The organism is Actinomyces sp. ICM39, from assembly GCF_000282935.1.
Classification (GTDB): Bacteria; Actinomycetota; Actinomycetes; order Actinomycetales; family Actinomycetaceae; genus Pauljensenia; species Pauljensenia odontolytica_B.
Genome location: NZ_ALCB01000108.1, coordinates 1 through 57,671, shown reverse-complemented (window position 1 = coordinate 57,671; position 57,671 = coordinate 1). Strand labels below are relative to the sequence as shown.

At 64.9% G+C, this 57,671-nt stretch carries 49 protein-coding genes; 47 read left to right on the top strand and 2 right to left on the bottom strand.

Annotated elements, in window-relative coordinates; genetic code table 11:
• Window positions 1-117: 117 nt before the first annotated feature.
• The 7 genes from glgA (at window position 118) to HMPREF1137_RS07120 (ending at window position 8,662) form a co-directional block, all read left to right on the top strand.
• Window positions 118-1,341 (top strand): glycogen synthase, encoded by a 1,224-nt coding sequence (gene glgA, locus HMPREF1137_RS07150; protein WP_007590485.1) that lies wholly within the window; start codon window positions 118-120, stop codon window positions 1,339-1,341.
• 36 nt (window positions 1,342-1,377) lie between these two features.
• Entirely contained in the window at window positions 1,378-2,166 is a 789-nt protein-coding gene (locus HMPREF1137_RS07145; protein WP_007590438.1) for an ABC transporter ATP-binding protein, read from the top strand.
• Window positions 2,167-2,175: 9 nt separating this feature from the next.
• Window positions 2,176-2,649: an NfeD family protein gene (locus HMPREF1137_RS07140; protein ID WP_007590540.1), complete on the top strand. Its 474-nt coding sequence runs from the start codon at window positions 2,176-2,178 to the stop codon at window positions 2,647-2,649.
• Window positions 2,650-2,691: 42 nt separating this feature from the next.
• On the top strand, window positions 2,692-3,651 hold the full coding sequence (locus HMPREF1137_RS07135; protein WP_007590426.1) for an SPFH domain-containing protein: 960 nt from the start codon (window positions 2,692-2,694) through the stop codon (window positions 3,649-3,651).
• Between the two features lie 69 nt (window positions 3,652-3,720).
• Complete coding sequence (locus tag HMPREF1137_RS07130) at window positions 3,721-5,061, top strand: glutamine synthetase family protein (RefSeq protein ID WP_007590430.1); 1,341 nt, start codon at window positions 3,721-3,723, stop codon at window positions 5,059-5,061.
• Window positions 5,058-7,994 carry a bifunctional [glutamine synthetase] adenylyltransferase/[glutamine synthetase]-adenylyl-L-tyrosine phosphorylase gene (locus HMPREF1137_RS07125; RefSeq protein WP_007590546.1) on the top strand — a complete coding sequence of 979 codons (2,937 nt, stop codon included), beginning with the start codon at window positions 5,058-5,060 and terminating at the stop codon, window positions 7,992-7,994. The genes HMPREF1137_RS07130 and HMPREF1137_RS07125 overlap by 4 nt, the downstream gene beginning before the upstream one ends.
• Window positions 7,991-8,662 carry a histidine phosphatase family protein gene (locus tag HMPREF1137_RS07120; RefSeq protein ID WP_007590382.1) on the top strand — a complete coding sequence of 224 codons (672 nt, stop codon included), beginning with the start codon at window positions 7,991-7,993 and terminating at the stop codon, window positions 8,660-8,662. The genes HMPREF1137_RS07125 and HMPREF1137_RS07120 overlap by 4 nt, the downstream gene beginning before the upstream one ends.
• Here HMPREF1137_RS07120 and HMPREF1137_RS07115 read toward each other — a convergent pair.
• On the bottom strand, window positions 8,650-8,895 hold the full coding sequence (locus tag HMPREF1137_RS07115; protein WP_007590414.1) for a hypothetical protein: 246 nt from the start codon (window positions 8,893-8,895) through the stop codon (window positions 8,650-8,652). The two genes, HMPREF1137_RS07120 and HMPREF1137_RS07115, sit on opposite strands and share 13 nt — an antisense overlap.
• 32 nt (window positions 8,896-8,927) lie before the next feature.
• Between HMPREF1137_RS07115 and HMPREF1137_RS07110 the strand changes: the two genes are divergently transcribed.
• The 18 genes from HMPREF1137_RS07110 to HMPREF1137_RS07025 all read left to right on the top strand — a co-directional run bounded on the left by HMPREF1137_RS07110 (window position 8,928) and on the right by HMPREF1137_RS07025 (window position 29,969).
• Complete coding sequence (locus tag HMPREF1137_RS07110; RefSeq protein WP_007590390.1) at window positions 8,928-9,410, top strand: SixA phosphatase family protein; 483 nt, start codon at window positions 8,928-8,930, stop codon at window positions 9,408-9,410.
• Between the two features lie 148 nt (window positions 9,411-9,558).
• Window positions 9,559-10,320 (top strand): YebC/PmpR family DNA-binding transcriptional regulator, encoded by a 762-nt coding sequence (locus tag HMPREF1137_RS07105; RefSeq protein ID WP_007590402.1) that lies wholly within the window; start codon window positions 9,559-9,561, stop codon window positions 10,318-10,320.
• Window positions 10,321-10,322: 2 nt separating this feature from the next.
• Window positions 10,323-11,225, top strand: coding sequence for a pyridoxal 5'-phosphate synthase lyase subunit PdxS (pdxS, locus tag HMPREF1137_RS07100; protein WP_003792524.1), 903 nt, complete (start codon window positions 10,323-10,325; stop codon window positions 11,223-11,225).
• Complete coding sequence (pdxT, locus tag HMPREF1137_RS07095; RefSeq protein ID WP_007590471.1) at window positions 11,219-11,812, top strand: pyridoxal 5'-phosphate synthase glutaminase subunit PdxT; 594 nt, start codon at window positions 11,219-11,221, stop codon at window positions 11,810-11,812. The genes pdxS and pdxT overlap by 7 nt, the downstream gene beginning before the upstream one ends.
• Entirely contained in the window at window positions 11,812-12,441 is a 630-nt protein-coding gene (ruvC, locus tag HMPREF1137_RS07090) for a crossover junction endodeoxyribonuclease RuvC (protein WP_007590391.1), read from the top strand. Before pdxT ends, ruvC begins: the two co-directional genes overlap by 1 nt.
• A gap of 55 nt (window positions 12,442-12,496) precedes the next feature.
• Window positions 12,497-13,102: a Holliday junction branch migration protein RuvA gene (ruvA, locus tag HMPREF1137_RS07085; protein WP_007590501.1), complete on the top strand. Its 606-nt coding sequence runs from the start codon at window positions 12,497-12,499 to the stop codon at window positions 13,100-13,102.
• 4 nt (window positions 13,103-13,106) lie between these two features.
• Entirely contained in the window at window positions 13,107-14,147 is a 1,041-nt protein-coding gene (gene ruvB, locus HMPREF1137_RS07080; protein ID WP_196792978.1) for a Holliday junction branch migration DNA helicase RuvB, read from the top strand.
• A gap of 180 nt (window positions 14,148-14,327) precedes the next feature.
• On the top strand, window positions 14,328-14,741 hold the full coding sequence (locus tag HMPREF1137_RS07075) for a preprotein translocase subunit YajC (protein ID WP_034497297.1): 414 nt from the start codon (window positions 14,328-14,330) through the stop codon (window positions 14,739-14,741).
• Window positions 14,742-14,767: 26 nt separating this feature from the next.
• A complete protein-coding gene (gene secD, locus HMPREF1137_RS07070; RefSeq protein WP_007590387.1) occupies window positions 14,768-16,729 on the top strand; it encodes a protein translocase subunit SecD in 1,962 nt (653 codons plus the stop codon).
• Between the two features lies 1 nt (window position 16,730).
• Window positions 16,731-17,819, top strand: coding sequence for a protein translocase subunit SecF (gene secF / locus HMPREF1137_RS07065; protein WP_007590406.1), 1,089 nt, complete (start codon window positions 16,731-16,733; stop codon window positions 17,817-17,819).
• Complete coding sequence (locus HMPREF1137_RS07060) at window positions 17,816-18,355, top strand: adenine phosphoribosyltransferase (RefSeq protein WP_007590389.1); 540 nt, start codon at window positions 17,816-17,818, stop codon at window positions 18,353-18,355. Before secF ends, HMPREF1137_RS07060 begins: the two co-directional genes overlap by 4 nt.
• 78 nt (window positions 18,356-18,433) lie before the next feature.
• The gene (locus HMPREF1137_RS07055; RefSeq protein ID WP_231284050.1) at window positions 18,434-20,734 is read left to right on the top strand and encodes a RelA/SpoT family protein; all 2,301 of its coding nucleotides are present in this window, start codon (window positions 18,434-18,436) and stop codon (window positions 20,732-20,734) included.
• Window positions 20,735-20,899: 165 nt separating this feature from the next.
• Complete coding sequence (locus HMPREF1137_RS07050; RefSeq protein WP_007590474.1) at window positions 20,900-22,234, top strand: DUF349 domain-containing protein; 1,335 nt, start codon at window positions 20,900-20,902, stop codon at window positions 22,232-22,234.
• Window position 22,235: 1 nt separating this feature from the next.
• Window positions 22,236-22,955 carry an MBL fold metallo-hydrolase gene (locus HMPREF1137_RS07045; RefSeq protein WP_007590489.1) on the top strand — a complete coding sequence of 240 codons (720 nt, stop codon included), beginning with the start codon at window positions 22,236-22,238 and terminating at the stop codon, window positions 22,953-22,955.
• A 31-nt stretch (window positions 22,956-22,986) separates the two neighbouring features.
• Window positions 22,987-24,339 (top strand): histidine--tRNA ligase, encoded by a 1,353-nt coding sequence (gene hisS / locus HMPREF1137_RS07040; RefSeq protein ID WP_007590523.1) that lies wholly within the window; start codon window positions 22,987-22,989, stop codon window positions 24,337-24,339.
• Window positions 24,340-25,995, top strand: a complete 1,656-nt coding sequence (locus tag HMPREF1137_RS07035) for a dynamin family protein (RefSeq protein WP_007590547.1) — start codon at window positions 24,340-24,342, stop codon at window positions 25,993-25,995.
• Window positions 25,992-27,581 carry a GTPase gene (locus HMPREF1137_RS07030; RefSeq protein WP_007590386.1) on the top strand — a complete coding sequence of 530 codons (1,590 nt, stop codon included), beginning with the start codon at window positions 25,992-25,994 and terminating at the stop codon, window positions 27,579-27,581. The genes HMPREF1137_RS07035 and HMPREF1137_RS07030 overlap by 4 nt, the downstream gene beginning before the upstream one ends.
• A gap of 228 nt (window positions 27,582-27,809) precedes the next feature.
• On the top strand, window positions 27,810-29,969 hold the full coding sequence (locus tag HMPREF1137_RS07025) for a DEAD/DEAH box helicase (RefSeq protein ID WP_007590514.1): 2,160 nt from the start codon (window positions 27,810-27,812) through the stop codon (window positions 29,967-29,969).
• On the opposite strand, the gene HMPREF1137_RS07020 is transcribed toward HMPREF1137_RS07025, so the two are convergent.
• Window positions 29,957-31,369 (bottom strand): MFS transporter, encoded by a 1,413-nt coding sequence (locus HMPREF1137_RS07020; RefSeq protein ID WP_196792976.1) that lies wholly within the window; start codon window positions 31,367-31,369, stop codon window positions 29,957-29,959. The genes HMPREF1137_RS07025 and HMPREF1137_RS07020 overlap by 13 nt on opposite strands.
• 102 nt (window positions 31,370-31,471) lie before the next feature.
• On the opposite strand from HMPREF1137_RS07020, the gene aspS reads away from it, so the two are divergent.
• The 22 genes from aspS to pyk all read left to right on the top strand — a co-directional run bounded on the left by aspS (window position 31,472) and on the right by pyk (window position 57,636).
• Entirely contained in the window at window positions 31,472-33,277 is a 1,806-nt protein-coding gene (gene aspS, locus HMPREF1137_RS07015) for an aspartate--tRNA ligase (protein WP_007590527.1), read from the top strand.
• Window positions 33,278-33,351: 74 nt separating this feature from the next.
• Window positions 33,352-33,969, top strand: coding sequence for an L-threonylcarbamoyladenylate synthase (locus HMPREF1137_RS07010; protein ID WP_007590419.1), 618 nt, complete (start codon window positions 33,352-33,354; stop codon window positions 33,967-33,969).
• 4 nt (window positions 33,970-33,973) lie between these two features.
• A complete protein-coding gene (locus tag HMPREF1137_RS07005; protein ID WP_007590539.1) occupies window positions 33,974-35,158 on the top strand; it encodes an alpha/beta hydrolase-fold protein in 1,185 nt (394 codons plus the stop codon).
• 86 nt (window positions 35,159-35,244) lie between these two features.
• Window positions 35,245-36,282, top strand: coding sequence for an ABC transporter substrate-binding protein (locus HMPREF1137_RS07000; protein ID WP_007590531.1), 1,038 nt, complete (start codon window positions 35,245-35,247; stop codon window positions 36,280-36,282).
• A gap of 35 nt (window positions 36,283-36,317) precedes the next feature.
• Window positions 36,318-37,313, top strand: a complete 996-nt coding sequence (locus HMPREF1137_RS06995) for a FecCD family ABC transporter permease (protein WP_007590461.1) — start codon at window positions 36,318-36,320, stop codon at window positions 37,311-37,313.
• The gene (locus HMPREF1137_RS06990; RefSeq protein ID WP_007590463.1) at window positions 37,310-38,359 is read left to right on the top strand and encodes a FecCD family ABC transporter permease; all 1,050 of its coding nucleotides are present in this window, start codon (window positions 37,310-37,312) and stop codon (window positions 38,357-38,359) included. Before HMPREF1137_RS06995 ends, HMPREF1137_RS06990 begins: the two co-directional genes overlap by 4 nt.
• Window positions 38,356-39,150 carry an ABC transporter ATP-binding protein gene (locus HMPREF1137_RS06985; protein WP_007590446.1) on the top strand — a complete coding sequence of 265 codons (795 nt, stop codon included), beginning with the start codon at window positions 38,356-38,358 and terminating at the stop codon, window positions 39,148-39,150. Before HMPREF1137_RS06990 ends, HMPREF1137_RS06985 begins: the two co-directional genes overlap by 4 nt.
• Window positions 39,151-39,477: 327 nt before the next feature.
• Window positions 39,478-40,533 carry a hypothetical protein gene (locus HMPREF1137_RS06980; protein WP_231284049.1) on the top strand — a complete coding sequence of 352 codons (1,056 nt, stop codon included), beginning with the start codon at window positions 39,478-39,480 and terminating at the stop codon, window positions 40,531-40,533.
• 205 nt (window positions 40,534-40,738) lie between these two features.
• Window positions 40,739-42,031, top strand: a complete 1,293-nt coding sequence (locus tag HMPREF1137_RS06975; RefSeq protein WP_034497291.1) for a type IV secretion protein Rhs — start codon at window positions 40,739-40,741, stop codon at window positions 42,029-42,031.
• A gap of 10 nt (window positions 42,032-42,041) precedes the next feature.
• Complete coding sequence (locus HMPREF1137_RS06970) at window positions 42,042-43,385, top strand: replication-associated recombination protein A (protein WP_007590440.1); 1,344 nt, start codon at window positions 42,042-42,044, stop codon at window positions 43,383-43,385.
• 119 nt (window positions 43,386-43,504) lie between these two features.
• Window positions 43,505-44,128: a 30S ribosomal protein S4 gene (rpsD, locus tag HMPREF1137_RS06965; protein ID WP_007590432.1), complete on the top strand. Its 624-nt coding sequence runs from the start codon at window positions 43,505-43,507 to the stop codon at window positions 44,126-44,128.
• Window positions 44,129-44,248: 120 nt separating this feature from the next.
• On the top strand, window positions 44,249-46,957 hold the full coding sequence (alaS, locus tag HMPREF1137_RS06960; protein WP_007590447.1) for an alanine--tRNA ligase: 2,709 nt from the start codon (window positions 44,249-44,251) through the stop codon (window positions 46,955-46,957).
• Entirely contained in the window at window positions 46,954-47,442 is a 489-nt protein-coding gene (gene ruvX, locus HMPREF1137_RS06955) for a Holliday junction resolvase RuvX (protein ID WP_007590428.1), read from the top strand. Before alaS ends, ruvX begins: the two co-directional genes overlap by 4 nt.
• Window positions 47,439-48,887 carry an endolytic transglycosylase MltG gene (gene mltG / locus HMPREF1137_RS06950; RefSeq protein WP_007590459.1) on the top strand — a complete coding sequence of 483 codons (1,449 nt, stop codon included), beginning with the start codon at window positions 47,439-47,441 and terminating at the stop codon, window positions 48,885-48,887. Before ruvX ends, mltG begins: the two co-directional genes overlap by 4 nt.
• The gene (locus HMPREF1137_RS06945; protein WP_007590507.1) at window positions 48,884-49,744 is read left to right on the top strand and encodes a shikimate dehydrogenase; all 861 of its coding nucleotides are present in this window, start codon (window positions 48,884-48,886) and stop codon (window positions 49,742-49,744) included. Before mltG ends, HMPREF1137_RS06945 begins: the two co-directional genes overlap by 4 nt.
• A complete protein-coding gene (locus tag HMPREF1137_RS06940) occupies window positions 49,741-50,433 on the top strand; it encodes a prepilin peptidase (protein ID WP_007590486.1) in 693 nt (230 codons plus the stop codon). Before HMPREF1137_RS06945 ends, HMPREF1137_RS06940 begins: the two co-directional genes overlap by 4 nt.
• Window positions 50,434-50,536: 103 nt before the next feature.
• A complete protein-coding gene (locus tag HMPREF1137_RS06935; RefSeq protein WP_007590533.1) occupies window positions 50,537-52,066 on the top strand; it encodes a chorismate-binding protein in 1,530 nt (509 codons plus the stop codon).
• Between the two features lie 88 nt (window positions 52,067-52,154).
• A complete protein-coding gene (trpC, locus tag HMPREF1137_RS06930) occupies window positions 52,155-53,003 on the top strand; it encodes an indole-3-glycerol phosphate synthase TrpC (RefSeq protein WP_007590545.1) in 849 nt (282 codons plus the stop codon).
• Entirely contained in the window at window positions 53,003-54,298 is a 1,296-nt protein-coding gene (gene trpB / locus HMPREF1137_RS06925; protein WP_007590477.1) for a tryptophan synthase subunit beta, read from the top strand. The genes trpC and trpB overlap by 1 nt, the downstream gene beginning before the upstream one ends.
• Before the next feature lies 1 nt (window position 54,299).
• Window positions 54,300-55,109, top strand: a complete 810-nt coding sequence (gene trpA / locus HMPREF1137_RS06920; protein WP_007590465.1) for a tryptophan synthase subunit alpha — start codon at window positions 54,300-54,302, stop codon at window positions 55,107-55,109.
• Window positions 55,106-56,065: a prolipoprotein diacylglyceryl transferase gene (lgt, locus tag HMPREF1137_RS06915; protein WP_007590487.1), complete on the top strand. Its 960-nt coding sequence runs from the start codon at window positions 55,106-55,108 to the stop codon at window positions 56,063-56,065. The genes trpA and lgt overlap by 4 nt, the downstream gene beginning before the upstream one ends.
• Before the next feature lie 125 nt (window positions 56,066-56,190).
• Window positions 56,191-57,636 carry a pyruvate kinase gene (pyk, locus tag HMPREF1137_RS06910; protein WP_081493524.1) on the top strand — a complete coding sequence of 482 codons (1,446 nt, stop codon included), beginning with the start codon at window positions 56,191-56,193 and terminating at the stop codon, window positions 57,634-57,636.
• The last annotated feature ends 35 nt before the right edge of the window (window positions 57,637-57,671 follow it).

The window sequence follows — 57,671 nt, the reverse complement described above, 5'->3', positions numbered from 1 at the left end:
GGTCACACTGTATTACAAATGTCTATCGATTGCTACACCGTCTCGTTTTCGACCAGGCATGACGTGAGATCGGATACGATGTGTCTCACACGTCGCTCTTGTCGGAAGGACCCCACCATGCGCGTTGATCTCCTTACCCGCGAATACCCGCCTCACGTCTACGGAGGTGCCGGTGTCCACGTGCTCGAACTGGCCAAGGTCCTGCGCGGCCTCGTCGATGACCTGCGCGTCCAGGCGTTTGACGGTCCGCGCGAACCGGGTACCGATGGAGCCGACCCGGGCGTGACCGGACATGCCGATCTGCCTCAGCTGGCCGGAGCGAACGCTGCGCTGCGTACGCTCGGTGTCGACCTCGAGATTGCCGCTGCGTGCGAGGGTTCTGACCTGGTCCACTCCCACACCTGGTACGCAAACTTTGCCGGACACGTTGCGTCGCTTCTCGGCGATATCCCGCACGTGATTTCGGCGCACTCGCTTGAGCCGCTGCGTCCGTGGAAGGCTGAGCAGCTCGGCGGTGGCTACCGCCTGTCCTCCTACGTGGAGAAGACCGCCTATGAGGCAGCAAGCGCGATTGTGGCCGTCTCGAACGGCATGCGTGACGATATTTTGCGCTGCTACCCCGGTGTTGATCCCGAGCGCGTGCACGTCATCCACAACGGCATCGACCTGAACAAGTGGCACGCCCCCGAGGGTGAGGCGGGCGAGGAACTGCGCGCCCGCGTTCTCGCCGAGCACGGTATCGACCCGTCGCGTCGCACGGTTGTGTTCGTCGGTCGCATCACCCGTCAGAAGGGCCTGCCGTACTTCCTGCGTGCCGCCCAGCTCCTGCCTGATGATGTCCAGCTCGTGCTGTGCGCCGGCGCTCCTGACACCCCCGAGATTGCGGCCGAGGTCGAGGGCCTCGTCGCCGAGCTGCGTGCGCGTCGCTCCGGTGTCGTCCTCATCTCCGAGATGCTCCCGCAGCCCGAGGTGGCGGCGATCCTGTCCTCTGCGCAGGTCTTCATTACGCCGTCGGTGTACGAGCCCCTTGGCATCGTGAATCTCGAGGCAATGGCCCTGGGCCTGCCCGTCGTCGGCACTGCGACCGGCGGCATCCCCGACGTGATCGTCGACGGAGAGACTGGCTACCTCGTGCCGATCGACCAGAAGCAGGACGGCACGGGAACGCCGCTCGATCCTCGCGCCTTCGAGGAAGCGATGGCTGATCGCCTGGTGCGTGTCCTCGACGATCCTGAGCTGGGACGTCGCATGGGCGAGGCTGGCCTCGTTCGCGCCCGCGATCACTTCTCCTGGGAAGCGATCGGCGTGAAGACCGCCGAGCTGTACCGTTCGCTCGTTTAGGGCGCACGTCACCCGTCAGACGACTAGGCTGGATACATGACTTACGTCCTGAATCTCTCTCACGTGTCCGTCCAACGAGGGGACACGCAGATCCTCTCCGATGTCTCGTGGTCGACGCGTCCGCGCCAGCACTGGGTCATCGTCGGCCCGAACGGTGCGGGTAAGACCACGCTGGCGCGTGTGGCCTCCGGTCGCATCGCCCCTGACAGTGGTGACGTGACTGTTTCGGAGACGGATCTGGCACAGGCCGATCCGGCAGAGGTGGCCACGCGCGTCGGGCTCGCCTCGGCTGCGGTGGGTGCCAAGATCGTGCCGACGCAGTCGGTTCTCGACACGGTGCGCAGCGCCGCCTGGGGCCTGGCTGTCGCACACGACGAGGAATACGAGCAGATCGATGATGAGCGCGCCCGTGCGCTCATGGAGATCTTCGGAGTCGACCACCTCGCCGAGCGCGAGTTCGCGACCCTGTCTGAGGGAGAAGCACAGCGTGTGCTGCTCGCCCGTGCGCTCATGACCGATCCCGAGGTCCTCGTCCTCGACGAGCCGACCTCTGGGCTCGATCTGGGTGCGCGCGAGTTGCTCATTGCCGCGCTTTCGGAGATCATGAAAGGTTCGAAATCTCCGCAGATCATCTTGGTGACCCACCAGATCGAGGAGATTCCTGACGGCGTGACGCACTGCGCGATCATGTCGCAGGGGCAGATTGCCCATCAGGGTCCCATCGAGGACACGCTGACGGGCGTCAATCTGTCGCAGGTCTATGGAATGCCGCTGCTCTCCGGTCGCACCGATGGTCGCTGGTGGGCGCGCGGCGTCACCGACTAAGGGGGAAATATGACTACCTGGTGGCTGTGGATTCTCGCCGCCCTGGTGTGCGGCATCGTCGAGGTCATGAGTGTCAGCTTCGTCTTCCTCATGTTCGCGATCGGCGCGCTGGCAGCTGGCATCGCGGGCGTGTTCGGCGCGAATCTAACGATTCAGGTCATCGTCTTCGTCGTTGTCTCGATCGCTCTGCTGGCGGTTGTGCGTCCGTTCCTCAAGGGCCGGATCGACAAGACGACCGACTACGTTCCGAGCAACACGGACGGTCTCATCGGAAAGACCGCCTACGTGACCGAGGCCGTGGGGGAGCGTCACGGACGCATCCAGTTCACGGGCGGTGAATGGAGCGCACGAACAGAGGGGCTTGAGCTTCCCGTTGGTGTCGAGGTACGCGTCGATCGTATCGAAGGAGCAACCGCCGTCGTGAGCGCTCTGAACCCTGCGGTGCCAGCACCTACCCAGCCGTCTGCGGGTTCGGCCTCCTGAAAGCCCCGCTTCCTGTCAGTAACGTAAGAAAGGAGATGCGTTATGAGTTCCAGTGAAGTCATCGGCAACATCGCGGTGATCGTGGTCCTCGCGCTCATTGTTTTCGTTGTTATTTCGCTGGTGCGCGCGGTGCGGATTGTCCCGCAGTCGCAGGCGTACGTCGTCGAGCGCCTGGGCCGGTTCCAGGCGGTCATGCAGGGTGGTTTCCACCTGCTGGTCCCCTTCGTGGACCGTGTCGCTGCCCGCATTGACCTGCGCGAGCAGGTGGCGAACTTCCCGCCGCAGCCCGTCATCACCGCTGATCAGGCGATGGTGTCGATCGACTCCGTCATCTACTTCCAGATCACGGATCCGCGCAGCGCAACCTACGAGGTCGCTAACTTCCTGCAGGCGATCGAGCAGCTGACCGCGACGACGCTGCGTAACCTGATCGGCTCTCTTGATCTGGAGCAGACCCAGACCTCGCGCGAGTCGATCAACAAGCAGCTGCGTGGCGTTCTCGACGAGGCCACGGGCCCGTGGGGCATCCGCGTGACCCGCGTGGAGCTCAAGTCCATTGAGCCGCCGCCGCGAGTCCTGGCCGCTATGGAGCAGCAGATCACGGCGGAGCGCACCAAGCGCGCCACGATTCTGACGGCCGAGGCCGAGCGTGAGGCCCAGATCAAGAAGGCAGAGGGCGCCAAGCAGGCCGCCGTTCTGGCTGCCTCCGCTCAGCAGGAGGCTCAGGTTCTGCAGGCCAAGGGCCAGAAGGAAGCCCTGATCCTGCAGGCCGAGGGTGCCCGCCAGGCCCAGATCCTGCGCGCACAGGGTGAGTCCGAGGCCATCCAGACGGTCTTCGCGGCCATCAACGCAGGAAAGGCCACACCGGAGCTCCTGTCCTACAAGTACCTCGAAATGCTGCCGAAGATCGCAGACGGTCAGGCGTCCAAGTTGTGGATGCTTCCCTCGGATCTCACCGGCGCACTGGAATCCATCTCGAAGGGTTTCAACCTGGGCAAGTAGACTGAAGCCATGCCGGGCCGACCGCAGTCCCTGCGGTCGGCCCGTTCTTTTCTCAACGGGAGGACACCGGTGGATTCGCATCAGGAATACGTGCTGCGCGAGGTCGCGCAGAAGAATATTCGTTTCATCCGTTTGTGGTTTACGGATGTTGCGGGCGTCTTGAAGTCGATTTCGATCGACCCTGGTGAGCTCGAGGAGGCGTTCAGTGAGGGGATTGGCTTCGATGGGTCGGCCGTCGAAGGCCTGACGCGCGTCTACGAGTCGGACATGCTGCTCAAGCCGGATGCGTCGACGTTCCAGTTGCTCCCGTGGCGTTCCAACGAGGACCCGGTTGCGCGTATGTTCTGCGATGTCCTCATGCCCGATGGGCGTCCGGCTCCCTCGGATCCCCGAGGGGTTCTCGAGCGAGCCGTGGAGCGCGCCGCTGATGCGGGCTTCCGGGTCATGATTCACCCGGAGATTGAGTTTTACCTGCTGCGTCAGCCCGTGACACCCGATCGCATGATCCCCGTCGATCAGGCTGGCTACTTCGACCACGTCGCGCGCGGCGATTCGAACGACTTCCGGCGCCGCGCCGTGCGGATGCTTGAGGACATGGCGATCCCGGTCGAGTTCTCGCACCACGAGGGCGGACCGGGACAGAACGAGATTGACCTGCGAGCCGTTGACCCCGTGCGTGCAGCGGATAACATCATGACTGCGCGCACCCTCATTGAGGAGGTCGCGCTACGCGAGGAGCTCGTCGCGACGTTCATGCCCAAGCCCTTCATCGAGCACCCGGGCTCGGGAATGCACACGCACCTGTCGCTGTTTGAGGGCGAAGCGAACGCGTTCTTCTCCCCGGCGGGTCAGTATCGCCTGTCCACGACGGGGCGTCAGTTTATTGCGGGCCTGCTCGCCCATGCCGAGGAGATTGCGGCCATTACCAACCAGCATGTCAACTCCTACAAGCGCCTGTGGGGCGGGGGAGAGGCTCCCTCCTACGTGTGCTGGGGTCACCTGAATCGCTCGGCTCTCGTGCGTGTCCCCCTCTACAAGCCGAAGAAGGCCGCGGCCGCACGGATCGAATACCGCGCGCCCGACCCGAGTGCGAACCCGTATCTTGCGTTCGCTGTGTTGATTTCCGCTGGTTTGGATGGCATCGAGCAGAAGATGGAACTGATGCCTGAGGCCGAGGACAACGTCTGGGATCTGTCGGATCGCGAGCGTCAAGTCATGGGCATTCGTGCCCTGCCTGCCTCGTTGGCGGATGCGGTGCGTGCGATGAAGCGCTCCGATTTGGTGGCCTCCACGCTCGGCGAGCAGGTGTTCGACTACGTGATCCGCAACAAGCGCAAGGAATGGACGGAGTATCGTCAACAGATTACCCGTCAGGAACTCGAGCAATTCCTCAAGGTCGTTCCCCGGTGACGCTCGACGAACTCCGGTTTGCCGGATTCCTGGACCCTCGCCGCGCCCTCGATTTCTTCGAGGAGCTTCCGGGTGGAGCCGAGGTATGGGCGGCGGACCTGGGGGCGAGCGCCGACCCCGATCAGGCGTTGCTGGCGGCGATCCGCCTACACGAGGCGGATCCCGGCCTCGTGCGTGGACTCATCGATGATTCGCGTGCGCGCGCTCGCCTGTGCGCAGTGCTGGGTGGCAGCCAGTGGCTGGGCGACTACATTGTTGCCGATCCCAGCCGCGCTCGAGCGGCGTGGGAGGATCCCGGTGAGGCCGCACAGGTGCTGCTGGAATCCGTCGGGGCTACGCGGGTGGATAACGGAGTGTACGTAGCCTCGGAGCACGCGCACGTGGATGACCTGCGCGCCGGCTACCGTCGTGTTTTGCTCTCCCTGGCTGCCGATGACCTGACGAGTGATGATCCTGAAGGCTTCATGCCCGAGGTCGGTCGGCGCATCGCCGACCTGGTTGATGCAACTCTCGAGGCTGGCCTTGCCCTGGCGAGGCGCGACATTGACCCGCGCGGGCGCATCCCCTTCGCCATCATTGCGATGGGCAAGACGGGAGCACGCGAACTCAACTACATCTCCGACGTGGACGTCGTCTACGTCGCCGAGGCCGGGGCTGATGGGGATGAGCGAGAAGCCCTTGAGGTCGCGACGCGCCTGGCGGCGGCCACCGCCTCCGCTTGCTCGGGCCCCGGAACCGAAGCGCCGCTGTGGACGGTAGACGCGAACCTGCGCCCCGAGGGCCGCAACGGAGCGCTCGTGCGCACCGTCGAGTCCTACCGCCAGTACTGGGACAAGTGGGCGCAAACGTGGGAGTTTCAAGCGCTGCTCAAGGCACGTGCCTGTGCGGGAGACGAGGCTGTCGGGCGTGCCTTCGAGGAAGCTGCGCAGCCCTACGTGTGGAGCGCTGCCACCCGCGAAGGATTTGTCGAGGCTGCGCGCGCGATGCGTCGCCGCGTCGAAGACAACATCTCGCGTTCACATGCGTCGCGTGAGCTCAAGCTCGGGCGCGGCGGCCTGCGCGACGTTGAGTTTACGGTTCAGCTGCTCCAGCTGGTTCACGGTCGCACCGATGCCTTCCTGCGCGTGAGATCGACGCTGGAGGCGATTGAGGCGCTGCGCGAGGGTGGCTACATCGCGCGCAGCGACGCGCATCAGCTCGCCTCGTGCTACCGATTCCTGCGCGCCGTCGAACACCGCACTCAGCTGCCCCGGATGCGCCGCACGCACCTGATTCCTGACAAGGAACGGGAGCTGCGTGTCCTCGGACGTTCGATGGGTGCCACTCGCTTCGCAGACGCGGAGTCGATCAGTTCCGCTATCGACGAGGTTCGCACTCGTGTGCGTGCTTTGCATGAGGACGTCTTCTACCGTCCGATCATTGCTGCGACCGCGTCGCTGAGCGAGGACGAGGTGTCCCTGCACGCGGATGGCGCGCGCGACCGGCTGGCAGCGATTGGCTACCGTGATCCGGCGGGAGCGCTGACGCACATCGGCGCGCTCACCCAGGGGACGAGCAGGCGCGCCGCGATCCAGCGCCACCTGCTTCCGGTGTTCATCTCGTGGCTCGCCAGAGGGGCCGACCCCGACATGGGCCTCCTGAACTTCCGCATCCTGTCCGAGGACATTGGGGATTCGCACTGGTACCTCGCGCTCCTGCGCGACTCGGGCGTGGCCGCCCACAGGCTCACGACCATGCTTCCGAACTCCCGCTGGATCGCCGAGGCTCTCGCCAAGCGTCCCGAGGCCGTGGCCTGGCTCGACGATGACGCTGAGCTGGCGCCGCGCGAGCCGCATCGGCTAGCTCGGGAAGTGGCAGCCCTCATCGATCGCCACGATGACGCGACGGAAGCTGCCGCTCGCGTGCGGGCCGTACGCACCCGTGAGTTGACGCGCTGCGCGATGAGCGACCTGCTGGGTGGCGTCGATCCGCGCGGTAACGCGATCGCCGACGCCACGGATGCGGCAATTCTGGGAGCCCTCGCCATCGCGCAGCGTGAAGAAAGCGAGCGGTGGGGCGAGCAGCGGGCGGCCGTCGTGTTCGTTGCGATGGGCCGCTACGGCGGACGCGAGTGCTCGTACGCCTCGGACGCCGACGTGATCGCCCTCCATGAGGCCGTCGGGGGTGCCACCGAGGCGGAAGCGGCTGCCAGCGCGACGGCGATTGTGAACCGCGTGAAGAACCTCCTCGGCTCGGCGACCAATCAGCTGGGCATTGTCGTCGACCTCGATCTGCGACCCGAGGGCAAGAACGGCCCGATGAGCCGCACGATCGAGTCGCATCGTGAGTATACGCAGCGGTGGGCATCCACCTGGGAGCGGCAGGCCGCGGTGCGTGCGCGCCCGATCGGTGAGGGAAGCCTCGCCGATTCTGCACGGGCACTGTTCGATGAGCTTGCCTATGGGGGAGTGAGCGAGTCGGATGTGCGCGACATTCGCTTGCTCAAAGCCCGCATGGAGAACGAGCGTCTGCCGCGCGGCATTGAGCCCGCTCGCCATGTGAAGCTAGGCCCCGGCGGCCTCACCGACGTGGAGTGGACGATCCAGCTCATCCAGATGCGTGCTGGAATGAACAACCCCGCACTGCGTACACCCTCGACGACGCAGGCGATCCTCAGCGCTCGGGAGAACGAGCTGATCGGCGCTCAAGACGCGCAGACTCTTCTCGATGCCTGGGATATGGCCACCCGTATCCGCGCGGCAAACACCCTGGCGAGCGGGCGCATGAGCGGTGTGAAGCTCGACGTCTTGCCCCGCGATAGCGCGGAGCTGCGTGCCCTCGCAGCGATCCTCGGGTACGGTAGCGGCGGGCTGAACGCCCTCGAAGACGACTGGCTGCGCGCTGGACGCAAGGCGCGCGCCGTCATGGAACGACTTTTCTGGGAGCAGCAGTGAAGATTGTGCTGGTACGGCACGGACAGACCCCCGCGAATCGCCTCGGTGCGCTCGATACGGTGCGCCCCGGCCTCGGGCTGACTCCCGAAGGACTCCTCCAGGCCCAGCGCCTCGCGGATCGATGGGAGTCCGAGGTTGCACCTCCTCCCACCGTCATCGCGCTGTCCGGACTGCATCGCACGCGCCTGACTGCGGCCCCGCTGGCGAGCGCCTACGGGCTGACCCCGCAGGTGTACCCCGGCATCCGCGAGCTACGCTCCGGCGACCTCGAAATGGCAGCTGACCCGTGCTCGCAGTCCCTCTATGTACGCACGACGCTGTCGTGGTGCGCGGGGGATCTGGATAATCGCATGCCCGGCGGTGAGAGCGGGCGCGAGGCCCTGGCCCGCTCGCTGGAGACCGTGCGCCGAGTGGGACTGGCCGCTCGTGAGAACGCGGGGGACGAGGCCGTTGCGGTGTTCGTCATCCACGGTGCGCTCACGCGCCTGCTGGCCACGTGGCTGTCCACCGACATTGACGAGGAGCTCGTCTCCAAGCATTTCATGTCCAACACGGGCACGTCCACCTTCGAGTGGGCGCCCGACTTCGCCCCTTCCTCGGCCGACGAACTGGCGAAGGGGCTCCACGCCCTCACCTGGAACGACCGTCCCCTCGATCAGTGGTCGTGAGACGATTCGCCGCCTGAGTCCTTATCGGGTGCAACGAAGGCTGACACGTCGAAAGGGAACGAGCGGTATTTAAAGTAGTTCTCCAGGTAGGACAGGTGCTCCTCGCACGCGAGCCACGTCTTCGTGCGGGCGTGGTGGATCGCCGGATTGCGCCAGTCGATCCGGTAGATCGCGGCGTTCGTGCATTCGCGCGCCGAGCAGATGCCCGATGCGGCTTCGACTCCCAGTGCCATGGTGTCCTCCCCGTGCGGTTACGCTTGGAAGTATGCCAACCCTCGTTCTCGTTCGCCACGCGCAGGCCGCATACTCCTACCCCGATCACGCGCGCCCCCTGACAGATGCGGGCGTCGACCAGGCCACTCGCCTCGGCGGCGTTCTCTCCCGGGAGATTGGGAGCTTCGATGTCGCGGTGTGTTCCGATGCGGCGCGCGCGCAGCAGACCTTCGCTCAGATCAGTCAGCGCGTGTCGATTCGTGATAGCTGGTTCGACCGCGGCGTTTATAACGCCGACGAGGAGGACATCCTCACCCTGGCGCGCACTTTCGAGGGCAGCAGTGCACTCATCGTCGGTCACGAGCCGACCATCTCCGGCGCGGGCTACGTCCTGGCTTGCGAGGACGATCGGTCAGAGGTAGCCCGAGGCGTACCGACCGCGACGGCTCTCATCCTCACCTTCGACGGAACCTGGGAGGATCTGGCCCCTTCGAACTGCACCCTGCGCGTCCTGCTCACCCCGCCCACCCGGTAGGTCACGGAGCGCCGCAAGCGGCCCCGGCCTCGTCCATCGTTCCTGTGAGTGTGTTTACGTTTGTCCACGTGACGCCCGCCCGGATGCGGATGGGGGCCGCACACGCGTTAGAATATGGCGGTATCTATCCACCCAACAGGGAGAAGTGATGTCGGGACACTCTAAGTGGGCGACCACCAAGCACAAGAAGGCCGCTATTGACGCCAAGCGCGGCAAGCTCTTCGCGCGCCTCATCAAGAACATTGAGGTTGCAGCTCGCACGGGCGGCGGCGACCCCGCCGGCAACCCGACCCTGTACGACGCCATCCAGAAGGCGAAGAAGAACTCGGTTCCCGCCGACAACATCGACCGCGCCGTCAAGCGTGGCTCCGGTGCCGAGGCGGGTGGCGCCAACTACGAGACCATCATGTACGAGGGCTACGGCCCGGGCGGCGTTGCCTTCCTGGTGGAGTGTCTGACGGATAACCGCAACCGCGCCGCCTCCGACGTTCGCCTGGGCTTCACCCGCCACGGTGGCTCGCTGGCCGACCCCGGTTCGGTGGCCTACCTGTTCTCGCGCCGTGGCATCGTCGAGGTGCCCGCCGCCGACGGTGTGGACGAGGAATCCATCATGATGGCCGTCCTGGACGCAGGCGCCGAAGAGGTCGAGGACGCCGGTGAGCTCTTCATCGTCGAGTCCGACCCCAAGGACGTCGTCGCCGTGCGTACCGCTCTGCAGGACGCTGGCATCGACTACGACTCCGCCGAAGTCCAGTTCGTCGCCTCCACCGAGGTCGAGCTCGACCTCGAGGGCGCCCTCAAGGTCAACAAGCTCATCGACGCCCTCGAGGACTCCGATGACGTGCAGAACATCTACACGAACATGTCCCTGTCGGACGAGGTTCGTGCCCAGCTGGAAGAGCAGGAGTGAACATGAGCGATTCGACCGCTAAGCGCGAGGTCGGCACCCCGCAGGTCAAGCGCGGCATGGCCCAGATGCTCAAGGGTGGCGTCATCATGGACGTCGTCACCCCCGAGCAGGCGAAGATCGCCGAAGACGCGGGCGCCGTGGCCGTCATGGCCCTCGAGCGCGTCCCCGCCGACATTCGCGCCCAGGGTGGCGTGGCCCGCATGTCCGACCCCGACCTGATCGAAGGCATCATCGAGGCCGTGTCGATCCCCGTGATGGCCAAGGCCCGCATCGGCCACTTCGTTGAGGCGCAGGTTCTGCAGTCCCTCGGCGTCGACTACATCGACGAGTCCGAGGTCCTGACCCCCGCCGACTACACCCACCACATCGACAAGTGGAACTTCACCGTTCCCTTCGTCTGCGGTGCGACCAACCTCGGTGAGGCGCTGCGCCGCATCAACGAGGGTGCGGCCATGATCCGCTCCAAGGGCGAGGCCGGCACCGGCGACGTCTCCAACGCGACCACGCACATGCGTAAGATCCGCGACGAGATCCGCCACCTGACCTCCCTGCCCGAGGATGAGCTCTACGTTGCGGCCAAGGAACTCCAGGCCCCCTACGAGCTCGTCGCCGAGGTTGCCCGCGAGGGTCGCCTCCCCGTCGTGCTCTTCACGGCCGGCGGCATCGCCACCCCCGCCGACGCTGCCATGATGATGCAGCTGGGCGCCGAGGGTGTCTTCGTTGGTTCGGGAATCTTCAAGTCCGGCGACCCCGCCAAGCGCGCGGCCGCCATCGTCAAGGCCACGACCTTCTACGACGATCCGTCCGTCATCGCCGAGGTCTCCCGTGGTCTCGGCGAGGCCATGGTCGGCATTAACGTCGACGACCTGCCGGTCGATCACCGCCTCGCGGAGCGCGGATGGTGACCATCGGCGTTCTCGCCCTGCAGGGCGACGTCGCAGAGCACGTGCGGGCGCTGGAAAACTCCGGCGCCCGCGCGCTGCTTGTGCGCAGGGTTTCTGAGCTCGACCAGGTCGACGGCCTGGTCATCCCGGGCGGCGAGTCGACCACCATGTCGAACCTGCTGCTCTCCTTCGGACTGTTTGACACGCTCAACGACCGCATCGCATCCGGCCTGCCGGTCTACGGCACGTGCGCGGGCATGATCATGCTCGCCTCGTCGATCCTGGATGGACGTGAGGACCAGCGCTCTTTCGGTGCGCTCGACATGGTGGTGCGCCGTAACGCCTTTGGTCGTCAGGTCGACTCCTACGAGGAGGACCTGGACGTCGAGGGCGTTGAGGGTGGCCCCTTCCACGCAGTGTTCATCCGCGCCCCGTGGGTTGAGTCCGTGGGCGAGGGCGTTGAGGTGATCGCACGCGCCGGCAACAGCGCCGACGGCCCGATCGTCGGCGTGCGCCGCGGCAACGTCATGGCGACATCCTTCCACCCCGAGGTGGGTGGAGATGATCGGATCCACGCGATGTTCGTCGATATGGTGGCGCGCGCCTGATGCGCGTCATGGGCATCGACCCGGGCCTGACGCGCTGCGGCCTCGGCGTCGTCGACGTCGATGCGTCGCGGCGCGCCTCGCTCGTGTACGTTGGTGTCGCCCGCACCGACAAGGACCTGGCGACGCACTTCCGGCTGCGCACGATCGCGGACGCGATCGATAGCGTCATCGAACGCTACGAGCCCGAGGTCGTCGCCATCGAACGCGTCTTCGCGCAGGACAACCTGCAGTCGGTGACCACCACGATGCAGGTCATGGGCGCGGCGATGACGTGCGTCGGTCGTGCCGGCCTGCCGATGGCCGTCCATACGCCCTCCGAGGTGAAGTCCGCCGTCTCCGGCAATGGCAACGCGGATAAGGCTCAGGTGCAGGCGATGGTTGCGCGCATCCTCGGCCTCGCCAAGGCTCCCAAGCCAGCGGACGCTGCGGACGCTCTGGCTATTGCGATTACGCATGCGTGGCGGGGGACTGGCTTGCTCGGTGCTCCTGAGGACTCGTCGGTCGCAGTGTCGATCTCGGGTCGCCTAACCGCGCGCGGATCCATGACGCCCGCCCAAAAGGCGTGGGCCGAGGCCCAGGCCGCGCAACGCCGAACGGGTGCCGTCGATCCGAGGCGCAGGCGCGGCTAGAATCGTACATATGTTCGCCCGCGTGTGCGGGTGACCCGGGAACGAAAGGAACGCAGTGATCTCCATTCTGCGCGGCACAGTCGCGAGCGTCGGCCTCGACCACATCGACATCGTGGTGGGAGGCATCGGCTTCCGCGTGCACGTGACGCCCGCCTTCGCGCAGGGTGCCTCGCGTGATCAGGAGATGACTGTGTTCACGTCGATGATCGTGCGCGAAGACTCGATGACGCTCTACGGCTTCGGGTCTGCGGATGAACGCGACGTGTTCACGAAGCTCCTATCTGTCTCGGGTATCGGCCCGAAGATTGCGCTGGCAGCCCTGGCGGTCCTGCGCCCCGATGACCTGCGCCGCGCGGTGCGCGACCAGGACCTCGCGGCACTCCAGCGGATCCCCGGCGTGGGCAAGAAGTCGGCGCAGCGCATGGCCCTCGAAATCGGAGACAAGCTCGGTACCCCGGCAGCACTGCCGAGCGGCGAAACCGCCGCCGCTCCCGCGCCCACCGAGGACGCCGTGGCCTCCGAAGTCAGCGCCGCACTGGTCGGTTTGGGCTGGTCCGAGGCTCAGGCTGCCAAGGCCATCGAGAAGCTGGCGGGCAGTGGGCTTGGCGCCTCCGACATGCTGCGTGCTGCCCTCGTGACGCTGGGAGGCGGACGTGGCTGATCAGATGGATTCCGGTTTCGACGTCGATGCGATGCGCATCGTCGCCCCCGATGCCGGGGAGCTCGAGCGTGCCGCAGAGGCCGCACTGCGCCCGAAGAAGCTCTCTGAGTTCGTCGGCCAGCGCGTCGTGCGAGGCCAGCTGCAGCTCGTGCTCGATGCCGCGCGCATGCGTTCGGCCAGCCCCGATCATGTTCTCCTCGCAGGCCCTCCCGGACTTGGTAAGACGACGCTTGCGATGATCATCGGGGCCGAGATGGGAACGTCGCTGCGCCTGACGTCTGGCCCCGCGATCCAGCACGCTGGCGACCTCGCCGCGATTCTGTCGGGCCTTCAAGAGGGCGACATCCTCTTCATCGACGAGATCCACCGACTCGCGCGCACCGCCGAGGAAATGCTGTACCTGGCGATGGAAGACTTCCGCGTTGATGTCGTTGTGGGAAAGGGCCCCGGCGCGACGTCGATCCCGCTGACACTCCCGCCCTTCACCGTCGTCGGAGCGACGACGCGATCCGGCCTGCTTCCCGCACCGCTGCGTGACCGCTTCGGTTTCACGGCTCATCTTGAGTTCTATGAGACCGATGAACTGCAGTCCGTTGTCACCCGTTCTGCTTCGCTGCTCGGATCGCCCATCGACGCGCAGGCCGCCCACGAGATTGCCTCGCGCTCGCGCGGTACGCCGCGTATCGCGAACCGCCTCCTGCGCCGCGTCGTCGACTACGCCCAGGTTCACGGAGACGGACAGTTGACACTCGATGCGGCCCGCGGAGCCCTCGAGCTCTTCGAGGTCGACCCCTCCGGCCTCGACCGCCTCGACCGTGCGGTCCTCGAGGCCATCTGCCGTCGTTTCGCGGGTGGCCCGGTGGGCCTGACGACCCTGTCTGTCACAATCGGCGAGGAAGCGGAGACCGTCGAAACAGTCGCGGAGCCCTATCTCGTCCGCGAAGGCTTCCTCGTGCGTACCAACCGCGGACGCATGGCAACCCCCAAGGCATGGGCCCACCTCGGGCTGACCCCGCCGTCGCCCGACGGAGCGCTCTTCGACTAGGGGAGTGGGCCTCGTTGCCATCCTGGCTGGCCACGGGCATGCGCGGCACTGTCAAAGAAGGGCCGACGGTGCCTTGCGCCGCGCCACACCTTGATCACTTAGGCTAAAACCCTCCCCGGGCATTAGACTGGCAAGGTGCGCTCGAAGCGCCCGACCGTCATCGAAAGTGAATCAGCCTTTATGAACAACGTAACCCTCGTGATCCTGATCGTCGCCATGGTCGCTTTTATGTGGTGGAGCTCGACCTCCCGCAAGAAGCAGATGGCGAAGATGGAGCAGGAAAAGCGTGACCAGCTCGCTGCCGTCAAGCCCGGAGAATGGGTCCGTACCCGCGTTGGATTCTGGGGTCGCTTTGTTGACCTCGACGGCGACATCGTCGTCCTGGAGACCACCGATGGGCACGAGATGTATTGGGAGCGAGAAATGATCGCGGAAATCGGTGGTCAGCCGCCTCTCGCTGATGCGGAGCAGGTGAACGCATCCGAGTTCGCTGGGGTCGACGAGACGACGGACGAGGACGAGAAGGTCCTTGGACTCGACGAGCCGACCGACGGTGAGGTCTTCAACAACAACGCCGACGAGCAGCAGAAGTAAGTCAAGGCTGAACGGAAAGTAGAACCGTGGCATCACACAAGCGACGCCCCGTGCGCGCGCTCGTGACCCTGACCGTCGCCATCGTGGCGGCGTGCGCGGCACTTGCGATCGGGCACTTCATGAAGGGCGTGTCCCCGTATCCCGACCTGGCCCTTGACCTGAAGGGCGGCACTCAGCTCATCCTGACGCCGACCGTGACGGGCGATGGACAGCGTGAGATCACCGAAGAGGACATCACCCAGGCGATCTCGATTATCCGCAACCGAATCGACGCCTCCGGCGTGTCCGAGTCTGAGATCTCCTCGATGGGCAGCTCGAACATCATGGTGTCGATCCCCGGCACACCCTCTCAGGAGCAGCTGGATCTTATTCGTTCGTCCTCGCAGATGAACTTCCGCCCCGTCCTGCGTATCGGCGCAGCTCAGGGCGTCATCCAGAACCAGCAGCCCGCCCAGACGGATACGGCGCAGTCGGGGGCCCAGTCCGGTGCCCAGTCGGGCGAGCAGTCGGGCGCTGCGACCACCGAGGCGGCCCAGTCGGGTGCAACGACCACCGAGGCAGCCCAGTCGGGCGTTCAGTCCACCGCACTGGATGAGGCGACCGCGAAGGGTATCGCTGACGCGAATCAGGACGGCGTCCTGTCCGACACTCCCGCAACCACGCCCGAGAACGCTTCGGATCTCGCGTGGATCACCGAGCAGGTTGTCTACGATTTCCTGACGCTCGACTGCTCGGCTGCCGCCGACGTCAAGCACGTTGAGGGTTCCTCCGACAAGCCCTACGCCGCATGTGACGAGTCCGGTCAGATCAAGTACATCCTCGGTCCCGTGGCCGTGCCCGGTTCGGATCTGAAGACCGCAACCGCCGGTCTCGCACGCAACAACAACGGTCAGACGACCGGCCAGTGGGCCGTGTCCCTGCAGTTCAACGACGCGGGTACGGAGAAGTTCAAGGACACCTCCACGATCCTCTACGGCTACCACACCTCGGATCCCCAGGGTTCGTCTTTCTACCAGGGTCGCCCCGACCGTAACTCCTTCGCGGTCGTCCTCGACGGCACGGTTATCACCGCGCCGTCGATGAACGCGATCATCCCCAACGGCCAGGCTGAGATCACCGGTAACTTCACCGCTCAGTCGGCGTCCGCGCTGGCCAACCAGCTCAGCTTCGGTTCGCTGCCGCTGAACTTCGAGGTCGAGTCCGAGCAGCAGATTTCCGCGACGATCGGTACCGATCACCTGACGGTCGGCCTGTGGGCCGCACTGATCGGCTTCCTGCTCGTCATCGTCTACCTCATCTGGCAGTACCGTGGTCTGGCGATTATCTCGGCGGGCTCGCTCGTCGTCGCCTCGATCATCACCTACCTGGTGATCGCGCTCCTGTCGTGGTGGATGGGCTACCGCCTCTCGCTGGCGGGTGTTGCCGGTCTGATCATGGCCATCGGCGTCACGACAGACTCCTTCATCGTGTACTTCGAGCGTGTGCGCGACGAAGTGCGCGATGGCCGTCCCCTGCAGGCTGCCGTGGAAGAGGGCTGGGACCGCGCCAAGCGCACGATTCTGGTCTCCGATGCCGTCAACCTGGTGGCCGCCGTGGTTCTCTACCTGCTCGCCGTCGGTGGCGTTCAGGGCTTCGCCTTCACCCTCGGTGTCACGACCGTCATCGACATCGCGGTGATCTTCCTGTTCACGCACCCGATGATGGAGCTGCTCATCCGCACCCGCTTCTTCGGTGAAGGCCACAAGCTGTCCGGCCTCGATCCCGAGCACCTGGGTGCGAAGAACTCCCTCGTGTACGCGGGCCGCGGCCGCGTGGTCGTGCGTGGCGAATCCGCGTCCAAGGACAAGAATGACGAGGCCGGAGACGGTCTGTCGATCGCCGAACGTCGTCGCGCTGCACGCCTGGCCGCCCAGAAGGCGGAGGAAGAGGCCTCGTCGGCTGAGTCGACGGATGACGTGACGGTTGCTACCGAGGAAGAGGAGAACTGACATGATGAGTTTTGCTCAGTGGGGTAACGCCCTGTACTCGGGCGACAAGTCCTACGCCGTCGTCCCCAAGCGCAAGATCTTTGTCGGCCTCGCGGCTGGTGTCCTCGTCCTCGGCTTTGCGCTCGTCGCAATCCTGGGTCTCAATCGTTCGATTGAGTTCACGGGCGGTTCGCAGTTCGACGTCGCTCACGTGAGCGACCAGAGCGAGTCCTTCGCGTCGCGCGCTGTCGCCTCGACTGGCCTCGTTGAGGGCGCCCCCAAGGTCACGCGCGTGGGTTCTGACTCCGTGCGTATCCAGACCACGTCCCTCGACTCTGCGCAGACCGCGCAGATGCGTGACGCGCTGGCGAGCGCCTACGGTGTCGAGGCCACCGAGGTTCAGTCCTCGTCGATTGGCCCCTCCTGGGGTTCGTCGGTTACCACGAAGGCCGCGCAGTCGCTCGTTATCTTCATGGCGCTCGTCGCGCTGCTGATGACCGTGTACTTCCGTTCGTGGCGCATGGCTGCCTCGGCGCTCCTCGCCCTTCTGCACGACATCGCCGTCACTGTCGGTGTATTCGCAATTTTGCAGGTCGAGGTCTCTCCTGCGACCGTCATCGGCTTCCTGACGATTCTGGGTTACTCGCTCTATGACACCGTCGTCGTCTTCGACAAGGTGCGCGAGCTGACCTCGGACGTCTACGAGCAGAAGCACTACACCTTCGCTGAGTACGTGAACCTCGCGGTCAACCAGACGATGGTTCGTTCGATCAACACCTCGGTTGTGGCGCTTCTCCCCGTCGGTGCGATCCTGATCATCGGTTCTGTGGCCCTGGGGCCGGGTACCCTGGTGGATATCTCGCTGGCCCTGTTCGTCGGTATGATCGCCGGTACCTACTCGTCGATCTTCATCGCCTCCCCGCTGCTGGTCACCTTCCAGGAGCTGTCGAACAAGACCCGCGAGCACAACGCGGCGGTCGAGCACGAGCGCGAGCACCGCAACGCCGCCGGCGAGGCTTCCACTCCGAAGTCCGTCAAGGTGGCTCCGATCAAGCCCGGACAGCGTCTGGGTAATGAGAACCAGCCCCACAGGAAGAAGAATCATCGATGATCGGTGAGCTTGGCGACCGCGTCGCCACTCTGGTTCAGCAAAACATGCTGGAGATTCCGGACTTTCCGGAGCCCGGCGTCCTGTTTCGTGACATCACTGAGCTGTTTGCCAACGGCCCGGCGTTCAAGGAACTGGTTGAGCTGATCGGCGCTCGTTACGCGGGTCGAATCGATGCCGTCGCAGGTCTCGAGTCTCGCGGTTTCATTCTCGGTGCGCCCGTCGCTGCTGAGCTTGGCCTCGGCATGCTGACGATCCGCAAGGCTGGCAAGCTGCCCGGCCACGTGATCGGCGTCGACTACGAACTTGAGTACGGCACCGCACGCATGGAAATACACCCCGAGTCGGTCCACGAGGGGCAGCGCGTCCTCATCATCGACGACGTGCTCGCAACGGGCGGGACCGCGAACGCGGCGGTGAAGCTGCTACGCCAGTGCGGCGCGTCCGTCGAGGCCGTGGCCGTTCTGCTGGAACTCGATGCGCTGGGCGGTCGCTCGGTGCTCTCGGATGTGACGGTGGAGAGCGCGCTTCACCTCTGAGTGGTGCTTCTTGACAACGAGCGGGGCCGGGGATCGTCATGATCCCCGGCCCCGCACGTTCCTCGCTATCATGGGGCCATGAGCAGCGACGACATGACATCAGGTTCTGCGCTTCCCGCGGCGGGTTCCCGGGTGCGCTCCGGCCTCGTGTGGTTCGGCTCGCGTGGGCGGGCCACGATCCCCGAGATTGAGCCGCTTGTGCGTGCGCTGCGTGCGAACCACCCGAAGGCGGATATCAGCGTCGTCGAGCGCGCATATCGCACCGCTGAGGAACATCACCGCGGGCAAATGCGCAAGTCCGGTGAACCGTATATCACCCATCCGGTGGCCGTCGCGACGATCCTGGCCGAGATGGGCATGACGACCCCGACGCTCGTCGCCGCGCTGCTGCACGACACCGTCGAGGATACGGATTACACGCTCGAGCAGCTCGCCGCCGAGTACGGTGAGGCAATCGCCAACCTCGTTGACGGTGTCACCAAGTTGGACAAGGTGCACTACGGTGCCGCCGCCCAATCTGAAACGCTGCGCAAGATGCTCGTCGCGATGAGCCGCGATATCCGCGTCCTGCTCATCAAACTGGGCGACCGCCTGCACAACGCCCGCACGTGGCGTTTCGTGCCTGCCAAGTCGGCCGCGAAGAAGGCCCAGGAGACGCTTGAGATTTACGCGCCGCTGGCCCACCGCCTCGGCATGAACATGGTCAAGTGGGAGCTTGAGGAGCTCTCGTTCAAGACGCTGTACCCGGAGATTTACGAGGAGATCGACCGCCTCGTCACGGAGCGCGCCCCTCAGCGCGAGGAATATCTGCGCGACGTTATTGGTCAAATCGAGGAGGATCTGCGTCGCTCGGGGACGAAGGGAACGGTGAGCGGGCGTCCGAAGAGTCACTACTCGATCTACCAGAAGATGATCGTGCGCGGCAAAGCGTTCGACGAGGTGTTCGACCTGGTCGCCGTGCGCGTCCTCGTGGAGTCGATCAAGGACTGCTACGGCGTCCTGGGCTCGCTGCATGGGCGTTGGAATCCGATTCCGGGTCGCTTCAAAGACTACATCGCGATGCCGAAGTTTAACCTGTACCAGTCGCTGCACACGACGGTCATCGGTCCCGGCGGTAAGCCTGTGGAGATCCAGATCCGTACCTTCGACATGCACGAGCGCGCCGAGCATGGCGTGGCGGCGCACTGGAAGTACAAGCAGAACCCTAACGCTTCGAGTGGCGATGCGGATCGCATGAGCTCGGATGAGCAGGCGAATTGGCTGCGCGCCCTCGTCGAAATGGAACGAGAGACGGGCGATCCCGAAGAGTTCCTGGATTCGCTGCGCTACGAGATCGCCGGCGATGAGGTCTATGTGTTTACGCCCAAGGGGCAGGTTATCGTGCTGCCGGCACGCTCGACACCCGTTGACTTCGCCTACGCAGTCCACACGGAGGTCGGACACCGTACCGTTGGTGCGAAGGTGAATGGGCGTCTCGTCTCCCTCGATACGCGCCTGGAATCGGGCGAGACGGTCGAGGTCGTCACGTCGAAGTCGGATAAGTCAGGCCCGTCTCGCGACTGGCTCGCCTTCGTGGCTTCCCCGCGTGCGCGTTCCAAGATCAAGGCGTGGTTCTCCAAGGAACGTCGTGAGGAAGCCATTGAGGCGGGTAAGGAAGCGCTCGCTCGTACGATGCGCAAGCAGAATCTGCCTCTGCAGCGCCTCATGAACCACGAGTCGATCCTGTCGGTGGCGACGTCGTTTGGGTACCCGGATGTGTCCGGCCTGTACGCAGCCGTTGGCGAGGGACATATCTCTGCGCAGAACGTCGTGACCCGACTCGTCGACAACCTGGGTGGGGGAGACGGCACCGAGGAGACGCTGTCCGAGGGCGTCACACCCGGCTCGCAGAAGCCTCGCTCGGAGGCCACCGGCGATGCTGCGATTACGGTTGCGGGTCTGAGCCCGAACGAGATCTGGGTGAAGCTCGCCAAGTGCTGTACTCCTGTTCCCGGTGACGATATTGTCGGTTTCATCACGCGAGGCCAGGGAGTCTCCGTGCATCGCAGCTCGTGCGCGAACGCGGTGCGCCTCGGGCAGCTGCAGCCCGAGCGTTTCGTCGATGTCTCGTGGAATGAGAAGGGCCTGGGTGCTCCTTTCCGCGTGCAGATCGAGGTCAGAGCTCTCGACCGCGGCGGACTGCTGTCCGACCTGACGCGTGTCCTGTCCGACTACCGCGTCAACATCCTCGCCGCCGCCCTGAAGACCGACGGGGATCAGGTAGCCTCGGGCAATTTCTCCTTTGAGCTGGCTGACCTCGGTCACCTCAACGCGGTTTTGTCGGCCCTGCGTCGGGTCGACGGCGTCTTCGAGGCGGTGCGCATCGGTGCCGACTCGTAGACGAGGTCGGGGTTGACTGCGCCGATCAGCGGGAAAAGCGTGTTACATCCGTCCCCTTTTGTGGGATGAGCTTTCCCCTCCTCGTTAGATGTGACACACTAGCTGTGTGTGTCACATCGGCACGCACCCGCGCCGGGCGTAAGCCCTCGTCTCAGAAGGAATATCGTGACCACGACGCCGATTCCGAATAACGAAAACGCTCCCGAAGCTGCCACCTCGACGACTGAGGAGGTCGTTGCTCAGGCAACGATCGCAGCATCCGAGGTTCCGGAGCACCCCTTCGCCCGTATCGGCGAGGACGGGACTGTCTATGTCAAGGATGGAGACGAGGAGCGCGTCATCGGCGGCTTCCCCGAGGGTATTCCCGCTTCTCCGTACGCTCTCTACGAGCGTCGTTACGCCGATCTTGAGGCGACAATCAAGCTGTTTGAGGATCGCCTGGCGACCCTGAGCCCGCGCGACATCGATCAGACTCTCGCGACGCTGCGCGAGCAGGTTGCCTCGCCGAACGTGATTGGCGACATCCCAGCACTGCGCGAGCGTGTCGCGGCCGTCGAAAAGGCCGCCGAGGAGCGCAAGGAAATCGCCCGCGAGGAGCGCAAGGCCGCGAAGGCTGCCGCTCTCGCCGAGCGTACGTCCGTCGTTGAGCGTGCCGAGCAGATCGTTGCGCAGGATCCCGCGAAGACCCACTGGAAGCAGTCCGGCCAGACGCTGCGTGATCTGCTCGAGGAATGGAAGAATCTCCAGCGTCGCGGCCCGCGCCTGGAGAAGGCCGTGGAAGACGAGCTGTGGAAGCGCTTCTCGTCCGCTCGTACCCAGTTTGATCGTCACCGCCGCCAGTTCTTCTCGCAGCTTGATCAGGCTCAGTCCGAGGCCAAGCGCGTGAAGGAAGCCCTGATCGCCGAGGCTGAAGCTCTGTCCTCGTCCGAGGATTGGTCGCGTACCTCCGGCGCATACCGTGAGCTCATGAACCGCTGGAAGGCTGCCCCTCGTGCCTCCCGCAAGGAAGACGACGCGCTGTGGGCGCGCTTCCGTGCCGCCCAGCAGGTGTTCTTCGATGCCCGCCGCGCCAAGGATGAGGCCACCGACGCGGAATACCGTGAGAACCTCGTGGCTAAGGAAGCCATCCTTGCGGACGCTGAGGCGATCCTGCCGGTCACCGATATCGACCGCGCCAAGGCTCAGCTGCGCCAGATTCAGGACCGCTGGGAAGAGGTTGGCCGTGTGCCTTCCTCCGACCTGCACCGCATCGAGGGCCGCCTGCGTGCCGTCGAGGCTGCGGTCCGCGAAGCGGAAGAGAAGGAATGGCGTCGCACCAACCCGGAGACCCGCGCCCGCGCGGCCGGTATGGTTGGCCAGCTTGAGGAACAGATTGCTCAGCTCGAGCGTTCCCTCGCCGAGGCCGAGTCCAAGGGTGACGACAAGGCCGCCAGGAACGTGCGCGAGGCCCTCGAGACCAAGCGCGCCTGGCTTGCGCAGATCTCCTCGTCCATGGAGTGACATGCGTCTTCACGTGATTCCGTCGCCTTTCTACGCGGCGAATGGGCTTGTGCTCGTCCCTGCCGGGGCGGGCACAGCCCTTGTTGTCGATCCTTCCGCCGGCATCCAACACTTGATCCGCGAGGTTCTCGATCTCGAGGGTGTGAGCGTCGGTGCTGTTCTGCTCACTCATGGGCACCCCGATCATGTGTGGGATGCCGCCGAGGTCTCCACGTGGGGCCCCGATGGCACCACCGTTCCGGTGTACGTGCCCGGCCCCGACATGTACCGCATGGATGACCCGGCCTCGTTCCTTCCGATGCCGCTGCCGGACTTCGTCGGCGAGTGGGTGAAGCCCGCTGACCTGCGCGAGGCGCCCACCGATTCCTTCGAGGTGACCCCGGGTGTGTGGCTGCGCATGGTCCCGGCCCCCGGACACACGGAGGGTTCCGCGGTCTTCCTGGGCGAGAGCCCTCTGGATATCCGCGTGAACAACCAATCCTTCTACTCCTCGAGCGAGCCCGTGCCGTGGGCGATGAGCGCGGACGTCCTCTTCAAGGACAGCGTCGGGCGCACCGACCTGCCCGGTGGTGATGAAACGCAAATGCGTCACTCCCTGCGCACAATTTCCAACGCCCTTGACCCACGAACGGTCCTCGTTCCCGGTCACGGTCCGGCCACGACGCTCGCTGATGAGATAACCTCGAACCAGTATCTGATCCGCGCACGTCGTGTCGGCTGACGCCCGACATTCCTCACAGAAAGAACGCTTTATGGCTCGCACGTCCCTGTCCGGTTTCCCCGAATGGCTCCCCGAGGGGCGCATCATCGAGATGCACGTCCTTGACGAGCTGCGGCGCGTGTTCGAATTGCATGGCTTCGCGGGCATCGAAACCCGAGCGGTCGAAACACTGGAACAGCTCGAGGCTAAGGGCGAGACGTCGAAGGAGATCTACGTGCTGGATCGCCTGCAGGCTCTCAAGGCTGCGGCGTCGGGTGCTCGCGCTCCCAAGGACAAGGGCATGGGCCTGCACTTTGACCTGACGGTGCCTTTCGCGCGCTACGTCGTTGAGAACGCCAACGAGCTGGACTTTCCGTTCAAGCGCTACCAGATCCAGAAGGTCTGGCGCGGTGAGCGCCCCCAGGATGGTCGCTTCCGCGAGTTCACGCAGGCGGATATCGATGTTGTGGGTAACGGTGAGCTGCCGTTCCACTTCGAGGTCGACCTGCCGCTGGTCATGGCCGAGGCCCTCAACAACCTACCGATCCCACCCGTGCGCGTGCTCGTCAACAATCGCAAGGTTGTCCAGGGCGTGTGCGAGTCGCTGGGCGTCACCGACGTTGAGGCGGCGCTGCGCGGCCTCGACAAGATTGACAAGATCGGTGCGGAGGGTGTGGCTGCCGAGCTCGCCCAGTCCGGCATCGATGGCGATCAGGCCGCTGTCCTGTTGCAGATGGCGCAGATCCGCACGTCCGATTCGGCTGAGATCCGCGATCGCCTGGCCGACCTCGGCGTGAGCGGTGAGCTGCTCGAGGAGGGGCTGCGTGAGCTGACCGAGCTGCTCGACACCGCGAACAAGCGGATGCCGGGTGCCGTCGTCGCCGATCTGAAGATCGCGCGCGGCCTCGACTACTACACGGGCAGCGTCTATGAGTCGGAGATCGAAGGCCACGAGGATCTCGGTTCGATCTGCTCGGGCGGTCGCTACGATTCGCTCGCAAAGGACGGTAAGCGCACCTACCCGGGTGTGGGCCTGTCGATCGGCGTCTCGCGTCTCGTGTCCCGCATGATTTCCGCGCCGATGGTTACGGCGTCTCGCAAGGTGCCCACTGCGGTCGTCGTCGCGGTCATCACCGAGGATCAGCGTGAGCGTTCCGAGGCGATTGCTGCGGCGCTGCGCGCGCGTGGCATTTCTACGGATGTGGCACCGAGTGCTGCCAAGTTCGGTAAGCAGATCAAGTTCGCTGACAAGCGCGGTATTCCCTTCGTGTGGTTCCCCGGAGATGAGGGTGCCGCGGACACTGTCAAGGACATTCGCAGCGGTGAGCAGGTGGAGGCAGATCCTGCGACCTGGACGATTCCTGCGGCTGATGCTGTGCCCTCGATTGAGAAGGTGACGGACTGAGTGCCGCTGACGTCGGTTGAGGCGGCTCGCGCGCTGGCGGGAGCCCTCGAGCAGTCCCTGGAGGCGATGCCTCAGGGAAGCGATCGTGATGCGCAACGTGCGCTCCGTCGTCTGCAAGATGTGGTTCTCCCGCGGCTTGAGGACGCTGACGCGCCGCTGCTGGTCGTCGTTGGTGGTTCGACGGGGTCGGGTAAATCGACGCTCGTGAACTCACTGCTGGGGCGCAACGTCAGTCGCGCCGGTGCGGTGCGTCCGACGACGCGTCGCCCTGTCCTCGTGTGCTCACCGGAGTCTCGGGCGTGGTTCATGTCCGATCGGGTGCTGCCTCGTCTTGCCAAGCATGCCGGTGACGGGGGAGAAAGCCTCGACGCCATCACTATTGCTGTCGATGACACGCTGTGGTCGGGTCTCGGCATCCTGGACGCCCCCGACATTGATTCGGTGGAGGACGGCAACCGTCGTCTCGCTGCGGAACTTCTCGATGGTGCGGACCTGTGGGTGTTCGTGACGAGTGCAGCGCGCTATGCCGATGCCGTCGCATGGAAGCACCTCGAGGATGCTGCAAGCCGCGGCCTGCGTGTCGCAATCGTGCTGAACCGTGTGCCCGCGGGCGCAGCCGACGAAATTCGCGCCGACCTTGGAGCGCTCGCGCAGCGCCGAGGCCTGGGAGATGTTCCGATCATGACGATCGACGAGCAGCCGCTGACGGATGGTCGTTTGCCGGTCAACGTGGTGGCCCCCATTGGCTCTTTCTTGGAAACAATTGGTCGGGATGCCGCGGAGCGGGCTGCGATTGTTCGCCGTTCTCTAGCCGGGGCTGTGTCTGCGTCTTTGGCGGAGTCCCTCAGTGCTCTCGACGGAGCTCGTGAGCACAATCGCGCATTCGAGCAGGCAATCGAAAGGATCGAGCAGGCTGTCGCGTCGTGCGCGCGTGAGGTCGCCTCCTCGTCGAGCGACGACGTCTTGCGTGGGGAAGTGAGCGCCCGTATCGCCGAGGTGCTCGGTTCGTGGGATATGACGCGTACGATCTCTCGTTTTATGTCGGGGCTGGGCGCTCGCGTCATGGGTGCTCTGCGCGGCGAGGCTGCCCCGGACATCCAGGTGCAGCGGGATCTGACGGGAGGCTTGGCGGCTCGTCTGGCCGATCAGTATCACCAGGCGTGGAGCGATGCTTTGGGCGCCGCTCGTCCGGTTCTTGGCGCTGATCAGCTGCCCGATCCTCTCCTTGATGCGGACGAGTCCTCGGAGCGTGCGCGCCGCACCGCTCAGGAGTGGACTGCCGAGGTCACTGAGATCATTCGTGCCCAGGCCGAGTCCTCGCACGTCAGCGGTCGTCTTCTCGCCGGTGGTATCAACGTTGTGACGGTCTCTCTGATGGTCAGCGTGTTTGCGATGACAGGCGGGCTGACGGGTCTCGAAGTCGGCGTTGCGGGAGCATCAGCAGCACTGTCGCAGACTGTTCTGGAGTCCTTCTTCGGCGAGCGCACCGTTCGTTCTCTCGCGCAGCAGGCGCGCGACGCGTTGGAAAGGCTCGCGGTGTCGTCCGTGACCGATGTCGTCGCACCCGTGTTGGCTCTGTTGGACCGCTCCGATGCAGGCGCACGCCTGGATGCGCTCGAGCAGGCGTTGGCGAACGCTCGGGAGGTCCTCGCATGAGGCGCGCGAAGGGCACGGTCGCGTCGGCAGCCGCAGAGCTCGACCAAATCTGCACGCTGGCGGCCCCCGACATCGATGAGGCGACGCTGTCCCGGATTCGTCAGCTGATCGACATTACCTCCGAGCGTAGTGAGATTGATCCGACGTGGTGCGTGATCGGAATGCTCGGTGGGACGGGTGCTGGCAAGTCCTCGCTGGTGAACGCGCTGAGCGGGGCCGAGGTGGTTGCTGCTGGCGTTCGTCGTCCGACGACGAGCGAGGCCTGCGCTGTCCTTCCCGCGGGGCGTGCACCCCGTGAACTCCTCGGCTGGATGGGAGTTGCGCGGCGGGTGGAAGCGCTGACTGCATTGCCCGGTGACACTGTCGTTATCGACCTTCCTGATATTGATTCCATTGAGGCAAGCCACGCTGAGATTGCCGATCGCCTCGCGTCCCGTGTCGACGCTCTCGTGGTGGTCGTCAACCCGCAGAAATACGCGGACGCTCGGCTGCATGACGAGTGGCTGGCGCGTCTTCGCTCCTCCCATGCGTCGGTGACTGTTGTCCTGACGCACATCGACACTGTCGCTGCGGCTGAGCGGGATTCGATTGAGCGGGACCTGCGTCGTCTCCTGTCTGAGCGTGGAATGGCCACTGCGACGGTGCTCGCGGTGTCTTCGACGACCGGCGAAGGAATATCCGCGCTCGTCAAACATCTTGGTACAGAGGCGGAACGCGTGTCGCGGCAGGCCTTGAGGGCTCGTCAAGCCCTGCATGAGGCGGCGGTGTTGATCCGTGACGCGGTCGGGCTGGAAGGCACCGTCCGCGGGATCGAAACGGATGGTATGGCGTCCAATCTGTGCGCCGCTGCGGCCGACTTGGCGGGTGCGCCCATTATTGGCGAGGCCGTGGCAGGTTCCACGATGCGCACGGGGCGGCGGGCGGGTGGCTGGCTCCCGCTGCGATGGATCGCGCGGATGGGCGTGGACCCGTTGCGTCGCCTTCATCTGGACGACGAGTCTCGCTCCGAGGGCGCGACGACGCCGACGCTACCGACGCGGTCCTCGTCGGACGAGGCTGCTTTCGTCAACGCCGTGCGTCGGGAAGTGGGGGAGCGCTCCCAGGGGCGCCCGTCGGTATGGCGCGGTCGATTGGTGGAGCGTGCCCTCGAAGGCGCACGGGGCGTTCCGGCTGCCGCTCACCGTGAGGTTGCCGGCAACGTGCAGGTGGCTACGGGAGCGCCGTCGATGAGTCGTTTCCTCGGAGGAGTGCAGCTCCTCGCGTGGGTTGTCTGCCTGGTGGGAGCCGCGTGGATCGGCCTCGTTCACCTGGGGCGAGCCGTGCTCATCGACTGGGATGTTCCGGCGATTGGACCGGTTCCCGCTCCGACTGCGCTCGTCGGTGTCTCACTTGTTGTGACCGCCTTGCTGGCCGGGTTGAATCGCTTGGTGTGTCGATGGGCGGCTGGGCGTCGCCGCCGTGCTGTTATGCGCGACCTGCGCGGACTGTGCCGAGATGAAGTCGAGCGGCTGGTCGTGGCACCGGTGCGAGCTGAAGACAATCGACAGGTGACGATCGCGTCATTCATCGCGCGCCTGCGCCTGTGATCGGCGTGATTGTCGTATCGCTGTGACCATGGCGAACAGTGAGTTCGCCGACCACGCGCCCCGCTGCGCCTGTATGGCGAGTAAGCTGAACGTAGCGATGAGGCGCTGCCCCTTGTTATGGTGCCCGCGGGATGCGGGGTTTGTTGTTATGGGTGAGGCCGCGCCGAGGAGCCGTGAAGGCCCGCCCCGATGGTTTTGCTACCCACATGCAACAGGCAAGGAACAACTATGCCCTCTGAGGACTACATGGAAGACGCTCGCGACGAGCGCGATGACATTTGTGACGCAGACGAGGACCTCGACCTCGTCGACGAGACGGACACGGACAGCGACGAATCCGCCGACGAGACCGTCACCTTCGCGAGCCTCGGACTGCCCGAGGAGATTCTCGCGGCAGTGACCGACATGGGATTCCGCGTCCCGACCCCGATTCAGGCCGCTGCCATCCCGCCGCTGCTGGAGCTGCGCGACGTCGTCGGCATCGCCCAGACGGGTACCGGAAAGACCGCTGCCTTCGGCCTGCCGCTGCTGGCAATTGTTGACGCGGACGAGCGCGACGTCCAGGCCCTCGTGCTGGCGCCCACGCGCGAGCTCGCGATGCAGAGTGCCCAGGCGATCGAGGATTTCGCCGCACGTACGGCCCGCCTCGACGTCGTCCCCGTCTACGGTGGCTCGCCCTACGGCCCGCAGATCGGTGCGCTCAAGCGCGGCGCTCAGGTCGTCGTCGGCACCCCGGGTCGCGTCATCGACCTCATCGAGAAGGGTGCCCTCGATCTGTCGAACGTGCGCATGCTGGTCCTCGATGAGGCCGACGAGATGCTGCGTATGGGCTTCGCGGAGGACGTCGAGACGATCGCCTCGAGTGCCCCCGATGATCGACTGACCGCGCTGTTCAGCGCGACGATGCCCGCGGCCATTGAGAAGGTCGCCCGCGAGCACCTGAAGGATCCGGTCAAGGTCGCGGTTTCCACCGAGTCCTCGACGGTCGACACCATCCACCAGACCTACGCGGTGGTGCCCTACAAGCACAAGATCGGTGCGCTGTCCCGCGTGCTGGCTACCCGCGCCCAGCACATCAAGGAAGGCCAGGAAGAGGCTGACGCCGCCATCGTCTTCGTGCGTACCCGCGCCGATGTCGAAGAGGTGTCGCTGGAGCTCTCGGGCCGCGGATTCCGTGCCGCCGGTATTTCCGGTGACGTCGCTCAGACCGAGCGCGAGCGCATGGTCGAGCGCCTCAAGAACGGCTCGCTCGACGTGCTGGTCGCGACCGACGTGGCCGCCCGAGGCCTCGACGTCGAGCGTATCTCCCTCGTCGTCAACTTCGATGTTCCGCGTGAGCCCGAGGCCTACGTGCACCGCATCGGGCGCACCGGCCGCGCGGGCCGCGAGGGTCGCGCGCTGACCTTCTTCACCCCGCGCGAGCACGGCCGTCTGCGCCGCATCGAGAAGCTCACGGGCACCGAGATGGAAGAGGTCGAGATTCCCTCGCCCGCAGCAGTCTCCGAATTCCGCGCCAGCCGCCTGCTCGAGGGCCTGTCCGCTCGTATCGAGCGCGGCCGCCTCGACATGTACAAGCGCCTGCTCGCCGACCTTGGTGATGAGATCTCCGTCGAGGACATCGCCGCCGCCCTCATGGCGACGGCCGTCGGCGACGAAGGCCCCGCCCCGCGCCGCGAGAAGGACCGCCGTGGCAACGGCAAGATCCGCCGTGAGGAACAGCTGGACGAGTCCGGCGAGTTCGTCGGCGCCACCTTCGAGGCCGGTCGCGATAAGGATCGCCCGCTCAAGGGCGGTGCGAATGGTGCCCGTCGCCGAGCGGGCGGCCGCCCGGCACCCGGCTCCGGTACCCGCTACCGCATCGAGGTGGGCAAGAAGGACCGCGTGAAGCCCGGTTCGATCGTTGGCGCCATTGCGGGCGAGGGCGGCATCGACGGCCGCGACATCGGCAACATCGAAATCTACCCGACCTTCTCACTGGTCGACATCACCGCGGACCTGTCCGGCGAGCAGCTGTCCCGTATCTCCAAGGGATACGTGTCGGGCCGACAGCTACGCATCCGTGTGGACGAGGGCCCCGGTGGCCGCTCTCACGGCGACCGCGACGGTTTCGAGCGCCGTGAGCGCCGCGACTTCGACCGAGATAACCGAGGCCGCGGTGGCTACGGTGATCGCGAGGGCCGCTTCGGGGACCGTGATGAGAAGCGTCCGCATCGCTTCGAAAAGGGCGACGGATCCCGTCCGCGCCGCAGCGTTCGCACCGAGCGCTGGGAGAAGGACATCAAGCGCGCCCGCCGCGAACGCGAGGGTGGCCGCGACGGCGGTTGGGACCGCGACGGAGGCCGCGACGGCGGACGCCGCCACTTCGGCAAGCGCCGTTACGACGACTGAGCGCTAGCTGCCTCACCCGTGGCGCGTTCAGATGAGGGACGCAGCCGCGTCACCGCGACCACGGTGAGGATCGCAAGCGCAGCAGCAATCACCCAATAGGGAGCGTAGGCCGCCCCGCCCACCGCGGCGGTGGCGGCCCACGCGCTCATGGCGACGGACACGAGGGCGAGTTCGAGGGCTGGTCCTGCCGAATCTGCGACCTGCAGCCACGAGGCGACGCGCCCGTGCTTGGCCTCGGGGGTCACCTCGAGTGCCATAACGGACAGAGGCGCGTGGACGAGGCCGACGCCGAGGCCGACGAAGAGCCAGCCGATGAGGGCGACCCAGACCGGTATCGTGGGGAACAGGATGGCTCCGACGGGGATCGCGCCGATGGCCATCAGCGCGCCGCCGATGACCGGGAGCCGACGTCGCAGATGCGGATCATGAATGCGCGCCTGGCCGACTGCCCCGATAGCCCATGTGATCGACCCGAGGGTGACCCACCAGGCGGAGGAGGCCTCGGACCATCCGTGCACGCGCTGGAGGATGAGCGGAATCATGACGGCGAGACCGACCTGTGAGGCCATCGCGCTCAGCCTTGCGAGAATCGCCGAGGGCATGCCGCGGCGGGACATGAACGTTCCGCGAGGCAGGAGCCGGGGCAGCGCCCAGGCAGTGATGCACGCGCCGAGGGCGAAGACCCCGAACTGCGCGGCGGGCGAGGACAGGGCGCCCGCAAGCTGGAGCAGCATGACGCCAATTCCGACAAGCCCGGCGTCTCGCGAGAGGGACGCGAGCATGGGGGAGCGCTGGCCCTGTGCAGTCGGGATCGAGCGCAGGACGTAGGCGATAGGGAGCGCCGCGACCGCAACGAAGAGCGGAACGACGCCGAAGACGTAGCGCCATCCCCACTCCTGGGTCACGTGGCCTGCGATCGCGGGGCCGACTAGCGAGGGCAGGACCCACGCCAACGAGAAAGATGCGAAGAATGTGGGGCGGTGTCGCGGGGAGGCGACCGAACCCACGAGGACGTAGAGCGGCACGATGAGGAGGCCGCCCCCGAGGCCTTGAAGCGCACGCCCGACCACGAAAATGACGATGTTTGAACCGGCAGCGCACACGACCAGGCCGACGGCAAACAGAACCAGGCCCGCGAGCAGGACAAAACGGGGTCCCTTCCACTCCGCCAGCGCGCCCGCTACCACGGTGGCGCTCAGCTGTGTCGCCAACGCCGCGCCCGAGGCGATTGGGTACCACGCGGCGGCGTCGAACGATTCGACGACCGCAGGCATGATCGTCGTGGCGGCGAGCTCCTCGAAGGCCACGAGCGTAATGAGGAGAACTGAGCCGATGGCCAAGCCAATTTCGGACGGCGTCCAGGATGAGTGGGCGGGGGAGGAGGGATCGGCGGTTGGCATGTTCACTATCGTACTCGCGGCACGCGCGACTCTTCGGAAGGCAGGCGTACAATGACACTGCCGCCGCCTGTCTCGCGGATGGTAACTACGAAAGGAATCACAGTGCTTCGCACTCACAACATTGGAACCCTCGGCACCGATCTGGTCGGCCAGACCGTGACGCTCACCGGTTGGGTGGATCGTCGTCGTGACCACGGTGGCGTGGCGTTCATCGACCTGCGCGACGCGTCCGGCATCGCCCAGGTTGTCGTCCGCGACGAGCGCGTCGCCCACGAGCTGCGCTCCGAGTTCGTCCTGAAGGTCACCGGCGAGGTCTGCGCTCGCCCCGAGGGCAACGAAAACCCGCACCTGGCCACCGGCGCCATCGAAGTCATGGGTGACGACATCGAAATCCTGAACACCAGCGCGCCTCTGCCGTTCCAGGTGTCCTCCAATGCTGAAGATTCCGGCAACGTGGGCGAGGAAACCCGCCTGAAGTACCGCTACCTCGACCTGCGTCGTGAGCCCGAGCAGTACGCGATCCGTCTGCGCTCGAAGGTCTCTCGCGCTGCCCGTGAGGCGCTCTACGCCCGCGACTTCGTCGAGATCGAGACCCCGACTCTGACCCGCTCGACCCCCGAGGGCGCCCGCGACTTCATCGTCCCCGCACGTCTGTCGCCCGGCTCCTGGTACGCCCTGCCGCAGTCGCCGCAGCTCTTCAAGCAGCTGCTCATGGTGGCTGGCATGGAGCGCTACTTCCAGATTGCGCGCTGCTACCGCGACGAGGACTTCCGCGCCGACCGTCAGCCCGAGTTCACCCAGCTCGACATCGAGATGAGCTTCGTGGACCAGGATGACGTCATCGAGGTCGCCGAGGACGTCCTGAAGAACGTGTGGGCGCTCATCGGCTACGACCTGTCCACGCCTATCCCGCGCATGACCTACAAGGACGCGATGGAGCGCTACGGTTCTGATAAGCCCGACCTGCGCTTCGGCCTCGAGCTCACCGAGCTCACCGAGTACTTCAAGGACACGACATTCCGCGTGTTCCAGGCCCCCTACGTGGGCGCCGTCGTCATGCCCGGTGGTGGCTCGCAGCCGCGTCGTACTTTCGACAAGTGGCAGGAGTGGGCCAAGGCGCGCGGCGCCAAGGGTCTTGCTTACGTCACGATCGCCGAGGACGGCACGCTGGGTGGCCCCGTCGCCAAGAACATCACCGAGGCCGAGCGCGAGGGCCTGGCTGCCGCGACCGGCGCCAACCCCGGTGACTGCATCTTCTTCGCTGCCGGCAAGCCCACCCCCTCGCGTGAGCTGCTCGGCGCCGCCCGCCTCGAGATCGGTAAGCGCTGCGACCTCATCGATCCCGACGCCTGGGCCTTCACCTGGGTCGTCGACGCTCCTCTCTTCAAGCCCACCGGCGACGCCGAGGCCGAGGGCGACGTCGCACTGGGCCACAGCGCCTGGACTGCCGTCCACCACGCGTTCACCTCGCCCAAGCCCGAATGGGTCGACTCCTTCGACAAGGACCCGGGCAACGCGCTGGCTTACGCCTACGACATCGTCTGCAACGGCAACGAGATCGGCGGCGGCTCCATCCGTATCCACCGCCGCGACATCCAGAACCGCGTGTTCAACGTGATGGGCATCGGCGAGGAGGAAGCACAGACGCAGTTCGGCTTCCTGCTCGACGCCTTCAAGTACGGCGCCCCGCCGCACGGCGGCGTCGCCTTCGGCTGGGACCGCATCGTCTCCCTGCTGACGAAGTCCGATTCCATCCGCGACGTCATCGCCTTCCCGAAGTCCGGCGGCGGTTTCGACCCGCTGACCGAGGCCCCGGCCCCGATTACGCCCGCGCAGCGTAAGGAAGCTGGCGTCGACGCGAAGCCGAAGAAGCGCGGCGAGGAGGCCTCCGAGGAATCCGAGAAGTGATTCCTTCGCCGTGACCTTGTCCACGGAACCCCCATCGGGTACCGACCGGTGGGGGTTTCGTGCACAATGGGTACATGTCGTACGTCGAGATGCACCCCGAGAATCCGCAGGCACGTTTGGTCAACACGGTCGTTGACCTGCTCGAGCGCGGTGGCACGATCGCCTTGCCCACCGACTCCGGCTACGCGATTGCCACGAAGGCGGGCAACAAGGCGGGTATGGACACGATCCGCTCGATTCGTAAGCTCGATGACAAGCACAACTTCTCGCTGCTGTGTCACTCGTTTGCGCAGCTCGGCGAGCTCGTCATCATCGATAATCACGAGTTCCGCACCATGAAGGCGCTCACCCCCGGACCCTACACGTTCATCCTGCGGGGGACCAAGGAGGTCCCGCGCATCATGCTGAACAAGAAGAAGCACACGGTGGGCGTGCGCATCCCCGATCACGTCATCACGCAGGCGATCGTGGAGGCCCTGGGTGAACCCCTGGCCTGCTCGACGCTCATCATGCCGGGCGAGGAAGAGCCGCTGACGGACGGCTTTGACGTGGATGATCGCATCGGACACCTGGTCGACCTGGTCGTCGTGGGGCCCGTGGGCGTCGCCGAGCCGACCACGGTCATCGACTTCGCCGGCGGGGATGCCGTTGTCGCACGTGTCGGTGCGGGCGACATCTCGCTCTTCGACTGAGCGCGTGGCCTTCGAGCAGACGTCTTTTTCGCGCACCGGATTTTGCCGGCTGCGCTGGGAGGTGTCAGACGGAATTTATCGTTACGCCGACGGGCTCCCGATCGTCGGACCGCGCCTTGTCATTGATGGGGTCGACGCTGTTCGCGTCACTTTTCAATGGGGCGCTCAGGCCGCGGCTGACTGCTACGTCGTCCTGAACACGATCACGGATCGGGCGCGCGAGCACCTCGACGACTTTTGCATGTCGATAGGGCCTGGGCGCGGGGATGCGCGGGCGCTCGTGTGCGCGCTTCCCGCGGATGCGATCCTCAGCTATCAAACGGTGATCGTCGGGCCGTCGGGCCTCGACCCCAGCGTGGCTACGGACATGGGGGAGTGGATCCGATTCCTTGACGATGCGTCTCCCGATTCGTCGAATCCGCTCAGGGTCGTGAATGGACGCGGTGCCGCAGCCTCACTCTTTGTTGGGCCCGACGCGCGGGTGGTGTGGCCGTCGCAGGATCTGTCTGCTCCCGAGATGCGTGCGGCGCGTGAACGGGACATCGCTGCAGATGTGAGTGCGCGGCTCTCTGTCACGCGCCAGCATGATGTGATCGTTTATGACGGCGACGCGGATCCGACGTGTACGCTCATCCTTTTCGACGGCGAGATCTGGCGGGGCAACGGCGTCGGCTGGTTGACGCGGCGCTATCCCGGCCTGCGCGTCGTGACGATCGACGCTGGAGATTTGGGCGCGCGCGAGGCGGAGTTGACCGACGTGGACAGTGTCGTGGCGCTGCTACGGGCAGTGTGTGACGAGGCTGGGGCGGGGCCTGTGATGGTCGCCGGCCAGTCCTACGGCGGTCTGGCTGTGTTGGAAGCGGCGCTGCGCAGTGATCTTTCCCTCGATTGTGCGGTCGCTCAGTCTCCGTCCCTGTGGTGGGGAGGAGAGCAACGAGGAGTTGGCGAAGGGACGCTGATGGGCGACCTTCGCGCCGGGAGCGTTCGGCCGCGTAGGGATGTGCAGCTGCGCCTGCAGGTGGGCACGCTGGAACAAACAATGCGCCCCGTGGTCGATTCGTGCGCTGAGCTTGTACGAGGGCTGGGGGTGCCCGTCGACGTGGACCACTACCGCAGCGGACACGACGTTGCCTGGTGGCGCGAGGGCATCGTGCGTAGCCTCGATGGGTGGTGGGCTATCACATACTGACCAGGATTGAGATAGCCAGGTCAATGTGCAGTCTGTAGGTTAGGCTTACCTATACACCTAACAAGATCGACTGAATTGAGGCACTCGTGCACCTGTCGACGCGAATTCGCGCCATCGTTGGCGTCGCTTTGACCGCTCTCGCCCTGGGAGCTTGCTCGTCCACCCAGCCTGCCCCGGCCTCGTCCCCCGAGGCCTCCGCGACGTCCGAGACTTCCGCGACGCGCACCGTCACCGATGCGTCCGGCCAGGAGGTTACCCTGCCGTCGCACCCCAGCCGTGTTGTTACGCTCTCCGAGCCGACGACTGACAACGCGCTCGCCCTCGGTGTCACGCCGATCGGCGTCGTCTCCGGCCGCGGCCAGCAGACCGTTCCCAACTATCTCGTCGATCGCGCGGGCGATATCCCGATCCTGGGCTCGATCGGCACCCCCAACCTTGAGGCCATCGGTGCCGCTCACCCGGACCTGATCCTCGTCGACGGCACGTCGGTGAAGAACAATGACACCGAGACGCTGACCGCTCTGGCTCAGATTGCGCCCGTCTTCTTCACCACGCAAAAGGGTGGCGACTGGCGCGAGACCTTCACCCTGACGGCCGACGCGCTCGGCGTTGCCGACCAGGCTGAGACCAAGCTCGCGGAATTTGACAAGCACGTTGCCTCCGTCAGCGCCCGACTGAAGGACGCCGGCTACCTCGATCAGACATACTCGGTCGTGCGTTGGCAGGGCGATAGCGCGGGCCTCATCCTCAAGGAGCTCCCCGCCGGCCAGGCTCTCACCGCGCTCGGCATGAAGCGTCCCGCAAACCAGGATCGTGACGGCGAGGGCCACTCCGAGCCCGTCTCGCTGGAAAACATCGATCAGATTGACGCCGACTGGATCTTCTTCGGTACGCTCGGCAAGTCTTCGGTGAACAACCCCTCCGCCGGTGGCAACACGGGCGTCGAGGCCTCGGCCGCCGCCCTCGAAGAGGCAAAGGCTACTGTTGGCTTCGATTCTCTCAGCGCCGTGAAGGCGAATCACGTGATCCCCGTCGACGGCTCCCTGTGGACCTCAACCGGTGGTTACCTCCTCATGGACGGCATCATCTCCAGCATCGAGGCCCAGTTTGTCCCGGCTTCCTGAACTCGTGACAGGACAACCCGGGTTGATGACCTGACATGACTACCCGTCGCATCACCAGCGTCGCCATTGCCTGCGCAGTGGCGGCGCTGGTGCTTGCCATCGTGGCGACAGCCTCTCTCGCGCTCGGCTCACGTCAGATCGCTCCCACCGTCGTGTGGGATGCCCTGGTCAACGGGGGCGTCAGTCAGGATGCCCAAGTTGTCACCCAGCTGCGCGTCCCCCGTACGATCGCGGCGCTGGTGATCGGTGCGGCGCTCGGATTGGCGGGTTCCATCATGCAGGCGATGACACGTAATCCCCTCGCCGATCCCGGCGTTCTCGGCATCAACGCGGGCGCCGCTTTTCTCGTTGTGACGGCGACAGCGGCGACCGGAGTCGCTACCCGCACGGTGACGCTCGGTGCTTCCCTCGTCGGCGCGGGGGTCGCGGCTGGTCTTGTCTTCGCGATTTCCGGCAGTGGGGGCGGATCTCGCTCGCGCCTCGCCCTGGCGGGAATCGCTGTGTCCGCTGCCCTCGCATCGCTGACCCAGGCGGTCCTCGCGGCGAATCAGTTTGCGTTTAACGAATTCCGATATTGGGCGTCGGGATCATTAGAGGGCGTCGACATGGGCTCCGTGGTTGCCGCCGGGGCAGTCATCGCATGCGGCGGTGTGGTTGCTGTCTTGATTACGTCGGCGCTGGGCGTTCTTGCGCTCGGCGATGACGCCGCGGTGAGCCTCGGAGTTCGTGTGCGCCTCATTCGCGTGCTCGGGGTTGTAGCCGTTACTGCTCTGGCCGGGGGAGCGACTGCCTTGGGCGGTCCGCTGACGTTTGTTGGCCTCGCAGTACCGCTGATGGTTCGACGCGTTGTCGGCGCTCGGCAGGGCGCGATCGCCCTCTGGTCGACCGTCGTGGGTGCTGCGTGGGTGTGCGCCGCCGATGTTCTCTCGCGTCTCGTGCTGGCGCCTTCCGAGGTTCCCGTTGGCGTTATCGTCGCTTTGATCGGTGCGCCGTTCTTTATCATTGGGGCGCGCGGAAAGGGCATGTCATGAGACCAGCTCCGTCGCGCTACACAATTGTCTCGCTGCGTCGCGTGTCGGTGCGTGTGCACCGGCGCAGCGCCGCAGTCGTGCTCATCGGGTTCGTTCTTCTGTGTGCATTGGCGGTCTATTCGCTCACTCTCGGTGATTATGGGCTCAGCGCCGCCGATTCATTCCGTCGTCTCCTCGGAGACGGTGGGCCTCGAGATGACTTTTTGGGCGTCTACTTCGTCCAGTCCGTGCGCCTGCCGCGTATGCTCGCGGCGGTGGCTGTTGGTGCGGCACTCGGAATCGCGGGGCGCATCTTCCAGACGATCTCAGGCAATCCGCTCGGTAGCCCCGACATCGTGGGCCTGTCCACGGGGTGCGCGACCGGCGCCCTGATTGCCATCATTATTCTGGGTTCGAGCCCCGCCGTCACAGGAATCGGCGCGTTGCTCGGTGGACTCGCCTCGGGCGCGTTCATCCTCGCGTGCGCGGGAGGCATGCGAGTGACGGGAATCCGCGTCGTCCTCGTGGGAATCGGATGTTCGGCGGCCTTGCGGGCGGTCAATTCGCTGCTCATCGTCAAGGCGCCTCTGGAGGCGGCCCAGCGGGCGCAGCTGTGGAGCGCTGGCTCATTCTCGGGCGTCACCATCGCGCGTCTGACGCCTCTGCTGATCGTGATCGCCGGTGTCGTTGCGGTGTGTGCCGTCTATGCGGTTCCCCTCGGACTTGTCGCGATGGGCGATGACATCGCGACAGGGCTTGGCGTCAGAGTGCGTCAGACCCGCGTGCTCCTCATTGTCGTCGCCATTTTGCTTGTTGCGTCCGCAACTGCGGTCGCCGGGCCGGTCGCCTTCGTTGCTCTGGCGGCTCCGCACGTCGCGCATCGGCTGTGCGCGGCTGGGGGAGTCGGATTTGCCTCCTCCGCCCTCGTTGGCGCTGTGCTCGTGCTGGTCTCTGATATCTGCGCTCAAAGGCTTGTGGCTCCCGCTGAGCTCCCAGTCGGCGTTGTGACCGGCGTCGTCGGAGGTCTGTACCTTCTGTGGTTGTTGATTCGTGAGGTGAAATCGTGACGAAGTCTGTCGTGAACCGGGGCCTGAGCGCCCGGGATATCGTCGTCGGCTACGGGAAGAACGCTCCGATTCTCGAGGGTCTTACCCTGGACGTGCTACCGGGGGAGTTGACCGTCATAGTGGGTCCAAACGCGTGCGGAAAGTCGACTCTGCTGCGTTCGCTGGCCCGCGTGCTTGGTGTTCGCAGTGGTGTGGTCGAGCTGGATGGGCAAAGCGTGGGCGATATGAATCAGAAGGCCCTCGCGCGTCGACTCGGGTTACTTGCGCAGTCGTCGGTCGCTCCCGGCGACATGCTCGTCGAGGATTTGGTTGCGCGTGGCCGCTATCCCTATCAGTCCCTGGTCCACCAGTGGAGTTCACGGGACGACGAGGCCGTGGCTCGCGCGATGCGGGACGCTGGGGTTCGCGACCTGGTGGGGCGCCGGGTTGGCGAGCTGTCGGGCGGCCAACGTCAGCGCGTCTGGATCGCGATGTCGCTTGCTCAGGAGACGGACATTCTTCTCCTCGACGAGCCGACGACGTATCTCGACCTGAATCATCAGCTCGAGGTATTGCGCCTGGCGGAGCGCATGCAGCGTGCGGGCACGACGGTTGTTGCCGTTTTGCATGATCTGCATCTGGCGTTCCGATATGCCACTCACCTCGTTTTTATGAAAGACGGACAGATCGTTGCGCAGGGCGCGCCCACGAGTGTGGTGACTCCAGAGCTTGTGGAGCGGGTTTTTGGGGTCGCGTGCCGCATCATCGATGATCCTGAGACGGGTGCTCCACTGGTGATTCCTCGTCGTTGAGGTGCGTGTGTGTCTAAAAATCTCAAATGTTGACCAGCGGGTCATCAGTGAGCATGATTGTTCGATAATATTGCTCACAGTCATAGAGGTAAAGTCGCATAAAATCAGGTAAAATCAGGTGTTGAGCAGGTGTGCCATGAATTTGCTTGTTGCTCGCAATTACATTGTGGGGACGACGCAATAGTATGGTGCTTGTAGCGAGTGGTTACTCGGACACTGACATGATCGTTCCGCGCGTGACTGTGCCGATCGGTTGAGACTATCCCAGACAGAAGGAAACGAATACGCATGACGACACAGGTGCGCTCACAAAGCCGGGGGCTTCGCATGTCCCTGCTTGCACTGACCGCCTCTGCTTCTGTTGTCGGCGGAATGTTTGTCTCCGTTGCCCCTGCCTATAGTGTTGATGGAATCGGCGATGGTGCCGCGCAGTGTGTGACCGCGTCTGAAGAAGGGGCGTCGATCATTGCATCGTCGGTCGTTGCCAGTGGTTCGCAGCTGCATGTGGAAGGCGTCGGTTGGGGTCCCTCGTCGGATGACACTCTGGGATTCGTGATCGTGACGCTTGATGATGGGCACGAGCAGCGTCCCGACGATATTGCGCTTCCGTCCTGGGCTCCCGTGTCAGTGACGCGTAACAAGGCCGCATGGTCGGTAGCAAAGGTTGATGCGGATGGAGCTTTTTCCATTGATCTTGATCTGCCTGCGGCGTGGGTTGTTGGCTCCTCTCACCAGGTGATGATCGGTGACGGTGCGACGGGTAACTATGTCCAGGTTGAGGTGACGGTCGTCGAATCTTCGGCCGAAGTGCCTTCCTGCTCACTGGATCCGACTCAGTCGGCGACCGCCGACGTCGTCGAGCCGAGCGCCGATGATACTGCGGCACCGACGCCTGACGATGCGGCCGTGAATGCGCCCGCAGATCCTTTCGATCCTGCTGGTGACGATACTGGCTCGACGACTAATGGTGAGACGACTGCTTCTGCATCGTCATCGAGTACCCCGGTGGGTGCGCAGACGCAGACGTCTACGGCTTCGCGCGTGGGCGACGCTACTTCGTCTGCGTCCTCTCCTGCGCCTTCGTCTACTCCGTCGTCGGCGGGGGGCGCGTCCTCTGCCCAGGCCTCGACATCTTCCTCCGGTGGAGCCGCTACCGGCGCTGACCCGACGCCCGAGCCTTCCACTTCTTCTGAGCAGCAGAGTGTGTCCGCATCGCAGATTGGCCCCAAGGCGCATTCTGATCAACAGGCGTCTAATCAGGCCGCCCGCGAGCAGGAATCGCGTCTGAATGGCTGGATCCTCGCGGGGGGTGGCCTGCTTGCGCTCCTTGGCGCAATCGTGACGGTCAGTATTGTTCGACGTCCGCACGGTCTGCTGCGCTAACGACGTCTCACCTGGCGCATTGCGGCGAGAATATGTGCATTAACCGATTGGTGTGCGTTGGAAATTAGCATTCATGCGTCACGCCTGTTACTCTAGTTTCGGAACATGTGCTTCTGAGGATTAAGTCACTAAGGAGAACGGTATGCAGCACGCACGGGCTACTTCTGCCCTTGCCGCGCGCGGGCTTGCGGGGCGCAGTCGCTTGATGAGCCTCCTGATGGGCCTGAGCCTGTTCGCTGCCATTGCGCTCGCGATACCCGGATTTGCTGCTCGAGCGGACGGTAATAACGATTCGATTCCCGTTCCGAACACGACGTTTACTGTCACGATCGAGCATGGATCGTCATTCGAGTCGACCTACGGAGAAACCGGCTACTGGGGTGTCATGCTCGATTCGGGCCGCGTCACGCCGGTTGAGAAACCGACCTACACCCGTAATGGCGAGACGGTGACCGTCACGGCCGATGATGTGTGGGTTGCCACCAGTCCGGACAATTACACGCTGACCGTCCCGGTTCCCAACGGCAAGAACAATGTTGAGGGCATCACCTGGGAACCCGGTACGAGCCACACCGTTACCGTCCTCATGTTCAAGGAAGGTCGCTCGCTCGTCGATGGCGATCCGGTCACGTATCACGTGCGCGTCTACCAGCCCGCTAATGACACTGCGCACCCGGCTCATACCGACGCTCCACTTCCGAGCGCGGATCCGACGCACGACAATATCGACGATCCGCTTCCGACCGCCGAGCCTGCCCCCGCGCCGACGACGGAGCCGACCGCTGATCCTGCACCTGCGCCTGAACCAACGACGGAGCCCAGCTCCGATCCTGCGCCCGCGCCCACCACGGAGCAGCCTCCGGCTCCCCAGCCCGACGATCCGCAGCTGCCCGCTGTGCGTCCGACCCCGACTCCCTCTGCAACGCCGACCCCCACCCCGTCGGCGAGCGCGTCTGCTGCAGCTTCGCAGCCTTCCGACACCCCGGTGTCACCCATCACGGACGTGTCGCAGCTGACTGACGCGAACAAGGGTGGCGTCAGTGCGGCCTTCACCGGTGGACAGCTGACGATCAACGTTCCTTCGGATAAGGCCGTCGCTGGTGACTGGGTCAGCGCAAACATCATGCAGACCGGTGAGGCTCGCTGGCTCCAGGTCGAAGACTCCAACCAGGTGTCCATGGACGTGACGGGCCTGCCGATCGGTGATTACAAGGTCGTCGTGGCTAACCGCCAGCATGAGCTGGTCGGCTGGGCTGAGTTCAAGGTCGCCTCGACCGTGGCCGCCGCCGGTACCGGTTCGTCCGTGGATGCGTCGGGTGGTGTGAAGCTCCATGCGGAGATGCTCTCCTCCTCGCTGGCGGGTAATGAATCTGAAGGTCTCAACGGTTACCTTTTGGGTGCGGGTGCCTGCATGCTGATCCTCGGCGGCCTCGTGGTTGTCCAGGTTCTCTCCGGTCCTAAGATTGGCTCTTCCTCGAGTGGGGTCACTCTGTCCTAAGCTAGGTTTCATGGATCTGTTTGATTCTGAATCTGTCGACGAGTCGGGCGTGCCTGCTTTCAATGCAGGCGCGCCCCTCGCCGTTCGTATGCGCCCGACGACTCTCGACGAGGTGGTTGGGCAGTCTCACTTACTCGGTGATGGGGCACCGCTCCGCCGCCTGCTCTCACCCGGTTCGGGTGATGGCGTTGCTGTTTCCTCGGTCGTGCTGTGGGGGCCGCCGGGGACGGGTAAGACGACTCTCGCTTATTTGATCGCGCGTGCGTCTGGGCGACGTTTCATTGAGCTATCCGCGGTGTCCTCCGGCGTGGGCGACGTCCGGCGTGTCGTGGACGATGCGCGTCGCACCCTCGCCAGTGGGGGTGAGGAAACGATTCTGTTCGTTGACGAGGTGCATCGCTTCTCCAAGTCGCAGCAGGATTCGCTGCTTCCGGCGGTTGAGAATCGGTGGGTCGTTCTCGTCGCGGCGACGACGGAGAATCCGTCCTTCTCGGTTATTTCGCCGCTGCTGTCGCGCTCGCTTTTGTTGACGCTGCGCCCCCTGGATGCAGATGTGATCGAAGGGCTAATACGCCGCGCGCTGGCAGATGAGCGTGGCCTCGGCGGCCGCTTCGCGATCACCGACGAGGCAGTGGCTGGCCTTGTGCGCCTGGCGGGCTCGGATGCGCGTAAGTCTTTGACCCTCCTCGAGGCCGCCGCGGGCGTCGCCAGCGACGACGGATCGGGAGAGATTACGGTTGCGAGCGTCGAAGCGGCAGCCAACCAAGCTCTCGTCCGGTGGAGCAGGGATCAGCATTACGACGTAGCAAGCGCGTTCATTAAGTCGATGCGCGGGTCCGATGTGGACGCCTCGCTGCACTATCTCGCCCGTATGATCGAGGCCGGGGAAGACCCGCGCTTCATCGCGCGGCGCATCATGATCGCAGCGTCCGAAGAAATTGGCATGGCTGCTCCCGAGGTTCTTACGACGTGTGTGAGTGTCGCGCAGGGCGTTGCTCTCATCGGTATGCCCGAGGCGCGCCTGCTCCTTGCGCAGGCTGTCGTCGCCGTAGCGACGGCCCCGAAGTCGAATGCGACCTATTTGGCGATTGACCGCGCGATCGCCGACGTGCGTGCCGGACGTGGGGGAGCGGTACCGGAGCATCTGCGTGACGCGCACTATGCCGGTGCTAAGTCTCTCGGCCACGGCGACGGATACCTCTACGCCCACGATCAACCGCACCATGTCGCCGCGCAACAGTACCTTCCGGACGATCTGGAAGGCACCCGTTACTACGAGCCAACCGAAAACGGACATGAGGCGATGCTCACGAAGCGGCTCGGTGTGATTCGCAATCTGCTGAAAAGACGCTAGGATGGAACAGTTGTCCGCACCAGCGGGCACCTGGGGCCTTAGCCGACGGATCGACGCGATCCTGGAGTTGGCCCCATGCCGGGATTCCCGGCATGACATGAGAAACAGGAAGAACAAACATGGCAACGAATCGTTCCCGCAAGCAGGTGCGCGAGTCCCGCGCCCTCGGTCTGGCTCTGACCCCCAAGGCCGTCCGCTACTTCGAGAAGCGCCCCTACGGCCCCGGTGAGCACGGCCGTACCCGCCGCCGCCAGGACTCCGACTACGCCGTTCGTCTGAAGGAAAAGCAGCGTCTGCGCGCTCAGTACGGCATCCGTGAGTCGCAGCTGCGCCGCGCCTTCGAAGAGGCCCGTCGCACCGCCGGCCTGACCGGTGAGAACCTGGTCGAGCTGCTCGAGATGCGTCTCGACGCCCTCGTCCTGCGCGCTGGCTTCGCCCGCACCATCCAGCAGGCCCGCCAGTTCGTCGTGCACCGTCACATCCTCGTTGACGGCAAGATCGTCGACCGTCCGTCGTTCCGCGTGAAGCCCGGCCAGACTCTGCAGGTCAAGCCGAAGTCGCAGACCACGGTTCCCTTCGAGATCGCCGCTGAGGGTATTCACCGCGACGTGCTGCCCGCCGTCCCCGAGTACCTCGATGTCGAGCTGTCCCGCCTCAAGGCGACCCTGGTGCGTCGCCCCAAGCGCGCTGAGGTCCCCGTGACCGTCGACGTCCAGATGGTCGTCGAGCACTACTCGCGCTGACACTAGTCAACTCCGCGCCCCCGAGCGACGCTCGGGGGCGCGGTTTTTTCTTTCATTCCACTGTCCGATTGCGCGCGCCGATGTGTCGTGAGCGGCGCCAACCGTCTAACATGGGGGACTATGCGTACGTCTGAAATCCGCACCCGCTGGCTCGACTACTTCGAGAAGCAGGGTCATGAGATTCGTCCTTCCGTTTCTCTCGTCTCTCCGGAGCCCTCGATTCTGTTCACGATCGCGGGCATGGTTCCGTTCATCCCCTACATCACGGGCGTTGAGCCCGCGCCGTGGCCGCGCGCCGCGTCGGTCCAGAAGTGCATCCGCACGAACGACATCGACAACGTCGGCAAGACGACCCGTCACGGCACGTTCTTCCAGATGAACGGCAACTTTTCCTTCGGCGATTACTTCAAGGAAGGTGCGATCAACTACGCGTGGGAGCTGCTGACCGGCTCGCGCGACGAGGGCAAGTACGGCCTGGATGGCGATCGCTTCTGGGTGACCTTGTGGGACCAGGACGACGAGGCTTTCGACGTGCTGACGAAGCAGATCGGCATGGACCCCAAGCACATCGTGCGACTGCCGCGCGAGGAGAACTTCTGGGACACGGGCCAGCCCGGCCCCGCGGGTCCGTGCGCCGAGTGGCACTACGACCGCGGCCCCGAGTACGGCCCCGAGGCCGTGGGCGGTACCGTCGACCCGGGTGGCGACCGTTACCTCGAGGTGTGGAACCTGGTGTTCGACCAGTACATGCGTGGTGAGGGTTCCGGCAAGGACTACCCGCTGCTGGGTGAGCTGGACAAGAAGGCGATCGATACGGGCGCTGGCCTGGAGCGTCTGGCTTTCGTCATGCAGGACAAGCCCAACATGTACGAGATCGACGAGGTCTTCCCCGTCATCGAGGCCGCCATGCAGATGAGCGGTAAGCGCTACGGTCTGGGCGCCGCTGGCCCTGAGGCTGGCGCTGCCTATGACGACGACGTGCGCATGCGTGTCGTGGCCGACCACGTGCGTTCCTCGCTCATGCTGATTGGCGACGGGGTGCGTCCCGGTAACGATGGCCGCGGCTACGTGCTGCGTCGCCTGATCCGCCGCGCCGTTCGCTCGATGCGTCTGCTGGGTGTCGACGAGGCAACCATGCCGACTCTGCTGACGGCCTCGAAGGATGCGATGAAGGCGTCCTACCCCGAGCTGGAGACCAACTGGAAGACGATCTCCGAAGTCGCGTACGCGGAGGAAGATGCATTCCGTCGCACCCTCAGCGCCGGTACGACGATCCTGGATGCGGCGGTTGCAACGGCGAAGGAATCGAAGGGCGGCCCCGTGATTTCTGGTGCGTCGGCGTTCTCGCTGCACGACACCTACGGCTTCCCGATTGACCTGACCCTCGAGATGGCCGCCGAGCAGGGCGTGTCGGTCGACGAGGAGGGCTTCCGCACTCTGATGGCCGAGCAGAAGGAACGTGCACGCGCCGACGCTCGCTCGAAGAAGACCGGACACACGGATGTTCGCGTCTTCCACGACATCGAGAAGGCGATGGGTGGCGGCTCAACGTTCCTGGGCTACACGGAGCAGGCCGCCGAGGCGACCGTGGAGGCTCTGCTCGTTGATGGTGTGGCGGCTCCCGCTGCGAGCGCGCCCGCCGAGGTTGAGGTCATTCTCGATCGCACTCCGTTCTACGCGGAAATGGGTGGCCAGCTCGCCGACCACGGCACGATCCGTCTCGCTGGCGGTGGCGTCGTTGAGGTTCACGACGTGCAGGCTCCTATCCGTGGCCTGAGCGTTCACCGTGGCACCCTGACCGAGGGCGGCATGACGGTGGGGGAGAAGGCCTACGCCGAGATTGACGGCCAGCGTCGTCTCGCCATTGCGCGTGCTCACACCGCGACCCACATGGTGTACGCGGGCCTGCGTAACGTCGTGTCGGAGGACGCCACCCAGGCGGGTTCGGAGAACTCGCCGTCGCGCCTGCGCTTCGACTTCCGCCACGGGTCCGCTCTTGAGGGCTCGCAGCTGAGCGACATCGAGGCTCTCGTCAACGAGAAGCTTGCCGAGGATCTGGCCGTGACCACGGAGGTCATGAGCATCGATGCCGCGCGTGAAGCTGGTGCGATCGCGCTGTTTGGTGAGAAGTATGGTTCCGAGGTTCGCGTCGTCACCATCGGTGATGGCTTTGACCGTGAGCTGTGCGGTGGCACCCACGTGCCGACGACCGGTCACATCGGCCGCATCACGGTGCTCTCCGAGGGATCCGTCGGCTCAGGCGTGCGTCGTATCGACGCCCTGGTGGGCGACGGCGCATACGAGTTCCAGGCCAAGGAACACGCGCTCGTCAACCAGCTCTCCCAGCTCGTGGGCGGCCGCGCCGACGAACTGCCCGAGCGCATTGAGTCGCTGCTGACCAAGCTGCGCGAGTCTGAGAAGGAGCTCGAGAAGATCCGCACAGCACAGGCTCTGAGCCAGGGTGCCGATCTGGCGGCTTCCGCGAAGGCTATCGGTCCCGTGACCGTCGTCGCCTCCTCGGTCGGTGAGATGCCCTCCGCGGACGCTCTGCGTACCCTTGCGCTCGATGTGCGTGACCGCCTCGGCAATGAGCGCGGGACCGTCGTTGCCCTCGGTGGCGTCGTCGGTGGCAAGCCTTCGCTGGTCGTCGCGACGAACGAGGCAGCGCGTGAGGCGTCGGTGAAGGCCGGTGCGCTGGTTCGCGCCGTCGGCAAGTACATGGGCGGTGGCGGCGGTGGCCGTGACGACATCGCCCAGGGCGGCGGCACCAAGCCCGAGGGTATTGCCGACGCGATCGACGCGATCCGTAAGGAAATCGAGGCTCTGTGAGTATTCGTCGGGGTATTCGTATCGGCGTGGACGTCGGCACCGTGCGTGTCGGCGTCAGCCGGTGCGACCCCGACGGTATTCTCACGATGCCCGTCGAAACCCTTCACAGGGCTCCCGATCTGTCCGATCTTGATCGCTTAGCCGACATTGTGTGTAGCCACGACGCGATCGAGGTGATCGTTGGACTTCCTCGGCACTTACGTGGGGGAGAGGGGATCTCCGCGAAGGGTGCGCGTAAGTATGCGCGCCGCATTAAGAAGCTTGTTCCCGATGTCCGCGTGGCGATGGTCGACGAACGCATGACGTCCAATCAGGCGCATGCGCGTCTTCGTGCATCCGGGATTCCTGAGATTGAGCATCGCAGCGTCATCGACCAGGTCGCGGCGCAGATCATTTTGGAACAGGCACTCGAGCTCGAACGGATGAGCGGTCGAGCTCCCGGTGAGGAAATCATCCTCGAACCAAGTGAAGGAGCGCACGCATGAGTACGCCTCCCCCTTACCCCTTCCGTTCTCGTCGCGAGATTCACTCCGGCGAGCCTAAGGTCTACTCCGACGCTCCGCATGAGAACGCCAGCGTCGAGGCCACGCCAGATGCTGCGCCTACTCCGGCGCAGGGCATGCCTGCGGCGGCTGCGTCCTCGTCCGATAGCGCCGCTGCGCCTGCGCGCGGCACCGGTGTTCGCCAGCGCTCGGCGTCGCTTCCCTCTTTCGACGAAGTGACCGATACCGGAGCGACTCCTCGCGTGTCTGTCTCTGGTACCCGTGCTCGCGGTGGAGCACAGGCCGTCGAGACGCCGTCTGAGACGACCGGCATGCGTTCGCGCAGGCTTGCGAGCGAGCGTCGAGCGGCGCGCAAGCGGAAGCGCCGTCGTCGCGTGCGTTCATTCTTCATCATCGTTCTGGTTCTCGGATTGCTCGCGGGTGCCAGCTACGTCGCCTACGACCAGCTCTTTAATTCCTCGACGACCGCATCGGACGACTTCCCGGGTCCCGGTTCCGGCTCCGTCGAGGTCACGATCGATGAGGAATCGTCGGGTCGTGCGATTGGCCAGACTCTCGTGGATGCCGGGGTCGTCAAGTCCGTGGGTGCTTTCGTTCGCCAGTTTGAAACGAACCGTGCGGCAATGTCGATTCGTCCCGGTACGTACCGACTGAAGCTGCAGATGAGCGCTTCCGGTGCACTCGCCGCGCTGCTGGATGAAACGAACCGCGTTGACTCGACGGTGACGGTTGGGTCCGGTCAGAAGCTGTCGGAAGTCAAGCAGCGCATTGTCGATATCATGGGCGTGTCCGAGGCTGAGGTCGATGCGGCGTTTGCCGATACAGAGGCAATTGGACTTCCCTCCGAGGCTGGGGGAAACGCGGAAGGCTGGCTTCTGCCCGGCTCCTACGAAGTCGGCGAGACAGATACGCCGACAACCGTGATTGCACGCATGGTCAAGGGAACGATCGATGAACTGGACCGCCTAGGCGTTGCACCCGCCGACCGCGAGACCGTCCTCATCAAGGCTTCCATCGTCGACGGTGAAATGAACATCGACAAGTACATGCCGATGGTCGCTCGCGTCATCGAGAATCGTCTGGCTGACACGAACGGTGAGACGAAGGGCATGCTCGGCATGGACTCCACGGTGCTCTACGGCGTTGGCAAGACCAGCGGCGTGCCCGATCAAGCAGACCTCGACAACGACAACCCGTACAACACACGACTGCACGCTGGTCTGCCGCCCACTCCTATCGGTCAACCGAGTGAGAAGGCCATCAAGGCCGTGCTGAACCCCGCCGACGGCACGTGGCTGTACTTTGTCACGGTCAACCTGGACACGGGTGAGACTCTGTTCGCTTCGACGCTGGAGGAACAGGAGAAGAACCGTGAGCAGTTCAAGGCGTACTGCACGGCAAACCCGAAGGTTTGTACTGCATCATGACCTGGGCCGCGGTCATCGGATCGCCGATTGAGCACTCCCTGTCGCCGGTGATTCATCGCGCGGCATGGGCCCAGCTCGGCATCGATGGGTGGGAATATCACCGTCTCGAGCAAGACACAGACTCACTGCCCGGATTCATTGCCGGTCTTGGAGCTGACTGTGCAGGCCTGTCTGTGACGATGCCCTGCAAGCAGGCCGTCATGCCGCTGCTCGATGTGATTGATCCGCTGGCGAGCGCGGTGGGCGCCGTTAATACGGTCGTTCCTTCGTCAGGGGTCCTTGCCGGTTTCAACACCGATGTCACAGGCATCGCGTCGGCCGTGAGGCGTGCCTGTTCGTTGGCGGGGTGCTCCGCGCCATCGAGTGCTCTCGTTCTCGGTGCTCGCGCTACCGCATCGTCCGCGCTTGCAGCGTTGGGCGAGTTGGGGATTACGTCGTCGACCGTCGCCGCGCGCCGTTTTGGCGGTCCAGGCTCTGTTGTGGCGGCGGCCTCGCGGCTTGGAGTCACTATCGAACAGATTCTATGGTCGGATTCCGAGGCGGTGGATCGTGCGGCTTCCAGCGTGGACCTTGTCATTTCCACGCTTCCTGCCTCAGCCGCCGATCCACTCGCCGAGCGCCTGCGGGTTCGGGAGGGACAGATCCTGTTGGATGTCGTGTACTCGCCGCGCGACACCGCATTGCGCCGTGCCTTCGAAAGCGCCGGTGGTGTCGTCGCCGAGGGGACAGATATGCTCGTTTTCCAGGCTGGAGCACAGGTTCAGCTGATGACTGGGCGAAGTCCCGATACAGGTGTCATGCGCGAGGCCCTCGAGGAGGAACTGGGACGTCGCTCGCGGGAGGGTTCGTCGCTGTGATCGTCGGTTGGCTTCCTCCGCAAATCAGTGCGGATCTTTCTCTCGTGTCGGGCTTTCTCACGTGGATTATTGTCCTGGCGTGGCTGTGGAGATCCGGCTGGAAGATCCAGCGTAGGTACTTCATCGAATCGACACGCACGCCATTGACGCGCAATGCGATTGTCTGGAGCGCCGCTATCGTGGGCGCAGTCTTTTTCGTTGCGGCGCAAATGCGCCCCGGCATGCCTGCCGTCATGGCCGTTGCGATGATCGGAGCGCTGAGCGCATACGTCGACGCCCACACGCACCGTCTCCCGAATGCGTACACGGCGGCAATGGCCATTGGCGTCGCGGCTGGTGTGGGAGTTGGCGTGATCATTTCTCCAGCGTGGCAGCAGCGCCTCATCGGGTGTCTCGTTGGCGCTCTGATCTGGACGATTCCGATCGCTCTGTTGAACCGACTCCCCGGTGGCATGGGCGGGGGAGACGTGAAACTCGCACCCGTCTTGGGTGCCATGGCCGGTTCCGTCGGCCTGCACGCGGCGGTTTTTTCTCTCATACTGTCCTTCGTGCTGGCGGGGCTTGCCGCTCTCTGGAAGATCGTGATCGGTTCTGCTGGCACCAAGTCGCGGGTGCCGATGGGGCCTTGGATGATCGGTTCAGCCCTCCTTGCAGCGATTGCTTGGGGTGTCGTTCCGGACTGGTTGTAGGGCACTTGCGCGGCCTCATCGTGGACCACGCCGGGACGTGTGCGCGTCCGGATGGGACAATAGTGCGGTGAGTATTTCGACGCCTTCGTATCAGTCTGAGCCTGTGAGCCTCGAGTGGGGCCAGACGTGGCCTCCGCGTGACGTCTTTGTTGATCTCGCTGCGAAGCGCCGCGTGATCCCCGTGGTGCGCCGGGTGCTTGCCGACGAGTTGAGTGCGGTGGGTGTCTACCGACAGCTTGCGCACGGCAACTATGGAAGCTTCATCCTGGAGTCCGCTGAGCACGGTGGTTCGTGGGGCCGCTGGTCGTTCGTTGGAGCATCGAGCGCGGGCGCGATCGTCGCGCGTGACGGACGCGCGCAGTGGATCGGTTCGCATCCTGAGGGTGCCCTGGAGGAGGGAACTTTCCTCGAGGTCGTGCACTCCGCACTGGAGGAGCTTGCAGCACCCGCGATCGACGGAATGCCTCCTCTGACGGGCGCTCTCGTCGGTTCTCTGGGCTGGGGCATCATCCCCGAGTGGGAGCCGACGCTCGCAGCGACCGCTCCAAAGGAATCCGACATTCCCGACGCAACGCTCGTGCTGGCCACCGAGGTCGCCGCGCTCGACCATGCGACGGGTTCGGTCTACCTGATGGCTATCGCGTGGAACTTGAACGGCTCGGCCGATGGCGTCGACGGAGCGTATCACCGTGCGATTGAGCGTCTCGACGCGATGACCTCGCAGCTGGCAACCCCGATCGCTCCGGCTGTGCTCGGCAGCAGCGGTGCGACGCCGCCGCAGGTACGCCAGCGCACGGCGCGCTCTGATTTTGAGTCTTCCGTGAACGCGGCCAAGCGCGCGATCGAAGACGGTGACGCCTTCCAGATCGTGCTGTCCCAGCGACTCGATGTGTCGACGTCTGCCAGCGGTCTCGACGTCTACCGCGTGCTGCGCACGGTCAACCCCTCGCCCTACATGTACTTCCTGGAGCTGCCTGACGAGAAGGGCGGTCATTTCGAGGTTGTCGGCTCGTCTCCGGAGACTCTCGTGAAGACTGAGCGGCGCCGCGTCTGGACCTACCCGATTGCCGGCTCGCGTCCGCGCGGTGTCGATTCGGCAGAGGATCACCGACTGGCTGCTGAGCTGCTCGAGGATCCGAAGGAACTGTCCGAGCACGTCATGCTCGTTGATCTGGCCCGCAACGACCTCTCGAAGGTCTGCGATCCGGCTTCGGTTGAGGTCTCGACGCTCATGGAACTTAAGCGCTTTTCGCACATTCAGCACATTTCCTCCACGGTGACGGGTGTCCTGCGCCCTGACGCTGACGCCCTCGATGCGCTGGTTGCGACCTTCCCGGCGGGCACCCTCTCGGGCGCGCCCAAGCCTCGTGCCATCCAGCTCATTGACGACTTCGAGCCCGCGGCGCGCGGAGTGTACGGCGGCGTGGTCGGCTACTTCGACCTGTCCGGTGACGCGGATCTGGCGATCGCTATTCGCACGGCCTCCCTGAAGGACGGCGTTGCCTCGGTGCAAGCGGGTGCGGGACTCGTTGCCGATTCGGTTCCCGCCCTCGAGTACGAGGAGTCACGCAATAAGGCCGCCGCAGCGGTCGAGTCCGTCGTGCGGGCGTCGACTCTCGTTCCGCTGTCCTAACCCGGAGTGCGGGATGGCTTGCCCGCTGTGGGCTATTTTTCGCTAGCCTAGGTGAGGATTGATCGTTTCTGCCTGAAAGGGGAGCGTCGTGAGCGTTCTCGATGACATTATCGCCGGGGTCCGCGAGGACCTGAAAGAGCGTGAAGACCGCGTCCCTCTGGCTCGGATCAAGGAGATTGAGGCCCAGATTCCGGAGGCGAAGGATGCGCTCGGTGCCCTGCGGGGCCGCGATGGTGCCGTCAAGATCATCTCCGAGGTCAAGCGATCCTCGCCGTCTAAGGGTGCGCTCGCAGCGATCCCGGATCCGGCCGCTCTCGCGTCGACGTACGAGGCCGGGGGAGCGTCGGTCATCTCGGTGCTCACCGAGCAGCGTCGCTTCAACGGTTCGCTCGCGGATCTTGACGCAGTGCGCGCGGCCGTCGATATTCCGATTCTGCGCAAGGACTTTATCGTTACGCCGTATCAGATCCACGAGGCGCGTGCTCACGGCGCCGACCTCGTGCTGTTGATCGTCGCTGCGCTCGAGCAGAATGTGCTGGTGTCCCTGCTGGAACGCACTCGTTCGCTCGGCATGGAGGCACTGGTGGAGACGCACTCGCGACTCGAAGCCCTGCGCGCGATGGAGGCTGGCGCCTCGATCATCGGCGTCAACGCTCGTAACCTGAAGACGCTGGAAGTGGACCGCTCGACCGTCGAGCAGGTCATCGACGTGATTCCCCAGGATGTCGTCGCCGTCGCCGAGTCCGGCGTCGCGAATGCTCATGATGTTTTCGAATACGCCAAGTGGGGTGCGGATGCTGTGCTCGTCGGCGAAGCGCTTGTGACGTCGGGTGATCCCCGCGCGAGCATTCAGGACATGGTGAGCGCGGGCCAGCATCCCGCGCTGCGCACGGATCGCAAGGCTCGCGTCGCTGCGGCGCGTCAGGAAGGACAGTGATGGAAGCCGAGAACTTTGCTCAAGGACCGTACTTCGGTGATTTCGGCGGACGCTTCGTCGCCGAGTCTCTCATGGGCCCCCTCGAAGAGGTTGAGGCCGCGTGGAAGCGCCTGTGGCGCGACAAGTCGTTCCAGCGCCGTCTGCGCGACCTGTTCCTGAACTACGCCGGACGTCCCTCGCTGCTGACCGAGGCCCCGCGTTTTGCGGCCGACCTGGGTGGCGTGCGTGTGTTCCTGAAGCGTGAGGACCTCAACCACACGGGTTCACACAAGATCAACAACGTGCTCGGTCAGGCGCTGCTCACCAAGGAACTGGGCAAGACGCGTGTTATTGCGGAGACCGGTGCGGGTCAGCACGGCGTGGCCACCGCGACCGCAGCTGCTCTCCTTGGCCTCGACTGCACGATCTACATGGGACGTGAGGACACCGAGCGCCAGGCGCTGAACGTCGCGCGCATGCAGATGCTCGGCGCCGAGGTTATCGCCGTGACGGCTGGATCGGCGACCCTCAAGGACGCGATCAACGAGGCCTTCCGCGACTGGGTGACCAACGTGGAGACGACCAACTACATCTTCGGTACGGCCGCCGGCCCGCACCCCTTCCCGGAGCTGGTGCGCGACCTTCAGCGTGTCATCGGCGATGAGGCGCGCGCGCAGCTGCTCGCCGCCGAGGGACGTCTGCCTGACGTCGTCGTCGCCTGCGTGGGTGGCGGCTCCAACGCGATTGGTTCCTTCACGGCGTTCATCGATGATCCCAGCGTCGAGCTGCTCGGGTGCGAGGCAGCTGGCGATGGCTTCGACACCGGGCGACACGCAGCCTCTATTACCGCCGACGAGGTGGGCGTGCTGCACGGCGCACGCACGTTCGTGCTGCAGGAACGCGACGGCCAGACGAAGGCCTCCCACTCGATTTCCGCTGGCCTTGATTACCCGGGTGTGGGCCCGCAGCACGCGTGGTTGGCGCGCACCGGTCGCGCCTCGTACATGCCCGTTTCCGACGCCGAGGCCATGGATGCTTTCCTGCACCTGTCGCGCACGGAAGGCATCATTCCCGCGATCGAGTCCTCACACGCCCTCGCCGGCGTACGCGCCTGGGCCCGCGCGAAGGTCGAGGCCGAGGGCCCGTTCGCGCCGGGGGAGGAGCCCATCGTGATCGTGACCGTGTCGGGTCGCGGCGACAAGGACGTGGATACGGCATCGCGGTGGTTCGGCTACGGACACGCGAAGCTGCAGGTCATCGACCCCAGCGCCGGCCCGTCGGGCGTTGCCGTCCTGGACGAGAACGAGGAGAAGTGACATGACGCGTGCACCCCATTCAGCTGTCGCGATTGACGCAGCCCTCCAGCGCGGCGACGCTGCGTTCATCGCGTACCTGCCCGTTGGATTCCCGTCGGTCGAGGATTCGATCCGCGCGGGTAAGGTCCTGGCGGACTGCGGCGTCGACGTCATCGAGCTCGGCTTCCCGTACTCGGATCCGGGCATGGACGGCCCGACCATCCAGCGTGCGACCGTCGCCGCTCTCGAACGAGGCACGCACCTCGAGGATCTCTTCCACGCGGTGGACGAGCTGACCTCGTACGGCATTTCGACCTGCTCGATGACCTACTGGAACCCGGTCGAGTGGTGGGGCGTCGAGCGCTTCGCCAAGGACTTTGCCGCCGTGGGCGGCTCCGGCCTCATCACGCCTGACCTGCCGCCCGAAGAGGGCGCGCAGTGGGAGGCAGCGTCGGACAAGTACGACCTCGAACGCATCTATCTGAGTGCTCCCTCGTCCCCCGAGCATCGCCTCAAACTCATCGCAGAGCACTCGCGCGGCTGGGTGTATGCGGCCTCGTCGATGGGCGTGACGGGTGCGCGCGCAGCGGTTGGTGCTCACGTCGCCGACGTTGTTGAGCGTACCCGCGCCGCCGGAGCCGAGCGCGTGTGCGTGGGCCTCGGCGTCTCCAACGGCGCTCAGGCCCGCGAGATCGGCGCTTACGCGGACGGTGTCATCGTCGGATCCGCGCTCGTCAAGACTCTGTTCGACGAGAACATCGACCGTGGCCTGAAGGCCCTGGCTGAGCTCGCCACCGAGCTGAAGTCCGGCGTGAGCGGGGCACGCGCGTGAGCGCCCTCATCGCGGCCGGTATCCCGTCGCCTTCGCAGGGCGTCTGGCACCTCGGGCCGATTCCGCTGCGGGCCTACGGCATTATCATCGCCGCAGGCATGATCATCGGTGTCTGGTGGACCGCCCGACGCTATCGTGACCGCGGTGGAAACCCGGACACGCTGTACGACGCCGCGCTCTGGGCGATCCCGCTCGGCGTCGTCGGCGCGCGGATCTACCACGTCATCACGTCCCCGGACGCCTACTTCGGTCCGGGCGGTGACCCGATGCTCGCTTTCCAGATTTGGCGTGGAGGCCTGGGTATTTGGGGCGGCGTCGCCTTCGGTGCGCTCGGCGTGTATATCGCCGTCAAACGTGCGGGTGTCCGCCTCGGCCCAATCGCCGACTCCCTGGCTCCGGCTCTGCTGATCGCCCAAGCGATCGGCCGTTGGGGAAACTGGTTTAACCAGGAGCTTTTCGGCGCCCCGACGACCATGCCGTGGGGTCTCCAGATCGACGCTGCGCACATGCCGGCCGGATACCCCGCGGGGACGCTGTTCCATCCGACGTTCCTCTACGAGTGCCTGTGGAACCTTGCCGCCGCCGCGCTCATCGTGTGGCTCGACCGGCGTCACCGCTTCGCCGGGGGACAGGTGTTCGGTCTGTACCTGATGGCCTACACGGCCGGCCGGTGCTGGATCGAGATGCTGCGCATCGACGACGCGCACAGAGTCTTGGGCCTGCGCCTCAATGTATGGACGTCCCTGCTCGTGTTCGCACTGGGAGTGCTCGTGTTCGTTATCGCCGGCCGGCTCGGACGCCCGACACGCGTTGTCGCTGAGACGACTGCGGATAACGCGGACGGAGAAGGCCAAGACCTGCACACTTGCGCCGGTGAATCCGATGCTGACGATGTTGTGGGGACCAGCGTGAGTGAGGATGAATCTGCTGAAGAGAGCACTCTCGAGCAGTTTTAGACTCGCTCCGTGCTCGCAATCTGTGTGCCAGAGGTCCCACCACAGGTGGATTCATGGGAATGATCACGTCGCCCCGCTGCTGATCTTCCTCGTCAGAACAGGGGTTGGAAGGTAAACTTTTACTTATGCGTCGAGCTAAGATTGTCTGCACTATTGGACCTGCCACTGAATCCCCTGAGCAGCTCCAGGCACTGGTGGACGCCGGCATGGATGTCGCGCGTATCAACCGGTCGCATGGGAAGGCTGAGGAGCACGAGGCCGTCATTGCGCGCGTGCGAAAGGCGTCTGCGACGTCCGGCCGCGCGATTGCGGTTCTTGTCGACCTCCAGGGCCCCAAGATCCGCCTGGAGACGTTCCAGGACGGCCCCCAGGAACTGAAGATCGGTGACACCTTCACCATCACGACCCGCGACGTTCCCGGCACCAAGGAACTCGTCGGTACGACTTTCAAGGGTCTGCCCGGTGACTGCGCCCCCGGCGACCGCCTGCTGATCGACGACGGTAACGTCGCGGTCCGCGTCGTTGAGGTCACCGAGACCGACGTCGTTACCCGCGTCGAGGTTCCCGGCATGGTTTCGGACCACAAGGGTCTTAACCTGCCTGGCGTCGCCGTCTCCGTCCCTGCGCTGTCTGAGAAGGACAAGGAGGATCTGCGCTGGGGTATCGAGCAGGATGCCGACTTCATCGCGCTGTCCTTCGTGCGTTCTGCCGAGGACATCAAGGATGTCCACGAGATCATGGACGAGATGGGCAAGCGCATCCCGGTCATCGCCAAGATCGAGAAGCCCCAGGCTGTCGAGGCGCTGGAAGACATTATCGAGGCTTTCGACGGCATCATGGTCGCCCGCGGTGACCTCGGTGTCGAGATGCCCCTCGAGGCGGTCCCGCTGGTTCAGAAGCGCGCGATCGAACTCGCTCGTATTGCTGCCAAGCCCGTCATCGTCGCGACGCAGGTCATGGATTCCATGATCAAGAACCCGCGTCCGACGCGCGCCGAGGCCTCCGACTGCGCCAACGCGATCCTCGACGGTGCCGATGCGGTCATGCTCTCCGGCGAGACCTCGGTCGGCGCGTTCCCGATTGAGACGGTGCGCACGATGGCCGCGATCATCGAGTCGACGGAAGAGAACGGCGGCGAGCGCATCGCGTCGATCCCCGGCTTCTACGCCGACCGAGCCGGCGTCATCTGTGAGGCCGCGGCGCGTATCGCCGAGCACATGGATGCCCGCTACCTGGTGACCTTCAGTCAGTCCGGCACCTCCGCTCGTCTGCTGTCGCGCATGCGCCGCCCGATCCCGATGCTGGCCTTCACGCCGCTCGAGTCGACGCGTCGCCGCCTGGCCCTCTCGTGGGGTATCCAGACGTACCGCGTTCCCGAGGTGCAGCACACCGACGACATGGTGTGGCAGCTCGATCAGGTCGTCCAGTCCGCGCACCTGGCGGACATCGGTGATCAGCTGGTCATCGTTGCTGGTATGCCCCCGGGCATTGCCGGCTCCTCGAACATGCTGCGTATCCATGAAGTCGGAGATGAGGCCGACTACGCGATTGGCGGAACCCGCCACGCGTGAGATACGTGAGTAGCGGGGGCGCCGGCATCAAGCCG

Coding starts and splice junctions, on each gene's coding strand:
- HMPREF1137_RS07030 (WP_007590386.1), top strand. CDS start 25,992: ATGAGGCGCGCGAAGGGCACGGTCGCGTCGGCAGCCGCAGAGCTCGAC.
- HMPREF1137_RS07010 (WP_007590419.1), top strand. CDS start 33,352: ATGTCGTACGTCGAGATGCACCCCGAGAATCCGCAGGCACGTTTGGTC.
- HMPREF1137_RS07115 (WP_007590414.1), bottom strand. CDS start 8,895: ATGGCACTGGGAGTCGAAGCCGCATCGGGCATCTGCTCGGCGCGCGAA.
- ruvC (WP_007590391.1), top strand. CDS start 11,812: ATGCGCGTCATGGGCATCGACCCGGGCCTGACGCGCTGCGGCCTCGGC.
- mltG (WP_007590459.1), top strand. CDS start 47,439: ATGAGTACGCCTCCCCCTTACCCCTTCCGTTCTCGTCGCGAGATTCAC.
- HMPREF1137_RS06995 (WP_007590461.1), top strand. CDS start 36,318: ATGACTACCCGTCGCATCACCAGCGTCGCCATTGCCTGCGCAGTGGCG.
- ruvB (WP_196792978.1), top strand. CDS start 13,107: ATGGATTCCGGTTTCGACGTCGATGCGATGCGCATCGTCGCCCCCGAT.
- HMPREF1137_RS06975 (WP_034497291.1), top strand. CDS start 40,739: ATGAGCCTCCTGATGGGCCTGAGCCTGTTCGCTGCCATTGCGCTCGCG.
- HMPREF1137_RS07055 (WP_231284050.1), top strand. CDS start 18,434: ATGAGCAGCGACGACATGACATCAGGTTCTGCGCTTCCCGCGGCGGGT.
- HMPREF1137_RS07020 (WP_196792976.1), bottom strand. CDS start 31,369: ATGCCAACCGCCGATCCCTCCTCCCCCGCCCACTCATCCTGGACGCCG.
- hisS (WP_007590523.1), top strand. CDS start 22,987: ATGGCTCGCACGTCCCTGTCCGGTTTCCCCGAATGGCTCCCCGAGGGG.
- trpB (WP_007590477.1), top strand. CDS start 53,003: ATGGAAGCCGAGAACTTTGCTCAAGGACCGTACTTCGGTGATTTCGGC.
- pdxT (WP_007590471.1), top strand. CDS start 11,219: ATGGTGACCATCGGCGTTCTCGCCCTGCAGGGCGACGTCGCAGAGCAC.
- HMPREF1137_RS07060 (WP_007590389.1), top strand. CDS start 17,816: ATGATCGGTGAGCTTGGCGACCGCGTCGCCACTCTGGTTCAGCAAAAC.
- HMPREF1137_RS07135 (WP_007590426.1), top strand. CDS start 2,692: ATGAGTTCCAGTGAAGTCATCGGCAACATCGCGGTGATCGTGGTCCTC.
- HMPREF1137_RS06990 (WP_007590463.1), top strand. CDS start 37,310: ATGAGACCAGCTCCGTCGCGCTACACAATTGTCTCGCTGCGTCGCGTG.
- HMPREF1137_RS07075 (WP_034497297.1), top strand. CDS start 14,328: ATGAACAACGTAACCCTCGTGATCCTGATCGTCGCCATGGTCGCTTTT.
- HMPREF1137_RS07110 (WP_007590390.1), top strand. CDS start 8,928: ATGCCAACCCTCGTTCTCGTTCGCCACGCGCAGGCCGCATACTCCTAC.
- alaS (WP_007590447.1), top strand. CDS start 44,249: ATGCGTACGTCTGAAATCCGCACCCGCTGGCTCGACTACTTCGAGAAG.
- pyk (WP_081493524.1), top strand. CDS start 56,191: ATGCGTCGAGCTAAGATTGTCTGCACTATTGGACCTGCCACTGAATCC.
- HMPREF1137_RS07105 (WP_007590402.1), top strand. CDS start 9,559: ATGTCGGGACACTCTAAGTGGGCGACCACCAAGCACAAGAAGGCCGCT.
- trpA (WP_007590465.1), top strand. CDS start 54,300: ATGACGCGTGCACCCCATTCAGCTGTCGCGATTGACGCAGCCCTCCAG.
- HMPREF1137_RS07045 (WP_007590489.1), top strand. CDS start 22,236: ATGCGTCTTCACGTGATTCCGTCGCCTTTCTACGCGGCGAATGGGCTT.
- HMPREF1137_RS07140 (WP_007590540.1), top strand. CDS start 2,176: ATGACTACCTGGTGGCTGTGGATTCTCGCCGCCCTGGTGTGCGGCATC.
- secF (WP_007590406.1), top strand. CDS start 16,731: ATGATGAGTTTTGCTCAGTGGGGTAACGCCCTGTACTCGGGCGACAAG.
- HMPREF1137_RS06945 (WP_007590507.1), top strand. CDS start 48,884: ATGACCTGGGCCGCGGTCATCGGATCGCCGATTGAGCACTCCCTGTCG.
- pdxS (WP_003792524.1), top strand. CDS start 10,323: ATGAGCGATTCGACCGCTAAGCGCGAGGTCGGCACCCCGCAGGTCAAG.
- HMPREF1137_RS07025 (WP_007590514.1), top strand. CDS start 27,810: ATGCCCTCTGAGGACTACATGGAAGACGCTCGCGACGAGCGCGATGAC.
- HMPREF1137_RS06980 (WP_231284049.1), top strand. CDS start 39,478: ATGTCCCTGCTTGCACTGACCGCCTCTGCTTCTGTTGTCGGCGGAATG.
- HMPREF1137_RS07145 (WP_007590438.1), top strand. CDS start 1,378: ATGACTTACGTCCTGAATCTCTCTCACGTGTCCGTCCAACGAGGGGAC.
- HMPREF1137_RS06970 (WP_007590440.1), top strand. CDS start 42,042: ATGGATCTGTTTGATTCTGAATCTGTCGACGAGTCGGGCGTGCCTGCT.
- glgA (WP_007590485.1), top strand. CDS start 118: ATGCGCGTTGATCTCCTTACCCGCGAATACCCGCCTCACGTCTACGGA.
- rpsD (WP_007590432.1), top strand. CDS start 43,505: ATGGCAACGAATCGTTCCCGCAAGCAGGTGCGCGAGTCCCGCGCCCTC.